General features: G+C 63.5%; 52 protein-coding genes and 1 pseudogene (2 of these 53 cut by a window edge). 36 read left to right on the plus strand and 17 right to left on the minus strand.

Going from position 1 to position 57,671, the window contains the following annotated elements; all coding sequences use genetic code 11:
* The 3 genes in view from ggt to DYST_RS20245 are tightly spaced (at most 28 nt apart) and all read left to right on the plus strand, a layout consistent with a single transcriptional unit that may run on beyond the window.
* On the plus strand, positions 1-777 hold the end of the coding sequence (gene ggt / locus DYST_RS20235; protein WP_239947903.1) for a gamma-glutamyltransferase. 951 nt of this gene lie to the left of the window's left edge; the window shows 777 of its 1,728 coding nt (coding positions 952-1,728); the start codon falls outside the window, past its left edge; it ends in the stop codon at positions 775-777.
* Positions 778-780: 3 nt separating this feature from the next.
* Positions 781-1,632, plus strand: a complete 852-nt coding sequence (locus tag DYST_RS20240) for an MBL fold metallo-hydrolase (protein ID WP_239947905.1) — start codon at positions 781-783, stop codon at positions 1,630-1,632.
* Between the two features lie 28 nt (positions 1,633-1,660).
* Positions 1,661-2,677, plus strand: a complete 1,017-nt coding sequence (locus DYST_RS20245) for a TMEM43 family protein (protein WP_239947907.1) — start codon at positions 1,661-1,663, stop codon at positions 2,675-2,677.
* A gap of 1,056 nt (positions 2,678-3,733) precedes the next feature.
* Here DYST_RS20245 and DYST_RS20250 read toward each other — a convergent pair.
* The 3 genes from DYST_RS20250 to DYST_RS20260 all read right to left on the minus strand — a co-directional run bounded on the left by DYST_RS20250 (position 3,734) and on the right by DYST_RS20260 (position 6,370).
* Positions 3,734-4,987, minus strand: a complete 1,254-nt coding sequence (locus tag DYST_RS20250; protein ID WP_239947908.1) for a polyhydroxyalkanoate depolymerase — start codon at positions 4,985-4,987, stop codon at positions 3,734-3,736.
* Positions 4,988-5,083: 96 nt separating this feature from the next.
* Positions 5,084-5,827, minus strand: a complete 744-nt coding sequence (locus DYST_RS20255) for a class I SAM-dependent methyltransferase (RefSeq protein ID WP_239947910.1) — start codon at positions 5,825-5,827, stop codon at positions 5,084-5,086.
* Positions 5,828-5,869: 42 nt separating this feature from the next.
* Positions 5,870-6,370, minus strand: coding sequence for an RDD family protein (locus DYST_RS20260; protein WP_239947912.1), 501 nt, complete (start codon positions 6,368-6,370; stop codon positions 5,870-5,872).
* 35 nt (positions 6,371-6,405) lie between these two features.
* Here DYST_RS20260 and xerD point away from each other — a divergent pair, with 35 nt between their 5' ends.
* The 7 genes from xerD (at position 6,406) to DYST_RS20295 (ending at position 14,845) form a co-directional block, all read left to right on the plus strand.
* The gene (gene xerD, locus DYST_RS20265) at positions 6,406-7,347 is read left to right on the plus strand and encodes a site-specific tyrosine recombinase XerD (protein WP_428993931.1); all 942 of its coding nucleotides are present in this window, start codon (positions 6,406-6,408) and stop codon (positions 7,345-7,347) included.
* Positions 7,348-7,452: 105 nt separating this feature from the next.
* Positions 7,453-8,202, plus strand: coding sequence for a DsbC family protein (locus DYST_RS20270; RefSeq protein ID WP_239947914.1), 750 nt, complete (start codon positions 7,453-7,455; stop codon positions 8,200-8,202).
* Positions 8,203-8,360: 158 nt separating this feature from the next.
* On the plus strand, positions 8,361-12,221 hold the full coding sequence (purL, locus tag DYST_RS20275; RefSeq protein WP_239947916.1) for a phosphoribosylformylglycinamidine synthase: 3,861 nt from the start codon (positions 8,361-8,363) through the stop codon (positions 12,219-12,221).
* A 30-nt stretch (positions 12,222-12,251) separates the two neighbouring features.
* Complete coding sequence (locus tag DYST_RS20280; protein ID WP_239947918.1) at positions 12,252-12,608, plus strand: hypothetical protein; 357 nt, start codon at positions 12,252-12,254, stop codon at positions 12,606-12,608.
* 7 nt (positions 12,609-12,615) lie between these two features.
* The gene (locus DYST_RS20285) at positions 12,616-12,996 is read left to right on the plus strand and encodes a hypothetical protein (RefSeq protein ID WP_239947920.1); all 381 of its coding nucleotides are present in this window, start codon (positions 12,616-12,618) and stop codon (positions 12,994-12,996) included.
* A gap of 47 nt (positions 12,997-13,043) precedes the next feature.
* Entirely contained in the window at positions 13,044-13,949 is a 906-nt protein-coding gene (locus DYST_RS20290; RefSeq protein WP_239947922.1) for a glycosyltransferase, read from the plus strand.
* Positions 13,946-14,845 (plus strand): DMT family transporter, encoded by a 900-nt coding sequence (locus DYST_RS20295; RefSeq protein WP_239947923.1) that lies wholly within the window; start codon positions 13,946-13,948, stop codon positions 14,843-14,845. Before DYST_RS20290 ends, DYST_RS20295 begins: the two co-directional genes overlap by 4 nt.
* Before the next feature lie 22 nt (positions 14,846-14,867).
* On the opposite strand, the gene DYST_RS20300 is transcribed toward DYST_RS20295, so the two are convergent.
* The 5 genes from DYST_RS20300 to DYST_RS20320 form a co-directional block, all read right to left on the minus strand.
* Complete coding sequence (locus tag DYST_RS20300) at positions 14,868-15,383, minus strand: DUF2127 domain-containing protein (protein WP_199178846.1); 516 nt, start codon at positions 15,381-15,383, stop codon at positions 14,868-14,870.
* Between the two features lie 211 nt (positions 15,384-15,594).
* Positions 15,595-15,789, minus strand: a complete 195-nt coding sequence (locus DYST_RS20305) for a YbdD/YjiX family protein (protein ID WP_102300726.1) — start codon at positions 15,787-15,789, stop codon at positions 15,595-15,597.
* Between the two features lie 10 nt (positions 15,790-15,799).
* Positions 15,800-17,875, minus strand: coding sequence for a carbon starvation CstA family protein (locus tag DYST_RS20310; RefSeq protein WP_239947925.1), 2,076 nt, complete (start codon positions 17,873-17,875; stop codon positions 15,800-15,802).
* A gap of 139 nt (positions 17,876-18,014) precedes the next feature.
* A complete protein-coding gene (locus DYST_RS20315; protein ID WP_239947927.1) occupies positions 18,015-18,524 on the minus strand; it encodes an ATP-binding response regulator in 510 nt (169 codons plus the stop codon).
* A 13-nt stretch (positions 18,525-18,537) separates the two neighbouring features.
* Positions 18,538-21,528, minus strand: coding sequence for a hybrid sensor histidine kinase/response regulator (locus DYST_RS20320; protein WP_239947929.1), 2,991 nt, complete (start codon positions 21,526-21,528; stop codon positions 18,538-18,540).
* A 299-nt stretch (positions 21,529-21,827) separates the two neighbouring features.
* Between DYST_RS20320 and def the strand changes: the two are divergent.
* The 6 genes and pseudogenes from def to DYST_RS20350 all read left to right on the plus strand — a co-directional run bounded on the left by def (position 21,828) and on the right by DYST_RS20350 (position 30,459).
* A pseudogene (gene def, locus DYST_RS20325) lies at positions 21,828-22,368 on the plus strand (peptide deformylase).
* 534 nt (positions 22,369-22,902) lie between these two features.
* Positions 22,903-24,900: an OPT family oligopeptide transporter gene (locus DYST_RS20330; protein ID WP_239947931.1), complete on the plus strand. Its 1,998-nt coding sequence runs from the start codon at positions 22,903-22,905 to the stop codon at positions 24,898-24,900.
* Positions 24,901-25,045: 145 nt separating this feature from the next.
* Positions 25,046-27,652 carry a bifunctional lysylphosphatidylglycerol flippase/synthetase MprF gene (mprF, locus tag DYST_RS20335; RefSeq protein ID WP_239947933.1) on the plus strand — a complete coding sequence of 869 codons (2,607 nt, stop codon included), beginning with the start codon at positions 25,046-25,048 and terminating at the stop codon, positions 27,650-27,652.
* A complete protein-coding gene (locus tag DYST_RS20340) occupies positions 27,649-28,434 on the plus strand; it encodes an AcvB/VirJ family lysyl-phosphatidylglycerol hydrolase (protein ID WP_239947935.1) in 786 nt (261 codons plus the stop codon). The genes mprF and DYST_RS20340 overlap by 4 nt, the downstream gene beginning before the upstream one ends.
* A 157-nt stretch (positions 28,435-28,591) precedes the next feature.
* Positions 28,592-29,611: a cell envelope integrity protein TolA gene (locus DYST_RS20345; protein ID WP_239947936.1), complete on the plus strand. Its 1,020-nt coding sequence runs from the start codon at positions 28,592-28,594 to the stop codon at positions 29,609-29,611.
* Between the two features lie 56 nt (positions 29,612-29,667).
* A complete protein-coding gene (locus tag DYST_RS20350; protein ID WP_239947938.1) occupies positions 29,668-30,459 on the plus strand; it encodes a DUF805 domain-containing protein in 792 nt (263 codons plus the stop codon).
* Between the two features lie 148 nt (positions 30,460-30,607).
* Here the strand turns inward: DYST_RS20350 and DYST_RS20355 are convergent, their stop codons facing one another.
* The gene (locus DYST_RS20355; protein ID WP_239947940.1) at positions 30,608-31,603 is read right to left on the minus strand and encodes an SMP-30/gluconolactonase/LRE family protein; all 996 of its coding nucleotides are present in this window, start codon (positions 31,601-31,603) and stop codon (positions 30,608-30,610) included.
* Positions 31,604-31,699: 96 nt separating this feature from the next.
* Between DYST_RS20355 and DYST_RS20360 the strand changes: the two genes are divergently transcribed.
* The 11 genes from DYST_RS20360 (at position 31,700) to DYST_RS20410 (ending at position 40,315) form a co-directional block, all read left to right on the plus strand.
* Complete coding sequence (locus DYST_RS20360) at positions 31,700-32,581, plus strand: LysR family transcriptional regulator (protein WP_239947942.1); 882 nt, start codon at positions 31,700-31,702, stop codon at positions 32,579-32,581.
* Positions 32,581-33,741, plus strand: coding sequence for an acyltransferase family protein (locus tag DYST_RS20365; RefSeq protein ID WP_239947950.1), 1,161 nt, complete (start codon positions 32,581-32,583; stop codon positions 33,739-33,741). Before DYST_RS20360 ends, DYST_RS20365 begins: the two co-directional genes overlap by 1 nt.
* 183 nt (positions 33,742-33,924) lie before the next feature.
* Complete coding sequence (locus tag DYST_RS20370) at positions 33,925-34,593, plus strand: RNA polymerase sigma factor (RefSeq protein WP_275666879.1); 669 nt, start codon at positions 33,925-33,927, stop codon at positions 34,591-34,593.
* Positions 34,586-34,819, plus strand: coding sequence for a RebB family R body protein (locus DYST_RS20375; protein ID WP_102300706.1), 234 nt, complete (start codon positions 34,586-34,588; stop codon positions 34,817-34,819). Before DYST_RS20370 ends, DYST_RS20375 begins: the two co-directional genes overlap by 8 nt.
* A 284-nt stretch (positions 34,820-35,103) precedes the next feature.
* Positions 35,104-35,565: a hypothetical protein gene (locus tag DYST_RS20380; RefSeq protein WP_233176169.1), complete on the plus strand. Its 462-nt coding sequence runs from the start codon at positions 35,104-35,106 to the stop codon at positions 35,563-35,565.
* 42 nt (positions 35,566-35,607) lie between these two features.
* Positions 35,608-37,773, plus strand: a complete 2,166-nt coding sequence (locus DYST_RS20385) for a hypothetical protein (RefSeq protein WP_239947954.1) — start codon at positions 35,608-35,610, stop codon at positions 37,771-37,773.
* Positions 37,774-37,786: 13 nt separating this feature from the next.
* The gene (locus DYST_RS20390; protein WP_239947956.1) at positions 37,787-38,032 is read left to right on the plus strand and encodes a hypothetical protein; all 246 of its coding nucleotides are present in this window, start codon (positions 37,787-37,789) and stop codon (positions 38,030-38,032) included.
* A 23-nt stretch (positions 38,033-38,055) separates the two neighbouring features.
* Entirely contained in the window at positions 38,056-38,523 is a 468-nt protein-coding gene (locus tag DYST_RS20395) for a hypothetical protein (protein WP_239947958.1), read from the plus strand.
* A 72-nt stretch (positions 38,524-38,595) separates the two neighbouring features.
* Entirely contained in the window at positions 38,596-38,922 is a 327-nt protein-coding gene (locus DYST_RS20400) for a RebB family R body protein (RefSeq protein ID WP_102300700.1), read from the plus strand.
* 78 nt (positions 38,923-39,000) lie between these two features.
* Entirely contained in the window at positions 39,001-39,315 is a 315-nt protein-coding gene (locus DYST_RS20405; protein ID WP_102300698.1) for a RebB family R body protein, read from the plus strand.
* Positions 39,316-39,553: 238 nt separating this feature from the next.
* The gene (locus DYST_RS20410; RefSeq protein WP_158241217.1) at positions 39,554-40,315 is read left to right on the plus strand and encodes a Crp/Fnr family transcriptional regulator; all 762 of its coding nucleotides are present in this window, start codon (positions 39,554-39,556) and stop codon (positions 40,313-40,315) included.
* A gap of 57 nt (positions 40,316-40,372) precedes the next feature.
* Here DYST_RS20410 and DYST_RS20415 read toward each other — a convergent pair whose 3' ends face one another.
* From DYST_RS20415 to ettA, 4 genes are all read right to left on the minus strand, one after another.
* Positions 40,373-41,269 carry an MBL fold metallo-hydrolase gene (locus DYST_RS20415; protein ID WP_239947960.1) on the minus strand — a complete coding sequence of 299 codons (897 nt, stop codon included), beginning with the start codon at positions 41,267-41,269 and terminating at the stop codon, positions 40,373-40,375.
* Positions 41,270-41,380: 111 nt separating this feature from the next.
* Complete coding sequence (pyrF, locus tag DYST_RS20420; protein WP_102300695.1) at positions 41,381-42,193, minus strand: orotidine-5'-phosphate decarboxylase; 813 nt, start codon at positions 42,191-42,193, stop codon at positions 41,381-41,383.
* Positions 42,194-42,209: 16 nt separating this feature from the next.
* Positions 42,210-42,782, minus strand: coding sequence for a hypothetical protein (locus DYST_RS20425; RefSeq protein ID WP_239947962.1), 573 nt, complete (start codon positions 42,780-42,782; stop codon positions 42,210-42,212).
* A gap of 11 nt (positions 42,783-42,793) precedes the next feature.
* Positions 42,794-44,455, minus strand: a complete 1,662-nt coding sequence (ettA, locus tag DYST_RS20430) for an energy-dependent translational throttle protein EttA (RefSeq protein ID WP_102300692.1) — start codon at positions 44,453-44,455, stop codon at positions 42,794-42,796.
* A gap of 520 nt (positions 44,456-44,975) precedes the next feature.
* Here ettA and DYST_RS20435 point away from each other — a divergent pair.
* A complete protein-coding gene (locus tag DYST_RS20435; protein WP_239947964.1) occupies positions 44,976-45,842 on the plus strand; it encodes a DUF817 domain-containing protein in 867 nt (288 codons plus the stop codon).
* Here DYST_RS20435 and DYST_RS20440 read toward each other — a convergent pair.
* Together DYST_RS20440 and DYST_RS20445 are read right to left on the minus strand one after the other, a co-directional pair.
* On the minus strand, positions 45,839-46,432 hold the full coding sequence (locus tag DYST_RS20440) for a TetR/AcrR family transcriptional regulator (protein WP_239947966.1): 594 nt from the start codon (positions 46,430-46,432) through the stop codon (positions 45,839-45,841). The genes DYST_RS20435 and DYST_RS20440 overlap by 4 nt on opposite strands.
* Before the next feature lies 1 nt (position 46,433).
* Entirely contained in the window at positions 46,434-47,534 is a 1,101-nt protein-coding gene (locus DYST_RS20445; RefSeq protein ID WP_239947968.1) for an alpha/beta hydrolase family protein, read from the minus strand.
* A gap of 144 nt (positions 47,535-47,678) precedes the next feature.
* Between DYST_RS20445 and glyA the strand changes: the two genes are divergently transcribed.
* Together glyA and nrdR are read left to right on the plus strand one after the other, a co-directional pair.
* The gene (glyA, locus tag DYST_RS20450) at positions 47,679-48,932 is read left to right on the plus strand and encodes a serine hydroxymethyltransferase (RefSeq protein ID WP_239947969.1); all 1,254 of its coding nucleotides are present in this window, start codon (positions 47,679-47,681) and stop codon (positions 48,930-48,932) included.
* A gap of 83 nt (positions 48,933-49,015) precedes the next feature.
* On the plus strand, positions 49,016-49,534 hold the full coding sequence (gene nrdR / locus DYST_RS20455) for a transcriptional regulator NrdR (RefSeq protein WP_102300685.1): 519 nt from the start codon (positions 49,016-49,018) through the stop codon (positions 49,532-49,534).
* 316 nt (positions 49,535-49,850) lie between these two features.
* Here nrdR and DYST_RS20460 read toward each other — a convergent pair whose 3' ends face one another.
* On the minus strand, positions 49,851-49,997 hold the full coding sequence (locus tag DYST_RS20460; RefSeq protein ID WP_239947971.1) for a hypothetical protein: 147 nt from the start codon (positions 49,995-49,997) through the stop codon (positions 49,851-49,853).
* A gap of 397 nt (positions 49,998-50,394) precedes the next feature.
* Between DYST_RS20460 and ribD the strand changes: the two genes are divergently transcribed.
* From ribD to DYST_RS20475, 3 genes are read left to right on the plus strand one after another with little or no spacing between them, the layout of a single operon-like run.
* Positions 50,395-51,495 (plus strand): bifunctional diaminohydroxyphosphoribosylaminopyrimidine deaminase/5-amino-6-(5-phosphoribosylamino)uracil reductase RibD, encoded by a 1,101-nt coding sequence (gene ribD / locus DYST_RS20465; protein ID WP_239947973.1) that lies wholly within the window; start codon positions 50,395-50,397, stop codon positions 51,493-51,495.
* A gap of 37 nt (positions 51,496-51,532) precedes the next feature.
* Positions 51,533-52,399, plus strand: a complete 867-nt coding sequence (locus tag DYST_RS20470) for a phytanoyl-CoA dioxygenase family protein (RefSeq protein ID WP_239947975.1) — start codon at positions 51,533-51,535, stop codon at positions 52,397-52,399.
* The gene (locus DYST_RS20475) at positions 52,396-53,412 is read left to right on the plus strand and encodes a Gfo/Idh/MocA family protein (protein ID WP_239947977.1); all 1,017 of its coding nucleotides are present in this window, start codon (positions 52,396-52,398) and stop codon (positions 53,410-53,412) included. Before DYST_RS20470 ends, DYST_RS20475 begins: the two co-directional genes overlap by 4 nt.
* Before the next feature lie 50 nt (positions 53,413-53,462).
* Here the strand turns inward: DYST_RS20475 and DYST_RS20480 are convergent, their stop codons facing one another.
* Positions 53,463-54,473 carry a zinc-dependent alcohol dehydrogenase family protein gene (locus DYST_RS20480; protein WP_239947979.1) on the minus strand — a complete coding sequence of 337 codons (1,011 nt, stop codon included), beginning with the start codon at positions 54,471-54,473 and terminating at the stop codon, positions 53,463-53,465.
* Between the two features lie 88 nt (positions 54,474-54,561).
* On the opposite strand from DYST_RS20480, the gene DYST_RS20485 reads away from it, so the two are divergent.
* The 3 genes from DYST_RS20485 to ribBA form a co-directional block, all read left to right on the plus strand.
* The gene (locus DYST_RS20485; protein ID WP_239947981.1) at positions 54,562-55,473 is read left to right on the plus strand and encodes a LysR family transcriptional regulator; all 912 of its coding nucleotides are present in this window, start codon (positions 54,562-54,564) and stop codon (positions 55,471-55,473) included.
* 557 nt (positions 55,474-56,030) lie between these two features.
* Positions 56,031-56,672 (plus strand): riboflavin synthase, encoded by a 642-nt coding sequence (locus tag DYST_RS20490; RefSeq protein WP_239947983.1) that lies wholly within the window; start codon positions 56,031-56,033, stop codon positions 56,670-56,672.
* Between the two features lie 125 nt (positions 56,673-56,797).
* On the plus strand, positions 56,798-57,671 hold the 5' portion of the coding sequence (ribBA, locus tag DYST_RS20495; protein ID WP_239947985.1) for a bifunctional 3,4-dihydroxy-2-butanone-4-phosphate synthase/GTP cyclohydrolase II. Its footprint extends 218 nt past the window's final position; only the first 874 of its 1,092 coding nucleotides appear in the window; its start codon is at positions 56,798-56,800; the stop codon falls past the right edge of the window.

Consider the following 57,671-nt stretch of genomic DNA (forward strand, 5'->3'; position numbering starts at 1 on the left):
CGCACGCATCTGGTCATCGAAGCCATGCGCCGTGCGTTCCGTGATCACAACGATTACCTCGGCGATCCCGACTTTGTGAAGATGCCGATCGACATGCTGCTGTCGCCTTACTACGCGGCGGGTCTGCGCATGACCATCCTGGCCGATAAGGCCACGCCGTCGTCGATGCTGCCGGCCAGCATCAGCGTTGATCCGGGCATGCACACCACGCATTTTTCCGTGATCGATAAGGACGGCAACATCGCTTCGATCACGCTCACCGTGAACTACACGATGGGCTCCACCTTCGTCGCCGCAGGCACTGGTGTACTGCTCAACGACGAGATGGACGACTTCGCGCTGGTGCCGAACAAGCCCAACGTCTATGGCTTGCTGGGCAGCGCGGCGAATGCGCCGGAGCCGGGCAAGCGCATGCTGTCGTCGATGACGCCCAGCATCGTGTTCGGCGCCGACCGCGTCGGCGTGATCGGTTCGCCCGGCGGCTCCACCATCATTACGCAGGTGTTGGAAGGCATCTTGGCCTTTATCGATGGCAAAGACGCACAAGGCATCACGGCCCAGAAGCGCTACCACCATCAATACATGCCCGATCGCGTCGACGTGGAAACGGGTGCGTTCGATCCAGCCACGGCAGAGGCGCTGACCCGCATGGGCCACACGCTCAAGGATCGCAATCCCTGGGGCTACATGAACGTGGTCACCTGGGATCTGAAGACCAACAAGCTCGATGCGGCCAGTGATCCGCGTCGTGAGTCGGGCCTGGGCAAGGTGCAGTAAGTCATGGAGCTCTGGTCCCTCACCGGTAATTCGCAGAGGCTAGACGGCGGCGCCATGTTCGGTAACGCACCTAGGGCACTGTGGTCGCGCTGGATTGCGCCAGATGCGGAGAATCGCATTCCGCTTTCGTGTCGCTGCCTGCTGGTGAAGGATCTCGACGGCAAGAACGTATTGTTCGAAACCGGTATCGGTGCGTTTTTCGAGCCAGCGTTGCGCGAACGGTACGGTGTGTTGGAAGACCACCACGTGCTGTTGGAATCGCTCGCACAGGCCGGGTTTACACATGAAGACATCGATGCGGTGGTGTTGTCTCACCTGCACTTCGATCACGCGGGTGGCCTGCTCGCAGCGTGGGAGGAAGGCCAGTCACCCCGGCTACTGTTTCCAAATGCCACGTATATCGTTGGTGCAGAGCACTGGCGCCGCGCACTGAAACCGCATCCGCGCGATCGCGCGTCGTTCGTGCCGGAACTGCAGCCCTTGCTCGAAGCCAGTGGCCGGCTCGAACTGGTCGACGGTGCTCACTCCAGGGCGCTGGGCGAATCGGTACGCTTCAGTTTTTCAGACGGCCATACACCCGGCCTGATGTTGGCGGAAGTGGGCGGCGTGGTCTTCTGCGCCGACCTGATTCCGGGGCGCTTCTGGGTGCATCTACCCATCACGATGGGCTACGACCGCTTTCCGGAAAAGCTGATCGAAGAGAAACGCGCTTTTCTGGATGACAAGCTGGCGCGCGGCGTGCGCCTGTTCTTTACTCATGACCATGATTGCGCCGTAGCGCGCGTCGTGTGCGACGAACGCGGGCGCTACGGTACCGCCGACGAACAACGAGAAATGCGGGAACACGTGGCCTGAGCAGCCGCCATCGGGGAGGGGGACGATCATGCAGCTTTGGTTGCAACGCGTACTGGGTGGACTGTTGCTCTTGGCGGGCACGGGACTGGTGGTGACGACCGAGCAAGGCTTGCTCGACAATCGTCACGCGTCCGATCGTCATGGTGGACAGATTGTGGATCTGGGTGACGGTGGTTCGTCGGACCGGGGACATCATGGCAACCTCGTGCGTGTCGCTGGCCCCATTCGCGTGGTGGAAGATCCCTTCGATCCTGAGTTCGGTCAACGTGCGCGTGCGCCCGTGATGATCCGTCACGTCGAGATGTTCCTATGGCGGGAAATCCGCGTAGGCGGCGACGTGCATTACGAACTGGATTGGGTGGATCGCCCGATCGACTCGCGTCGTTTTGCACAGCCCTCTGGTCATGTGAATCCCGAGCGGTTCCCGATCGAAGGCAAGCAGTTCGATGCAGGACAGGCGCGCGTCGGCAACTTCGCTATGTCCCCGCCGCTACTGCATGCGTTGCCGGGTGGCGCGCTCATCACGCCCGTCATCAAAACCTTGCCGGTGAATCTGGCGGCAAGTTTTTCCCTCAATGGGAATTACTTCACCACCAGCGCGCATCCTGAGCAGCCCCGGTTGGGCGATCTGCGGGTGAGTTGGGAAGCCGTGCCGCCGCAGGTGGTGACCGTGTTTGCGCAGATCAACGGCGATGAACTGGTGCCGGCGGCGAGTGCCATCGATGGCAAGGGCTTCGACGTTCAGATAGGCGACCGCGATCTGGCGGACGTCGTGCCGGATGTTCCGTCGCCGCCGTCCTACGTCTGGCTGCGCCGCATTGCCGCTGTGTTGTTGGCGATGTTTGGTGCGTTGCTGCTATTGCCTGAGCGCCCGCGTACCCATCATGACTTGCTGCTCGCTGTGGGCAGTGGCTTGCTGCTGGTGTCTGCGGTGGCTTGCGTGATGTGGTTGGGGACGGATATGGCGATGGGTGGGGTTTGGTTTTTGGTGGCGTTGGTGGGGATGGGGGTGGCGGTTTGGAGGTTGCGGGCAACCGCTGAGTGAGAGCGCGCTTTTTCTCCCTCTCCCCTGCGGGGAGAGGGTTGGGGTGAGGGGGCAATCTAGCCTCACCGTTGTTACCGTCATCCCTGCGAAGGCAGGGATCCAGTGACTTTGCCCTTGGTTTTAGCGTGATCGCGACCTGGCTCGCCTGCGGCGGGCTTTCGACCTCCTGCCGGACGCCGAGTCACTTTTCTTTGCTTGCCCAAAGAAAAGTAACCCAAAGAAAGGGCACCCCCGCTTGGCGCTGGCCGATAGAGCCGGCCAGTCCGTGAGGGGCGGCCGGGCTTTTCGACAGGGCTTCCTGCCCTGGCGAAAAGGGATCGGCATCCGTGCCGATTCCCCTGCGGGCCTTTTCGTCCACCCCTCACCGCCGCACAGGGGGCCCGACGGTCAAAAGCGCCGAGCCGACGGCTCGTGCAGCGGAGCTGCACGTCGCATCGCGGCAGGTCGCGTTGCTCCTGCTCTGATGCGCAAAGTCGAGGCAGACGGACGATGCCGTTACGTGGCGAGTTCTCCACAGCGGTCGGGAAGCGTAGCGTCCTCTTTATCTTGCCCCAGCGATCGGGAAGCGTAGCGAAACCTGCTTTAAGTCCTCTCCGCCACGGCGCGTTGCGAAGCGCTTGGAAGTACCCGCTGTGTAGCGGCGAAGGTGGCCAAGCCACAACGTTCCTCAGGCGCTCGGGCTTATCCCATCGACATGCTACGGGCGTTGGCCTGTCAGGCCATTTCTTCGGGTTACTTTTCTTTGGGCCAACAAAGAAAAGTGACTCGAGCGTCCCACGGGACTAGCTTCGCGTCGTCGGCAGACGATCGAAACGCCCGCTGCGTAAGCGGCCAGGTCGCCGTAGCGCACGAGGCGATAACCATACCCACGGCTACTGGATCCCGGCCTGCGCCGGGATGACGGTTTCATCGAAACGATAAGGCGAGCACCCACCCATCACCCCAACCCTCTCCCCGCAGGGGAGAGGGAGACAGCGCACGGCTTGCTGGAGCGCCACCAAATCCGCCAACTACAACTACGCGAACGCCACAACGCGAAACAGCAGCTTCAGCCGCTCACGCCACCTGCGCGTCAAACTTGCGAATGAAGTCCCGCACTTGCGGATACACCAGCTGCCGCCAGCGTCGACCGCTGAAAATGCCGTAGTGGCCTGCACCTTCCACCACTCGGTGTTCGCGGCGGTCAGTTGCGATGCCGCTGCACAGGTCGTGCGCCGCTTCGGTCTGGCCGATGCCGGAGATATCGTCCAGTTCACCTTCGACAGTCAGCAAGGCGGTGGTCTTGATGGCGGAGGGCTTCACGCGTTCGCCTGACACATCCCACAGGCCGCGCGGCAGCAGGAATTGCTGGAACACGGTGGAGATGGTGTCGAGGTAGTACTCGGCTGGCATGTCGAGCACGGCGTTGTATTCGTCGTAGAACTTGCGGTGTGCCTGCGCATCGTCCTCGTCACCGCGCAGCAGGTTCTCGTAGAAATCCCAGTGCGAGTTGAGGTGACGGCCGGGGTTCATGGCGATGAAGCCGGCGTGCTGCAGGAAGCCGGGGTACACCTCTCGGCCGCTGCCGGGGTAGTTCGGCGGCACGGTATGGATCACGTTGCCGCGGAACCAGCTGAGCGGGCGGTTGGTCGCGAGGTTGTTCACACCCGTGGGGTTGCTGCGCGGCTCGATCGGGCCGCCCATCATGGTCATGCTGAGCGGGGTCTTTTCACCGCGTGCGGCCATCAGAGAGACCGCGGCAAGCACCGGCACAGTCGGCTGGCACACGGAAATCACGTGCAGTCGTTCGGCGCCGATGTGGCGGATGAATTCTTCGATGTACGCCACGTAGTCGTCGAGATGAAACGCGCCGTGGCTGGCCGGCACCATGCGCGCGTCAACCCAGTCGGTGATGTACACCTTGTGGTCTTGCAGCAGGGTGCGCACGGTATCGCGCAGCAACGTGGCGTGGTGACCGGAGAGTGGCGCCACGACCAGTACGGTCGGCTCGCTCTTCAACCTCTCGATGGTGTCCGGATCGTCGCTGAAGCGCTTGAAGCGCTTGAGCTGGCAGAAGGGCTTGTCCAGCACCACACGTTCGATCACGGCAATGTCCTGGCCGTGCGAAGTGACCTGCGGCAGGTTGAAGGCCGGCTTCTCGTATTCCTTGCCCAGGCGGTGCATCAGTTCGTAGCCGGCGGCCAGTCGCTGCGCACCGGGCAGGTGGGACATGGGGCTGGTCACGTCGCTCAGCATCTTCGCGCTGGCTTCGGCGTAATGGCTCATGGGGCCGAGGAAGGCGCGTTGCCACTCGTGGATCTGATAGAGCATGAGACGGACCGGGCGGAGTCAGAGGGAATCATCTTACCCGGTTTGGCGGGTGCGTGCTGCGCTGCCGCATCGTCTCGTGCCTGATGAATCAGTTGCTTACGTGCGACGACAGAGCAGCAGCACTTCGTCGACCCCGGTCGATGGCACCAGCCCGGGCTGCCAGCTCAGCGGCTTCTGCAGGCGCAGGCCGATGGGCATGAAGACCCGGTTGTACCACCACAGCGCGCGCTCCCTGTGCTGGGTGAGGTACTTCTCGCCGAGGGCGAGCAGGGTGGGTGAAGAGGGTTGCATGCCATAGACCGCGCTTTGTTCAATGCGCCAACCATGCGTGGCCAGTCGGGCGGCAATGTCCCCCGGCTCGTACCGGCGATAGTGGCCGACGAAGTCGTCGAAACTGGTCCATGCATCCGCATGCAACGGCACCGACAGCAGCAGTGCGGCGCGTGGATCGGCGACGCGCGTCAGTTCGCTCAGTGCGCCGTCGTCATCGACCACGTGCTCAAGGATGTCGAGCGCGCACACCAGATCGAAGCTGGCGTCGGCATACGGCAGGGCGGTAATGCTCCCACGTGTCGCCATGGCGTTCCGCGTACGCAGTGCCGTGATGGCCGCGCCGCTGAGGTCCATGAAGCAGGTGCCATCGAGTGGAAGGCGCGGACGCAATCCAGGTGCAACCTCGAGGCGACGCGGTGCCTGCGCCACCAGCTTCGATACCAGTGGCCAAGTATTGAACCGGTTCGGCTCAACCAGCCGTGCGCCGGACCAGAGCGACTCGTAGAAGCTCCGGTTGATGCGATTGACGTTTTCTGCGCGAGAGCGCGTCGGCGCGAGAGTAGGCATGGGCGAAGTTTCGCGCCCGGATGGCTGAGCGGGGCGTGAAAGTCAGCGGATGCAGCGCAATTCGGTGCGTGCGACCACGTCGTGCATCGCACGTTTTCGTGGATCGAATGCAGCTACGGCGAACCACACGGCCCATGCCACCAGGGCCGACCATCCGGCGCCACGCGTGCCGACCAACGGTGCGAGCGCGAGTAGCAGCATCGGGGCGGCGGCCACCAGCAGTCGCACGACGGCTTGCACGGGGCCGATGCGCAGACCGTCAGCATTGGTCACGCGGATGCGCCACGGGCGCATGCCCAGCGTTTGTCCGCCGCGCAACCACGACGCGAGGAAGTACGCCGACACCACCAATGCCTGCAGCGGCTGATACCACCAGGCGATATGCGCATGCCCGTCGGTACTGACCACGGTGCCACCGGTGACGCGTTGGCACACGTAGCCCATCACCATCACGATCGCCACCACGGCGAGCAGGTCATAGAGCAGGGCAGTCAGGCGACGCCACAGCGGGCAATACACGTCGGTTGCGGTGATGGCATTCATCGAAATGGATGTCGTTGGGCGTGGAGTGCTTGCGCATGGCGAGGCAGACGGCGAGCATCGCCTCCATGCAGCACGAAGAACCCAGTATCGCCGAAGCCGACCGTCGCAGCATCGATGCCTTTATCGAGCGCGTGTGGTCCGAAGACGGCTTGTCGGATCGCACGCTCGACGCGTATCGCCGTGACCTTGAAGGCCTGGCCCGCTGGCTGGGGACGCAAGGGCAGAGCTTGCACAGCGCGCGGCGCCACCATTTGTCGGCCTACCACGGCAGCCAGCCGGTGGCCGTGCGCTCACTGGCTCGGCGGCAGTCGTCGTTCCGCCGCTACTACGCGCACGTCGTGCGCTCTGAGCCGGGTTTCGAAGATCCCACCTTGCTGATCGAGCGCCCCAAGATGCCACGCAGCCTGCCCAAGGCCCTGGCCGAGCGTGAGATCGAAGGGCTGCTGGATGCACCCGACGTCGGCAGCACATTGGGGCTGCGCGATCGGGCCATGCTGGAATTGATGTACGCCTCGGGCCTGCGTGTGTCCGAACTGGTGGAGTTACCACTGGCGTCGCTCAATCTCCGCCAGGGTGTGGTGCGCGTCACCGGCAAGGGTGGCAAAGATCGTCTGGTGCCCATCGGTGAAATGGCCGCGGAGCGCATCGAGGCTTATCTCGCCGCCGCACGCCCCGTGCTCGCCAAGGGACGTCAACCGGCAGCGCTTTTCCTAAGCAATCGCGGTGAGGGCATGACCCGGCAGATGTTCTGGACGCTGGTGAAACGCTATGCGCTGGTGGTGGGCATCGTGCCCAAGCGCATCTCACCGCACGTGCTGCGCCATTCCTTCGCCACCCATCTGCTCAATCACGGGGCCGACCTGCGCGCGCTGCAGATGCTTTTGGGGCACAGCGCGCTGAGCACCACCCAGATCTACACCCTGGTAGCGAAAGAGGGCCTCAAGCGCCTGCATGCCCAGCATCACCCTCGGGGTTAAGCGGTGCGCCGTTGTGTCAAACGGCCCACATACCCGTTCATGTGCCTGTGAGAGAATGGGTTTTCCCCTGCGCCCCGACGGGGCGGCATGTCGATGAGGTTCGCGATGTTCAAGAAATGGTTGCTGGCGCTGTGCGTCGGTGGATTGGCCCTCAACGCCTGTGCTGCGCCCGATGGCGCCGCTGCCGCTCCCGAAGCCACCGTACGCAAGGCGCTGCTTTCGTTGGTGCCCAACGCGAACGTCGATTCGGTTCGCCCAGCGCCGATGCCGGGCTTCTATCAGGTCATCGCCTCGGGCCATCTGGTCTATGTGTCCAGCGACGGCAAGTACATGCTCAATGGCGATCTGATCGACCTGAGCAAGAAAAAGAACATCACTGAGGATGGCTGGGCGGATTTCCGCAAGGCCGAACTGGCCAAGGTGCCGGCGGCTGACCGGATCGTGTTTGCGCCGGCCAATCCGCGCTATCGCGTGACCGTTTTCACGGACGTCAATTGCGCCTACTGCCGCCAGTTGCATGAGCACATCGCGGACTTCAACAAGGCCGGCATCGCCGTGGAATACATCGCCTGGCCGCGTGAAGGCGTGACCAACGAGGCGGGCAAGACCACGCAGACCTACAACGAGATGGTTTCGGTGTGGTGTGCCGCCGACCGCAAGGCCGCCTTTTCGGCCGCCAAGCTGGGCAAGGCACCGAAGGCCACCAACTGCCCCAACCCGGTGAAGGACGAGTTCGACCTGGGTGTGAAGCTGGGGGTTACCGGCACGCCGACCATCATCGGTGAAGACGGCAGCATGCTCGGCGGCTACGTGACGCCGGACCAGCTGTTGCAGGCGCTGAAGACTGGCGGCTGAACCCATCCCCCTTCCGTATTCTGCAAAAACAATCGGTTGGGTCATTCCGGCGGCTGGGCGCAAGCGCAAGCCGCCGGGGTCCTCAGGATGCTGCGTCGCGGCAGTCTTGATGCTCCTTAGGGTACAATAGGCGTTTTCGCCTACCTCCCGTTCCCCGCATGATCGCACTCGACGGGCAGAGCGCCCTCTCTCCTTTTCGTCTCGAACGTCTGAACGCACGCCTGGAGGCCATTCATCGTGGCACTCGGGTGCAGGCGTCGTGGTTCGTTTACTTTATCGACGCCGACCGCACGCCGGAGGGCGAGCAGCATCGTCGCCTGCTGGAAGTGCTGGAAGCCAAGGAGGGAGCGCCGGAGGCCGCCTCTTTGTGGGTGGTTCCGCGCCTAGGCACGATTTCGCCCTGGTCCAGCAAGGCCACTGACATCCTGCATGGCGCCGGTTTCGACGTGCGCCGCGTGGAGCGCGGCACTGCTTGGCAGGTCGCCGGCTTGCCTGCTGCCGGCACCGCAGAGCACGACGCCGTACTGGCTGTGTTGCACGACGCGATGACGCAGTCCGTGCTGACCAGCCTGGATCAGGCCAAGGGCCTGTTCCTCGGTGGCCAGCCGGGTCCTATCGTCCACATCGCGCTGGGCGGTGACGCCAAGGCTGCGCTGGACAAGGCCAATAAGGAACTGGGTCTGGCACTGGCCGACGACGAGATCGAGTACCTCGTCGAGCGCTACGCCGAGCTGGGTCGTGACCCGAGCGACGCCGAACTCTTCATGTTCGCGCAGGCCAACTCCGAACATTGCCGCCACAAGGTGTTCAACGCCAGTTGGACGCTGGATGGCGAGGCTCAGGACAAGAGCCTGTTCGGCATGATCAAGAACACTCACCAGCATTCGCCGGCCCATACATTGTCCGCCTACAAGGACAACGCGGCCGTGATCGAAGGCTTCGAGGGCAAGCGCTTCTTCCCGGATCACGACGGCGTGTGGCGCGCGCATTCGGAGCAAGTCGACTACGCGATCAAGGTGGAAACGCATAACCACCCGACTGCCATCGCACCGTGGCCGGGCGCTGCAACCGGCGCCGGCGGCGAGATCCGCGATGAAGGCGCGACAGGCCGTGGCGCCAAGCCGAAGGCTGGCCTCACCGGTTTCTCCGTGTCTGACCTGCGCATTCCGGGCCTGCCGCGTCCGTGGGAAGTGGATCGCCCGCTGCCGCCGCACATGGCTACCGCGTTCGAAATCATGCGCGACGGCCCGCTGGGCGCCGCTGCGTTCAACAACGAATTCGGACGTCCCGCGCTGGGTGGCTATTTCCGCACCTACGAACATGAAACCGGCGAAGCCGGTGTGCGTCGCGGCTACGACAAGCCGATCATGATCGCTGGCGGCCTCGCCAACATCCGCTCCGGCCATGTGCAGAAGCGCGATGTGCAGCCCGGCAACAAGGTGATCGTGCTGGGTGGCCCGGCGATGCTGATCGGCCTTGGCGGCGGCGCCGCCTCGTCGGTTGCGTCGGGCACGTCCAGCAAAGAGCTCGATTTCGCCTCCGTGCAGCGTGACAACGCCGAGATGGAACGTCGTGCGCAGCAGGTGATCGATAGCTGCTGGGCACGTGGCGACAAGAACCCCATCGTCAGCGTTCACGACGTGGGCGCGGGCGGTTTGTCCAACGCCATTCCCGAGCTGCTCAACGACGCCGGCGTTGGTGGTCGCATCGACCTTTCCCGCGTACCGTGCGATGACCCGTCACTCTCGCCGATGCAGGTGTGGAGCAACGAATCGCAGGAGCGCTACGTGCTCGCGATCGGCGTCGACGATCTCGCCGAGTTCGAGGAATACTGCAAACGCGAGCGTTGCCCGTATGCCGTGGTCGGTGATGCGACCGCTGAGCGCCGCCTGGTGGTGAACGATCCGCGCACCGACACATTGGTGATCGACCTGCCGATGGATGTGCTGTTCGGCAAGCCGCCGCGCATGCATCGTGACGCCAAGCGCCTGAAACCGCGCGTTGATCTGGTGCCCGACCTTACCGGCATCAGCATGGACGAAGCGCTGATGCGTGTGCTGCGTCTGCCTACCGTTGGCAGCAAGAGCTTCCTCATCACCATCGGTGACCGCACCGTGGGTGGCCTGAATGCGCGCGACCCGATGGTCGCTCCGTGGCAGGTACCGGTGGCCGATTGCGCCGCCACCATCACCGACTTCGACGGCTACACCGGCGAGGCGATGGCGATGGCTGAGCGTGCGCCGGTGGCGCTGCTCAGCAGCCCGGACGCCGCGCGCCTCGCTGTCGGCGAAGCCATCACCAATCTCGCCGCCGCGCCGATCGCTTCGCTGGGCGAAGTACGTCTGTCGGCGAATTGGCAGGCTGCCGTGAATTTCCCGGGCGAAGATGCCGCGCTGTTCGACGCCGTGAAGGCTGTCGGTATGGAGCTGTGCCCGGAACTGGATATCTCCATTCCGGTCGGCAAGGACTCGCTGTCCATGCAGACCGTGTGGAAAGACGGTGACACCACGCAGCGCACCGTCTCGCCGGTGTCGCTGGTCATCACCGGCTTTGCGCGCGTCACCGACGTGCGTCGCACGCTGACGCCGCAACTGCGCCTTGATCACGGCGATTCCGAACTGTGGTTGCTCGACCTCGGCGCATGCCGTGATCGCCTGGGCGGTTCCTCACTGACGCAGGTGTTCAATCGTGGTGGCGGCGTGCCGCCAGATCTGGACGACCCTAAGCGTCTGAAGTCGTTCTTCGACCTCGTGCAGGAAGCCAACGCGGGCGGCCTGTTGTTGGCCTATCACGATCGCTCCGACGGTGGCGCCATCGTGACCCTGCTAGAGATGGCGTTTGCCGGTCGCTGCGGCCTGGAAATCCATCTGGACGGTTGGGCAGAAGCCACGCTGCGCGCGATGTTCAACGAAGAACTCGGCGCCGTCGTGCAGGTAGCCACCGCCAACCGCGAAGCGTTCGAGTCGCTGCTGGTCAAGCATGGCCTGACCAGCATGGCGTATCGCATCGGTCGTCCGAAGGAAAAGCTGGGCATCAAGCTTTTCCAGAATGGCGACACGCTGTTCAAGTGGAATTGGCGCACGCTGTTCCAGGCGTGGAACGAAACCAGCCACGCCATGCAGCGCTTGCGCGACAACCCGGTTTCCGCCGATGCGGAGAACCAGTGGCGTTTGGACGATGCCGACCCCGGCATCACGCCGAAGCTCACCTTCGAGCCGCACGAAGACATCGCTGCACCGTATATCGCCAAGGGCGCGAAGCCGCGCGTGGCGGTGTTGCGCGAGCAGGGCGTCAACGGACAGGTGGAAATGGCCGCCGCGTTCACGCGTGCTGGCTTCGAGGCCGTGGACGTCCATATGTCCGACCTGGCCAGCGGCCGCATCAAGCTGGCGGACTTCCGCGGTCTCGCCGCGTGCGGTGGCTTCTCCTACGGTGACGTGCTTGGCGCGGGTCGTGGTTGGGCCACGTCCATCCTCTACAACGAATACCTGCGTGCCGAGTTCAGCACGTTCTTCGCTGACGCCTCGCGTTTTGCGCTGGGCGTGTGCAACGGCTGCCAGATGATGAGCCAGCTCAAGGACATCATCCCTGGTGCCGCGCACTGGCCGAAATTCCTGCGCAACGCGTCGGAGCAGTACGAAGCGCGCGTCGCCACGCTGGAAGTGCTCGATTCGCCGAGCATCTTCTTCAAGGGCATGGCCGGTTCGCGTATTCCGGTGGCGGTAGCGCACGGCGAAGGCCGCGTGAGCTTCCCGTACAGCTGCAGCCCGGCCAAGGCAGGTGCTGCGGCGCGCTACGTCGATAACCGCGGCAAGCCGACCGAAGACTACCCGCTGAATCCCAACGGTTCGCCGGGCGGCCTTGCGGGTTTCACTGCCGCGGACGGCCGCGTGACGATCCTGATGCCGCATCCGGAACGCGTGTTCCGCAGCGTGCAGATGAGCTGGCATCCGGAAAAGTGGGGCGAGGATTCGCCGTGGATGCGCATGTTCCGCAACGCACGGGTGTGGTGCGGCTGATGTCGTTTCGCCGCGCTAGGTATCCCTAGCGTGGCGACGGTCGCGCGCTGGTTCGTGCGGACACTGCCGGCAGCGGTGTGGACCTGTGTGGTCGCGCTGTTGCCCTGGTGGATGGGCTTGTCGCTGGTGGTGTTGTCGGTGCTTGGCGCGGTGCTGTTCGACCGGCGCATCGTTCACTACGCGGAATTGTGTCGTCGTGCCCTACGCTGGGGTTTGCCGGGTCTGCTGTTCGCGGTACAGCGCGCGCTGGGCGGTGACCTGATCGCCTGGGGCGCGGCACTGCTTGGTGCGCTGGTGGGTTTCTCGCTGGTGGTGTTGATGGAGTCGCTGCTCGATCACCGCGTGCAGCGGACCGCGCAAGCTGAAGGTCTCACCCGAATGGAGTGAGCTGGCCATGGCATCCGTCGGGCCGCCGGCACACATCATCGAACTGGCGTGGGCGCGTTGGCAGGAGGCCGCGGGCCTGTTCGCGGATGCCGCTGGGCCAGCGCGGTTCGAGTCCACGGGTAAAGGGCGTGGACGTTACTTATTCGCGCAAGGCAAGGTTATCGACAAGGCCAGCCCGCGCTACTGCTTCAGCCCTGGCGGTCGATGGTTTGCCGCAAACCTGCCGGGCGGACGCGGTGAAGTACTGTGGGACACGCGGAGCGGTCACACGCACCGCTTGATGGGGTGGCAGCTCAGTGGCTGGGAAGGCGAGCAGCCATGGTTGGCGCGGGGTAGCAACGGTGTGCCGACTGCCTTGCATGAAGTGCTAGGGCAGGAACGGCGGTAAGTGCCGGAATCATCCCTCGACGTACTGGACAACGCATAGTGGTGGTTGTGAATACCGACGTATCTTCTTCCTTGGTTTCCGTGTTGCCGGTCAGTGTGATCGTGGTGGCGGCCGACAGCGGCCCCAGCCTGCGCGATTGCGTACGGCGCGTGCTCGCGTGCGACGTGCCGCTGGAGATGATCCTGGTCGACAACGCCTCGTCCGACGGCATTCCGCAGGCGATCGCGCGTGCTCACCAGAACGACGCGCGGCTGCGTGTGATCTACAACCACGCCAATCTCGGCTTTGGTCCGGCGATGAACCGCGGCGCCGCGCAATCGCACGGTAAATCGCTGCTCATCCTCAACCCCGATTGCCTGATCGACAACGACATCCTGCAGCGCCTGCTCGGCATGCTGGCGGCCAATCCGCGCGCCGGTGTGATCGGTGCGGTGGTCTGCGATGAAGACGGCACGCCAGACCCGGCCTCCCGGCGCCGCGACCCTCTGATGCGTCGCGCGCTAAATACGCTGTTCAAGCGTGCAGGTGAAGGCATCAACATCGATGGTCCGATCCCGCACGAACTGATCGAGGCCGAAGCTGTGTCTGGCGCCTTGATGCTGATGCCGCACCGCGTGTTCGACTACCTCGCCGGTTTCGACGAAGACTACTTCCTGCATTGCGAAGACCTGGACCTGTGCCGCCGCGTGCGCGATGCCGGCTACCGGGTGCTGCTTGCTGGTGATGTGCGCGTGCTTCACGGCAAGGGTACGTCCAGTCGCCACCGTCCGGTGTTCGTCAGCCGTCACAAGCATCGCGGCATGTGGCGCTGGTTCCGCAAGTTCGATCCGGATGCGCGCAAACCAGTGGTCGCAGCCACCGTATGGCTGGGTATTTGGTCGCACTTCCTGCTGCAGATTCCCGGCCAGCTCTGGCGACTGGCCAAGCGCAAGCGTTCGAAGGACGCCGCGTGAGCGAACCCCGCACGCGCACATCGACGGCAGCCACGCTGGGGCTGGTTTCCGTCACGGCGGTCTGGGGCTCCACCTTTTTCCTGATCAAGGATCTGGTGGGCCGCATGGCGGTGGCCGATTTTCTCGCCGTGCGCTTTCTTATCGCCGCATTGTCGATGGCGTTGCTGTTCCACCGCTCGCTGTTTCGCCTGAGCCGCCGCGAGTGGTGGCAGGGCGTGGCGCTAGGGGCGGTATACGGTATCGCGCAATTGCTGCAGACCTCCGGGCTGGAGCACACCTCGGCCAGCATCAGTGGTTTCGTCACCGGCATGTATGTTGTTTTCACGCCGTTGCTCGGCACCGTGCTGCTGCGCCAGCGCTTGCCGCCCGTGACATGGATCGCCGTGCTGCTTGCGGTCGGTGGCCTCGGCCTGTTGGCCCTGCATGGTTTCAGCATCGGCTACGGCGTGTGGCTCACGCTCGCATCGGCGGCGCTGTATGGCCTGCATATCGTGGGGCTGGGAGCGTGGTCGCGCCCCGGCAGTGCCTTTGCGCTGTCGACAGTGCAGATGCTCGTGATCGCCGTGACCTGCCTGCTGGCGACACTGCCATCGGGTCCGTCACTGCCACCCGATACCAGTGCGTGGGCAGCCGTTATCTATATGGCGTTGGTGGCCGGCGCGGGCGCGATGCTCGTGCAGACCTGGGCGCAAGCCCATCTTTCACCCACGCGGGCGGCCATCGTGATGACGCTGGAGCCGGTGTTCGCTGCGGGCTTCGCCGTCAGCTTCGGCCATGACGAGCTGACGTGGCGCATGCTGGTTGGCGGGGCGCTGGTGTTGGCAGCGATGTACCTGGTCGAACTGGCGCCGCGCAGTAGTGCGGTGAAAGCGGAAGGGCTGCACCACGAAGTCTAAGCACCCTATGGCGGGCGCCGGTTCAATCCTTGCGCTTGGGCGGATGCGGCTGCATCGCAAGGCGCACCAGATAGACCACGATCACAACGTTTGCGACCAAGGCGCCGAGCTTCAGCCAGGCGAACTTGTGCACGGTCTCGTACAGTTCCAGCGGGATCAGCGAGCCGGTGGCGATCACCGTGAACCATTCGGCCCAGTGCTTGCGCAGCCATAAGCCGGTGCCTTCGGTAGCGAAGATGGCTGCATAGGCCAGCGCCACCAAGCCAATCGCGACGAACTTGCTCGGGCCCAGTGATTGCAGCAGTTCCACCAGCCGCCAGCGCAGGCCGTTGCTGTCGGTCAGGGACAGGTGCTCCAGCCAGTGCACCAGCTTTTCGAAGTTTTGCTCACGGTCCAGATGGAAGGCGAAAGCCGCCACCAGGATCAGGCACACGGTCTTCACCGCCTTGTAGATGGCGATGATGCGCAGGCCGAGGCTGTGCTGGGCTTCGATCTCCGACGACGGCTGGAGATGCGGATGGTGGTGGGCTTCGGTCATCGGGAATCGCGGGGGTAACGAGCAGTCATGATCACCGCGTGATCATGAAGGGTCGCGCACCGGTTGCCCAGTCCCGTCCAGAGACAAGAAAGACCATGCCCCGCTGGAGCATGGTCTTTGGCCGATTCCAGGCTGGGCAGAGTCTTAGAGTTGCTAACAAAACGTAGCGAGCGCCCGCCTGACGGTCGCGCAGTAGTTTTGTTGGCAGCTCTCAGCAGCAGCGCCCGCCGGTGCCCTTGTAACGGGCGATCTGGCGCTCCCTGAAAAACTCCTTGTAGCTGGGCACCGGGCGCTCCGGGTGATGATCGCGCAGGTGCTTCACGTACACGTCGTAATCCGGGATGCCGCAGCAGAGGCGGGCGGTCTGTACCGCCCACTTCCGGATCGCCTGCAGCTTCGCTTTCATGATCGAGCCCTCAACGGGTGGTCACCGAGCCCAGCGCAACGTACGGCTCTTCGTTGGCGGTGGGATGGTTGATGCCCCATGCCTTGACCATCGCACGGATAGTGAAGCCCAGCATGGCCAGGATGAGCAACATGAAGATGCCCGTCAGCGCGGCATCGACATAGTTGTTGGTGACGATGCGCTGCATCTCCTCCACCGTCTTGGCCGGCGCCAGCAGCTTGCCGTCGGCGGCGGCCTGCGCGTACTTCTGCGCGGCGGCGGTGAAGCTGATGGGGCCGCTGAGCTTCTCCCAGCCCGCGGTGAGCGTGCACACCACCAGCCAGATCGCAGGGATGCCCGGCACCAACACATAGCGCTCGCGCTTGAGCTTCACCGTGACCACGGTGGCCAGCATCAACGCCACGGCAGCCAGCATCTGGTTGGCGATACCGAACAGTGGCCATAGCGTGTTGATGCCACCTAGTGGATCGACCGCACCCTGGTATAGGAAGTAACCCCACAGGCCTACGCAGATCGCGGTGGCGAGCAGGTTGCCCGTCCACGATTCGGTGTGTTGCAGCGGCTTGTGGACGAGGCCAGCGATCTCCTGAATCATGAAGCGGCCCACGCGCGTGCCGGCATCGACCGTAGTCAGGATGAACAGCGCTTCGAACAAGATGGCGTAGTGGTACCAGAACGCCATCATGCCCTCGCCCGGGATAATGCCGTGCAGTAGCTGGGCCATGCCCACCGCCAGTGTCGGTGCGCCGCCGGCGCGACTGAGCACACTGGACTCGCCGATGTTCTTGGCGGTGTTGAGCAACTCGTCCGGCGACACCACGAAGCCCCACTGGCTGATGGCGGTGGCCGCCGACTGCGCAGTGGTGCCGATGAGTGCGGAAGGCGAGTTCATCGCGAAGTACACGCCCGGATGCAGCGACGCCGCTGCAATCAGCGCCATGATGGCGACGAAGGCCTCCATCAGCATGCCGCCGTAGCCGATCATGCGCGCTTCGCCTTCACTGGCGATGAGCTTGGGCGTGGTGCCCGAAGCGATGATCGAATGCCAGCCCGACACCGCACCGCACGCGATGGTGATGAACAGGAACGGGAACAGATTGCCCTGGAATACCGGGCCGGTACCGTCGATGAACTTGGTCACCGCCGGCATCTGCAGCGTCGGCGCGGCCAGGAAAATGGCCAGTGCCAGCAGCAGGATGGTGCCGATCTTGAGGAAGGTGCTGAGGTAATCGCGCGGCGCGAGCAGCAGCCACACCGGAAGCACCGAAGCGCAGAAACCGTAGCCGATCAACAGCCAGGCGAGCGACTTGGCGTCGAAGTCGAACACGGCCGACCAGGTAGGCGAGGCGGCGACGTGCGAACCAAACCAGATCGAGCCCAGCAGCAGGATCAGGCCGATGATCGACACCTCAAGAATCTTGCCCGGACGCAGCCAGCGCAGGTAGATGCCCATCAGCAGCGCAATCGGGATTGTCGCGGCCACGGTGAACGTGCCCCATGGGCTGTGCGTGAGCGCCTTGACCACCACCAGCGCGAGCACCGCCAGCACGATCATCATCAGCACCAGCACGCCGAACATGGCCACCACGCCAGCTACCGTCCCCAGCTCGTCGCGCAGCATGTTGCCGAGCGAGCGGCCATCGCGGCGCACCGATAGGCCCAGGATCATGAAGTCCTGCACAGCACCGGCGAACACCACACCGAACAGGATCCACAGCGTGCCGGGCAGATAACCCATCTGCGCCGCGAGCACGGGGCCTACCAGCGGGCCGGCGCCGGCGATGGCGGCGAAGTGGTGGCCGAACACCACCCACTTGTCGGTTGGCACGTAGTCCAGGCCGTCATTGCGCAACACGGCAGGCGTGGCCCGGGTGGGGTCCATGCACAGCACTTTGTCGTTGATGAACTTGCCGTAGAAGCGATAACCGATCACGAAGACCGCGATGCTCGCGGCCACTACCCAGATCGCGTTGATCGGCTCACCACGGCGCAGCGCGACTACGCCCAGGCACCAAGCGCCGACGATGGCGATGGCGGCCCACAGGATCTTTCCCGCGGGGCTTGGTTTGACGACGGCCGTAGACATTCGCGTTGGCTCCTGGGAAGTCCCTCGCAAGGGTCGTCCCCAGTGGCACTGGGGTCAACGCCATTATGGACCCACGTGCATTAGCCATTGGTCGAATGCGTGTGGCGCACACGCTTGTGCGGCAGTGCAGCGTCGAAGCTCAGGCGAGCTGGGGCGGGCGAATAGCGGCAGCCAGTGCCTTCGCCAACTGCTGACCGTGCAATGGCTTGCGCAGGAAGCCGTCCATGCCCGCCTCGCGCGCCCGTGTTTCCTCATCGCCGCCGGAGCGCGCGGTGATGGCGACCATCGGCAGGTGTTCGCCATCCTGCTCGCGTGAGCGCACCAGACGCGCCCACTTGAAACCATCGACGCCGGGCAGATCCAGGTCGACCAGGGCGGCGTCGTAGTTTTGGCTCTCCATCGCCTGCAAGGCACGCAAGCCATTGGGTACGTGGTCTATCTGGTGGCCCTGGGCTTCCAGCAGGCCGGTAATCACGGCGGCCACGGTCAGGTCGTCCTCCAGCAGCAACAGGCGCAGGCTGGGGCCGCCGCTTGCCACGGCTTCGGCAACGGTGGTGTCGACGTGCCCATCCACGGCGGGCAGGGGTAGGTCCACTCGGAACGTGCTGCCCTTGCCCAGGGTGGATTCCAGGCTGATCTGTCCGCCCATCAAAGCCGTCAGCTCACGGCAGATGGCTGAGACCCAAGCCGCTGCCTGAGCCGCGCTGCGGGCTGTCCAACTGCTCGAAGCGCTTGAACAGGCGCGCCTGATCGGTCGGGGAAATGCCAGGGCCGGTATCGCTTACCGTATAGCGCAGGTCGCCCGCGGCCATGTCCAGCGCGAGGCGGACCTCACCATGCTCGGTAAACTTCAATGCGTTGCCGCTGAGATTGAGCAGGATCTGCTTGATGCGCACGGCATCGCCCAGCACCTGCATCGGCACGTCGTCGGCCACTTCCACGCGCAGGGCGATGCCCTTGCTCACGGCGCGGCCGCGCTGCAGCTCGGCCGCGTCGCGCAGCAGCGAGCGCGGATCGAACGGCGCGGGCGTAAGTTGCAATCGACCCGCTTCGATGCGCGCCAGGTCGAGGGCATCATTCACCAGCGTCAGCAGCACTTCGCCAGAGCGCTGGATGGTCTGCACGTAGTGCTTTTCGGTCGAGCCCAGCGGGCGGCTCAGCAGCAGCTCGGCCATGCCCAGCACGCCGGTCATCGGCGTGCGGATCTCGTGACCCAGCTCAGCAAGAAAGCGTGTCTTCGCCTCGCTCGCGGTTTGCGCGAGACGATGCTGTTGCGTCACCAGTTCCAGTTGCATGCGCTGGCGCTGACGGCGACGCAGTGCGAGCAGCACGGCGGTAAGGATCAGGCCGATCAGTAGTGCGTAGGTCAGCCATGCCCACCAACGCAACCATGGCGCGGTGTCGACGTGCAGGTGCAGTGGCGCTGGCAGTTCGCCCCATATGCCGTCCGGGCCTGCCGCCTGCACTCGCAACTGGTAATCGCCGCTGGGCAACTGGGTAAAGCTGCGTTCGGCGCGGTGGCCGGTACTCACCCAATCGGTGTCCAGCCCGTCAAGGCGGAAGCGATACGTATTGCGTTCGGGCGCGATGTACGAAACGGCACGGGCGGTGATGGTCAGGTCACGGTCGTCCCAGTTCAGGCGCCAATGATCGTTCGTGCCATCGAGGCGTTGCGTACGGCTGCCGCGTCGCACGCTGACGCCTTCAAGGCCCACGTGCGGTATGCGCGAGGATTCATTGATGCTGTCGGGGACGAAGCCAAGCACGCCGCTCTCGGTTGCGGCATAGACGTAGCCGTCTGCCCCTTCAGCGATGCTGACATTGGTGAATTGTCCGTCCGGCAGCCCTTGGTCGAGGCCGAATTCACGCACTCTGTCGGTGTGCGTGTCGTAGCGCCACAGGCCGCTGCGCGAGAAAAACCAGACTCGCCCAGCCTTGTCACCACGGATGCTGAGGACATCGGAAATGGGGTGCTGCAGATACAACGGATACGTGGCCAGCAACTTGGCCTTGCCGCCGTCCAGTTGGTAATGGCCCAGCTTTTCGCCGTCGAGCGTCCATAGCTGTCCGTCCCGCAGGTCGATCTGACCGATGTTGCCCTGGCGCACGCCGGCCACGAAACGCGCCCGCAGGTCGCCGGGTTCCCAGCGCAACAGGCCCGCGGCGGTGGCGACCCACAGCGCATGGTCGAACCAGCGCAGATCACTGACGCTGGCCTCCTCGGCCTTGGGATCGAGCAGCAAGGGGCGCATGCGCTTGCCATCCGGGGCGACCGCGATGACGCCATCGGGCTTTTCGAAGTAGGCCGTGCCGTCGTCGCCGAATTCGACACGCTCGGGCCTTCTCCCTTCGAGCTCAGTGACCTTGCCGTGATCCAGCAGGTAGGGCGTGCTGACCGAGCCGAACCACAGCCGCCCCGTGGCGTCTTCCGCCATGCTGTAAACATTCTTGCCTTGCGGCATGTGGAACGGCAGGTGTTCGACCTTGCCGGTGGACAGGTCGATCCGGTCGATTGCACCGTTCTTGCCGCCCACCCACAGGTGGTTGTCCCTGCTCGCCGCCACCGCGTTGTAGATGCCTGGCACCAGGCTCTCCGGGGCTTCCGGTATATGCGTGAAGAACCGCATGTCGGCCCAGTCGGGCGGCAGGTAGCTCAAGCCGTTCATGGTGCCGATCCACAAACCACCTTCCTGATCGAGCACGAGGCTGTAGACGTTGCCGTCGGGCAGGCCATGCCGGAGCAGGGGACGTGCCTGCACATGCTGGAAGTGTCCGTCCGCCTGGCGTACGTACAAGCCGTCGTTGAAGCCCACCCATAGCCGACCCGTGCGGTCCGTTGCGGTGGAGGACACCTCCTGCTGCGGCAGCTCGTCCGGCGCCACCAGGCTGGCCACGCCATTCTCGCCAAGCGCGTAAAGCCCAAAGCTGGTGGCGATCATCAGCGTGCCGTTCTCGCGTCGCAACGCGTAGGCGCGCAGCGGTTTGTCGCGATACTCGTTGTCCGGACGCTCGAACGGCAGGTGGCGGATGCGCCCGTCCGACAGCATATGGTCCACGCCGCCTTTCGCGCCGACCCATACGCTGCCATCGGCATCCGCCAGCAGCGCGTAGATCACGTCCGATACAAGGCTGTCCGGATCGGCAAGGTTGCTCCGCACATGGTCGAAACCGCGGCCATCCTTGCGCATGCGGTCCAGGCCCGCATCGAAATGCCCGACCCACAGCGATCCATCCGTGCCCTGCGCCAGTGCCGTCACATCGTCACTGCTGGGGGAGGTGTTGTCGGCCGGATTGTTGCGCCAGTAGTGGAAGTTCTCGTGGGCGGGGTCGTAGCGCACCAAGCCTTCCTGCCCGCCGCCCCAGAGCTGGCCGCTCGCATCGACGAACAGGGTGGCCAGCGGGGATGCCGGGATCGAGCCCGAGTCGCGCGGATCGTGCCGCCATATGCGGAATCCACCACCGCCATAGCGGGCAACGCCGGATTCCGTGGACACCCACAGGTAGCCGTCGTGGTCCATCGCCAGCGCATCGATATTGCTGCTGGGCAGGCCCTCGGGTATGCCGTAATTGCGGAAGCTCGGTTCCGTCCATGGCATGGGGGCCGGCGCGGACACGGCCAGCGCGGCCTGAAGGATCAGTGCTACCAGCACCACGTGGCCTCACGGCTGGGGCTGCCACACGTCCGCGCAACCGGCAATGCCGGGCGCGGAAGCACGGATGGCAGCGTGGATGGTGGCACGTCAATTCCCCAGGTGTGTGTTGAAGCAATGAGAGGATTCTCCCAGAGGGCGGGAGCCAGGATGTGAACAGCGTCGCGTGGCGGCGCTGATGGAATCATCACGCGGCTTAACCGGCGATCTGCCGGCGTTGCTGGTATAAGTCGCCGCATCTGCCGGAACAGCCCGCGGGCCACCCCAGCCCCAGTCCGGCACCCGGTCCCGACGAGGTTTGCATGATCCGCGAAATCCTGAAGATGGGCGACCCCCGCCTGCTGCGCGTGGCCCCGCTGGTGCCCGACACGATGATCGGCAGTGCCGAACTGAGACGCACTGATCGCCGACATGTTCGACACCATGCATGACGCTGGCGGTGTGGGCCTGGCTGCGCCGCAGATCGGCGTGGACCTGCAATTGGTGATCTTTGGTTTCGACAGTTCTGAGCGCTATCCGGACGCGCCGGCCGTGCCGCGCACCATTTTGCTTAATCCGATGATTACGCCGCTGTCGCAGGACATGGAGGAGGGCTGGGAGGGCTGCCTCTCCGTGCCAGGCCTGCGCGGCGCGGTAAACCGCTACACGCTGATCCGCTATCAAGGCGTGGACCCGAAGGGTGTGCAGATCGATCGCACGGCGGAGGGTTTTCATGCGCGTGTGGTGCAGCATGAGTGCGATCACTTGATCGGGCGGTTGTATCCGTCGCGGATCACGGATTTCAGTAAGTTTGGGTTTACTGAGGTGTTGTTTCCGGGGATGGATCCGGGGGCGGACGAGTAACGCTCCGCAGCTTTTCTCCCTCTCCCCTTCGGGGAGAGGGTTGGGGTGAGGGGTGGGTGCTCGCCGCATTGCTCCAACGGAGCCGTCATCTCGGCGCACCTCATAAAAGGGGGCAAGGGCCAGGGTTCAGTGTCATCAATGATTGGTCGTTGCCTCGTGCGTTCTCGCGATCAGGCCGCTTACGCAGCGGGCGTTTCGACCTCCTGCCGGAGGACGGAAGCCCGCGGCAGGCGAGCTAGATCACCGTATCGCTAAAACCAAACACCGAAGCTCTGGACCCCGGCCTATGCCGGGGTGACGGCAAAGATGAAACGCTGAGGCGAGCACCCGCCCCTCACCCCGACCCTCTCCCCGAAGGGGAGAGGGAGCAGAGCAGGCCGCAGCAAACTAAGAAGAACCCCAACCCATCCGTCAACCCGTTGCCATTCCTCACGAATCCGGCAACCCTACGCGCTGGCCTGCCTCCCGGCAGGTCCGACGTATCCGTGCCGCAAGGCGGCCACAGGGGACCCACCACATGACCGGACGACTTTCGTGAGCGGCAATCTTTCCCAAACCGAATCTCGCAAAGAGCTGACCGTCCGCGGTCTCATCCTTGGCGTCATCATCACGGTGGTATTCACCGCCGCCAACGTGTTCTTCGGTCTCAAGGCCGGCCTCACCTTTGCCACCTCGATTCCGGCGGCGGTGATTTCCATGGCCCTGCTGCGTGGATTCAAGAATTCCACCATCCAGGAAAACAACATCGTCCAGACCATCGCGTCGGCGGCGGGCACGCTGTCGTCGATCATCTTTGTGCTGCCCGGCATGATCATGATCGGCTGGTGGGCGGATTTCCCGTTCTGGACGTCGTTCGCTGTCTGCGCGCTGGGCGGCATCCTGGGCGTGATGTATTCGATCCCTCTGCGCCGCGCGCTGGTGACCGATACCGACCTGCCGTATCCGGAAGGTTTGGCCTGCGCCGAAGTGCTCAAGGTCGGCAGCGGTGACGATGCAGACGCGGACAGCGTGGAAGAAGGCCGTGCCGGCCTGCTTGCCGTGATGTGGGGCTCCATTGTCTCGGCGGTGTTCGCCGTGGTGGTTGCCACGCAGGTGTTCGCGTCGGACTTTGTGCGCAACTTCCGCGTCAACGACAAGGGCGGGGTCAGCGGTTTCGACTTCAATCTTTCCTTCGCGTTGTTCGCCATCGGCCATCTGGTCGGCCTGTCGGTGGGTATCGCCATGCTCATCGGCGCGATCATCGGCTGGGGCTGGGGCGTGCCGCATTACTCGGTGCTGGGCGATATGTCCGCCTCGGTGGCGGATCTGGCCAACACCACCTGGAGCCACAAGGTGCGCTTCGTTGGCGCTGGCGCCATCGGCGTGTCGGCCATCTGGACGCTCGCCAAGCTGGTGAAGCCGGTGATCACAGGCCTGACCTCGGCCATGGCCGCCTCCCGTGTGCGCAAGGCCGGCAACGCCGATTCGCTGCCGCGCACCGAGCGCGATATCCCGATCGGCATCGTGGGTCTGATCACGCTGGCTTGCTTTATTCCGATCGGGTGGTTGCTCGGCTATTTCGGCGAGACGGCTGGCCTGGGCGATCACGTGGCCGTGCTCGCCATCGGCGGCGTGGCCTTCGTCGTGCTGATGGGCTTCTTCGTCTCCACCGTGTGCGGCTACATGGCCGGTTTGATTGGTTCCTCCAACAGTCCGCTGTCGGGCGTGGGCATTCTCGTGGTCATCGCCGCGGCGCTGCTGCTGGTGGCGTTTGTAAAGCCGCATGTCGGTCCGGAAGAGGGCAAGGCGCTGGTGGCGTTCGCGTTGTTCATCACCTCGGTGGTGTTCACCGTGGCGGCCATTGCCAACAACAACCTGCAGGACCTGAAGACCGGTCAGCTGGTGGACGCCACGCCGTGGAAACAGCAGGCAGCGCTGGTGATCGGCGTGATCGCTGGCGCGGCGGTGATCCCGCCTGTGCTGGACCTGCTCAACAAGGCTTACGGTTTCGTCGGTGTGGCTGGTGCGGGCCCGCATGCCTTGCCGGCACCGCAGGCCGGTTTGATCTCCGCGCTGGCGCAGGGTGTGATCACCAACAACATCGACTGGAGCCTGATCATCACGGGTATCTGGATCGGCGTGGCGATCATCATCATCGACGAGGTTCTGCGTCGCACCACCAAGCGTCTGAGCATGCCGCCGCTGGCGGTGGGTCTGGGCATTTATCTGCCCACGGTCAGCACGCTCATGGTGGTGGTGGGTTCGGTGGTCGGCTGGTATTTCGACCGTCGCGCGGATCGCGCCAAGAAGCCGGAAACCACCAAGCAATTGGGCGTGCTGCTCGCCTCTGGCCTGATTGTCGGCGAGAGCGTGACCGGCGTGGTGATCGCCTTCATCGTTGGGTTCTCCGGCAAGGCCGCGCCGCTGGCGCTGGTGGGCGAGAACTTTGGCGAGGCGGCACAGTGGATCGGCGGCATCGCCTTCGCCCTGATCGTGCTCTTCATGTACCTGTGGGTGGCCCGGATGGCCAAGCGCTTGAGCAGCAAAGCCTGAACCGCCCGGTCGCGCCCAGCCTGAAGCGGGCGCGACCAAATGTCATGCCTACATGCCACGATCGAACAGGAGTGCGCCCTGACCGGCTATCCTAGACGGTCGCAGCTTTAGTGTTGCGCGACGGTCATGTGGAGGCGGTAAACGCGTGGTGGAGCAGACAGGGGCGGAGGCCCCGATTCCCGGTGATGTGCTTGCACGGCCAGGCCTGATGGCCCGGTTGCGCAGGCTTGCCGGTCCGCTGCTTTCGGTGGCCATGCTGTGCCTGGCGCTGTGGGCGCTGCGCCATCTCGCCAGCGAGGTGAGCTACCGCGAGGTGGCTCGCTACGTCCATGGGCTGGAAAACTACCGCCTCGCGCTGGCCGTGCTGCTCACGGCGGGCAGCTACGGCGTGATGATCCTGTACGACTGGTTCGGGCTGAAGTACATCGGCAAGCACCTGCCGGGTGCACAGGTCAGCCTCATCTCCTTCATCAGCTACGCCTTCAGCAACGCGCTGGGCATGGCGTTGCTGATCTCCGGCTCCATCCGCTACCGGTTCTACATCCAGGCCGGTCTGTCCACGGCGGAAGTCGCGAAGGTCGTGGTCTACACCACGCTTAGCTTCTGGCTCGGCCTGAGTGCGCTCACCGGTGTCACCTTGCTGCTGGTGCCTGTGCCGCCCTCCTTGCCGTTGGCGAGTTGGCGCATCCCCGTCGCCATCGTGCTCACACTGGTTCCGCTGTTGTGGATCGCCGGCAGTCGCTTGCTTGGACGTCCCTTGCGCCTGTGGCGTTGGCGCGTGAGTTTGCCGAGCACGCTGGTCGCTACGCGGCAGGTGTTGGTGGGCGCGGTGGATTGGGGCTTGGCGGCCTACGTGCTGTACCTGTTGATGCCCAATCAGGTGGATACGGGGTTCGGCCATTTCCTGGCGATCTTCGTACTGGCGCAGATCGCCGGCCTGATCAGCCACGTGCCCGGTGGCCTTGGCGTGTTCGAGGCGGTGATGCTGGCCGGCTTCGGCGCGGAAGGAAACCAGGGCCTGGAAGCGCCCATCCTTGGCGCACTGGCGGCCTACCGCCTCATCTACTACTTCCTGCCGCTGTTTGCCGCCACCGTGGTGGTGCTGTGGCGCGAGGCGCGCGGCCTGCGCCAGAAGACACTGCTGGCGCCGTGGTTCACCGCCCTGCTGCCGCCGTTCTTCGCTGGCCTCACCATGGTGTCGGGCGCGGTGCTGCTGTTCTCCGGCGCCACGTCGGCGCTGCCGGCGCGCATGGCGATCCTGCGCGACATGTTGCCGCTGGCCGTGCTGGAAGTGTCCCACTTCCTCTCCAGCGTGGTCGGCATGATGCTGCTGATCCTCGCGCGTGGCCTGCAGCGTCGACTCGATGCGGCTTACGTGCTCACGTTGGTCCTGCTGGTGCTCGGCGCGGTGCTGTCGCTGCTCAAGGGCATCGACTACGAAGAAGCCACCTTGCTGTCCGTGCTGGCGTTAGCGCTGGCGCCGGCGCACCGCCTGTTCTATCGGCGCGCGTCGATGTTCAGCGCGAGCTTCTCGTGGGGTTGGATCATCGCCATCGTGGCGGTGCTGGTGTGCGCCGGCTGGCTGGTCGGCTTCAGCTACAAACACGTGGAATACAGCAAAAATCTGTGGTGGGAGTTCAGCTTCTATCACGGTGGTGCACCCCGTGCGTTGCGTGCGCTCGTGGGCGCGGCGGCGGCGGGCCTGCTGTTTGCGCTGGCCAACCTCATCCGTCCTGCGCGCCCCGATCTGCACCTGCCAAACGAAGACGACCTGCAGCGTGCGTTGCCGCTGATCAAGAACTTCACCTCGGCGCAGGCACACCTGGCCCTGACGGGTGACAAGACGTTGCTGTTCGATGCCGACAACCGTGCCTTCATCATGTACGACGTGGAAGGTCGCAGCTGGGTGGCGATGGGCGATCCGGTGGGCGAGGACGAAGGCGCGCGCCGCGAACTGGTATGGACCTTCCGCGACCAGTGCGAACGCGCCGGTGGCTGGCCGCTGTTCTATCAGGTGCGGCCGGACGATCTCGACCTGTACCTGGAAGTGGGTATGAACTTCCTCAAGATCGGCGAGGAGGCACGCGTCGACCTTACTGGCTTCAACCTCGACGGCAAGTCCAAGAAGGTGTTGCGCAACACCATCAACAAGCTCACCCGCGACGGCATGCGTATGGAGATCGTGCCGGCCGACGCGGTGACCGCGTTGATGCCGCAGCTAAAGAAGATCTCCGATGCCTGGATGCGCGACAAGGGCGTACGCGAGAAGGGCTTCTCGCTGGGCACCTTCGACCCGCGCTACCTGGAGCGCACGCCCATGGCGCTGGTGTGGCAGGGCGAGGAACTGGTGGCCTTTGCCAACCTGTTCCTCACCGAGAATAAAGAAGAAGCCTCGCTCGATCTCATGCGCCACCTGCCCGACGGCACGGCCGGCGTCATGGACTTCCTGTTCATCAGCCTCATGCAGTGGTCCAAGCAGGAAGGCTACCGCTGGTTCAATCTAGGCATGGCCCCGTTCTCCGGCTTGCAGAATCGCCGCAGCGCACCGCTGTGGAGCCGCCTTGGCGCCATGCTGTTCGGCCGTGGCGAGAAGTTCTACAACTTCCGTGGGCTGCGCAAATACAAAGACAAATTCGACCCCGTGTGGGAACCTCGTTACTTGGCGGTGCCTAACGGCATCGCGCTTCCGCTGGTGTTCGCCAACGTGGCGAGCCTTATCTCGGGTGGATTGTCTGGCATGGTGCGCCGTTGAAACGATTCTGGAAGTGGACTGCTCTCGTCGTACTGGTGGCTGCTGCGGGCGGCCTGTGGGTGTGGCAGCCGTGGCATCACGCCAGCATGGACGAATCGCTCGTGCAGGTACCCGCGCAGCAGGGCGTTACGCCGCTGACCGGGCGGCAGGACGTGGTCGCCATCTTTTATTCCGGTGACGGCGGCTGGCGCGACCTGGACCAGTCGCTAGGCAAGATCATCGCCTCTCACGGCATTCCGGTAGAGGGCGTGAGTTTGCTGCAGTACTACTGGCGCAACAGAAGCGCAGAGGACTCCGCAGCAGACCTCGATGCGTTGATCACGCGCACGCTGGCGCAGAACGGCAAGAAACGCATCTGGCTGATCGGCTTCTCGTTTGGCGCCGATGTGCTGCCCACCATCGTGGGCAAGCTCAGCCCGGAAGGACGCGCGCACATCGCCCAGATCGTGCTGCTCTCGCCCAGCACGGACGTGAACTTCGAGATCGAGATGGAAGGCTATATCTCGGCACGCGAAGGCAAATGGAAAACCTGGACGCAGGATTTCTTCCAGTGGGTCAATCCAGTCAAGCACTATGACGCCATGCCGCCGCTGGAATCCCTCGGCGGCCATCCGCCCGTCGTGTGCTACTACGGCATCAAAGACAAGGCCGACACCATCTGTGCCGATCCCAAGCTGCCGTCGTGGGTGAAGGTGTACGAGAAAACCGGCGACCATCACTTCGACTACAACTACGAAGGGCTGGCGCAGCAGATGATCCACGAGTTGCCTGCGAGTGAGTAACCGGTCACATGCCGTACCGGGCGGGGTGCGACAACCGCACCGGCCCTCACGCATATAGGAAAACTCCTACTTTTTGCCGGGCCGACCCTCCGTAACATGTCAGCCTTCGCTGTCGCCCGGCAGCCAAGGACGGCATGCACGATGCCAGGAGGGTTTCATGATCATTTGGGGAAGCGGCGGTGGCGTATGCATCGCCGGCGATGCGGGCACGCGAGATTGCCCGGTCTGCCAGAGCGCGCAGCGCTTTGATCTCACCGTCAGCTACCGCTACGCGCACATCTGGTACGCGTTCAGTTGGGTCACCAGCAGGCGGTATCAGGCGGTGTGTTCGCGCTGCCACAACGGTGTGGCGCTGACCAAGCAGGAGTTTCAGAGCCGCGTCAGCAAGGACCCGATTCCCGTCATGCGTCGCCGTGGCTGGCTGTTGATTCCGGCCCTCGTCGGTCTGGTCATCGTCGTGGGCGCCGTGCAGGAAAGGCGGCAGGGTGATGATGTGGCCGCATCCATCGCCGCGCCACACGCAGGGGATGTCTACTTCGCCGACTTGTCCAAATTGGTGAAGGGTTTTGACCAGTCACCGGCTTACGGTGCGTTGAAACTGGTTTCCGCCGATGGAAACATGCTGACTTTCATGGCGGCGAAAACGGCCTACAACAAGAAGCGGAGCGTAGAGAGCGACGTGCGCAGCGGAAAGGCCGGGACGGACGACTACTACGATCGGGACGAGCCCATGACGCTTTCCACCGATCAGCTTCGACAACTGCAGAGCAACCACGTCATCTACGACGTCAACCACGGTGCGGATACGCCGGTCGCGGGCACCACGTCGAATGCAGCAGGCGGACCCACAACGGCATCCGCATCGTCGACGGGCCATGGCGGTCCCTCACTGGCTGCGGACTACAGCCGTGCCGTCATGCAAGCAGTGCAGACGAACTGGATACGGCCCGACAACACGCCAGCCTCGTCCTGCAAGGTGCGGGTCACCCAGCAACCCGGCGGACATATCACGGGCATCGACATTGAGTCGGATTGCCCTTATGACGAGGCAGGCAAGCGCTCCGTCGTCAATGCCGTGCGGCGTGCAGATCCACTGCCTTACCAGGGTTACGAGAAGGCATTCCAGTCCACTATCGTGATCACCTTTGCGTCGATGGCCGACGCCTCGCAGCCTTAGTTGGCATCTTCACTTATTCGTGCCGGCGCGGCTGCGCAACGGAACGACGAGAGCTTATGAGCGTCGCCATTCACAACGAACATGTCATGCGTACCACCGCCTGGATCAGAAAGCTGATGTCCTTCGCAGGAACGGCAACGCGTGGAGCCATGATTGGCGTTGTCTGCATGTTGCTTATCTGCATCACTATTACAGGCGCTCATGGCACCCTCTGGTGGTTGCCGAGCCAACTCGTCGTCGCCGTATCGCTTATCTGGCTGCTATGGGTGTTCGCCGCAACCAGCGTTCGGCGGTTGCATGACCTTGGCTATAGCGGCCACTGGTTCTGGCTACTGCTGATGCCCGCCGTATCGCAGTGCGTAACGATCTTGCTTTGTTGTCTGCCCGCCAAAAAAATCGATAACGCGTTTGCTCTGGATTCGCGTGAAAGCAACGAGGTAGCGCTTCCACGTTGGCAGCGCGTCGTCCTCTGCTTGATCTTAGTCTGGGTGCTGTTGGCCTTCGTGACGGCCGGAGCTGACCGTAGTTCGACCGCTCAGGAACGTTGCCTTGACCTTCTCGTTATCGGTGCGCTCCCGCTCTACGTGCTTTGGTTACCTTGGTGGTTGTGGATAACCATCAGGGATCGCCGCAGCACTGACCCGTCACGGTTCTGGCTGCGGCGTCTGGTGATAGGCGTATCCGTCACCTGGTTGATGGCGGTGCTTTGTATCGCACTGAGCGCTGAGCTGGACTCGCTGAGCGAAGCGGTGATCATGCTGTTGCTCTTCGGCGTCGCGCCCGTGTTGGTCGTGTGGCTTGCTTACTGGCTCTTGCGGAAATATCTGGCGAGCCGACGCGCTACCTAGCGGCACGCGCCATGCGTTTCGTTGCCGTGTTCGGCACCACTGCGCTGTACTGGGTTGTGCTGCAGACGGAGTTTGATATGGCGCGCGAACAGCGCAAGCACGAGCCCAGAGGGCTCGATGCGTTGTAACGGTTACCACCGCGCTCGACTTACTGCGGTAACGGCACCGACTGCACATCGAATGGCACGTGGCGGGGAATCGCGGCGTCGTCGTCTTTGTGCGCAAACAAGAGGCTGTACTTCGACTCGATGAAATACACGCGGCCGTTCGCAATCACACCTGACGACGGATCGTTGAGTCCGGCCACCAGCGTCACTAGCGAAGCGGCGCGGTTGCCCGACAGCGTGGCCAGCGTGATTTGCCCGCCGTAAGGGCCGTCATGCCCAAACGCGTTGCTTTCGAAGATCACCAGACGGTCGTGTCCGGCCGAGCGCACCGCGTCGGCATTCTTCAACGTGCGCGGCATGTCGATGCGCGTAACCGCCCCGGCGCTGCCGTCTGGCCTCATGTCGATACGCAGCAGGTAAGGCGCGGCAGTCACCGTGCTCACGTAGATGTGGTTGCGGTCGATGGCGATGCCGTTGAGCTTGAAACCCTCGGTACCGGCGTTGAAGGAGGCATCCTGCTTCCATAGCTCCAGTGCGCTGTCGCCATCGCGCCAGCGGAAGATGCGGGGCTGCAGTGAGTCGGTGATGTAGAGGTTGCCGTGATCGTCCTGCGTCAGGTCGTTGCAGTAGCCCTTGTCCGGTAGCTCGTAGCTGGCGCGCGGCGCACCCGTGGCAAGGTCGTAGCTCTTCAGGGCGCTCGGGTGGGTAGGCACCGTGGTGTAGCCGAGCGTGCCGGAGCAGACCCACAGCAGGCCGCGACGGGTATCTACCAGCACACCCTGTCCATTGGATAGGCCATTGGAGCCGGGCGGCACCAGTACGTCCGGTTGGTCCGATCCGGGCGCGATGCGCGCCACAGCCCCTTGGCGCCAGCTACCGACGTAGAACGATCCGTCCGGCCCCACCGCAATGCTTTCGGGATACCAGTCCGCGGGCAGCGGGCGGGTCGATGGCGCCGCATCGGCGGCATGGCCAGCAGCGGTAAAGGTCAGCGCGCAGGCCAGGGCAAGGCGGCGCAGCAGGGTGGTAGTGGTCATCGGTGGCTCCCTATGGCGGATGGCAGGGATTGTGGTTCGCCACTTCTGCTCTATAAATGCGCTTCCTCTTCCTTCACTCCACAGTGAGACTTTGGAATGGATCGATTGACCAGCATGGAAGTGTTCGTTCGCGTGGTGGAAAAGGGGAGCTTTGCGGCGGTGGCCGACGAGTGGGGCCTGTCCACCACCATGGTCGCCAACCACGTGCGCGCACTGGAGCAGCAGCTCGGCGCGCAATTGCTGGAACGCACCACGCGCCGCCATCACCTGACCGAGATCGGCGCAGCCTACCTGGAGCGTTGCCGCGACGTACTCAGCAGCGTGCAGGCCGCCGATCAGGTGGCCGAGGCCTTGCGCGCAGAACCACAGGGCACGCTCCGCGTGACGGCGCCGGTGACCTGGGGCGCGCACCGTCTGATGCCAGTGGTTGGCGAGTACATGGCGACGTACCCCGCCGTGCAGGTGGAGCTGACGCTCAACGATCGCGTGGTCGATCTGCATGATGAAGGTATCGACGTGGCATTCCGCTCCGGACCGCTGCACGACGATGCGCTGGTGGCACGGCCGCTGGCGCCGTCGCGCATGTTCGTCGTCGCCAGTCCGGGTTACCTGCAAGTCCACGGCGTGCCGAACGAGCCCGATGATCTGCAAGCGCATGCGTGCCTGGGCTTTACGGCGTGGGGGCGCGATCACCACTGGCGGTTCACCAAGGGTGACCAGTACGTGGACCTTCCCGTGCGCGGGCCGCTGACCTGCAACAACGGACAGGCCCTGCTGACGGCCGCGCTATGCGGCGTGGGCGTGGTGGTGCAGGCAGACGTGCTGCTGTCGCCATCGATCGCCTCCGGCGGACTGGTTCGACTGCTGCCGGACTGGGAGCTTCCCGTGCGCCATCTGCATATCGTGCGCCGCCGCGAAACGCGGCCGACAGCCAAGCTGCGCACCTTCGTGGACTTCGCATTGCAGAGGTTGGGCTGATGGACGGAGCGACATACCGCATGGAAGCGCGACGCAATACGGGTATCGACCTGCTGCGCGGGCTCTCTATCCTGCTGGTGGTGCTACACCACATCGGCTTGCGCATTCGCCTGCGTAAAACCGGGCTGGCTGACTTTTTGCCGGAGAAGCTGCTCAGTGCACTCAATTTCAACGGTTACGAAGCGGTCTTCATCTTCTTCGTCATTTCCGGCTTCCTGATCACCAGTAACACGTTGCGCCGCAGCGGCACGCTGGCGAACATCGATCTGCGTGCCTTCTATGTGCGCCGCTTTTCGCGCATCGCGCCTTGTCTATTGTTGTTGGTCGCCGTGCTCAGCGGGCTGCATCTGCTCGGGGTGCAGGATTATGTGATTCAGCGGGAGGGGCAGTCGTTGCCGCGGGCCATCGTGGCGGCGCTAGGTTTCCATCTGAATTGGTACGAGGGCATGACGGGCTATCTGCCCGGTGGCTGGGACGTGTTGTGGTCGCTGTCGATCGAAGAAGTGTTCTACCTCGGCTTTCCCATCGTTTGCTTGCTGACGCGTCGCGCGTGGGTACTGGTACCGATGCTGATCGTGCTCGCCATCTCGCTGCCTTGGACAAAGGCAGCGTTGGCCGATAACGAGATCTGGCAGGAGAAGGCTTATCTGCCGGGTATAGCCGCTATTGCCACGGGTGTACTCGGTGCCCTGGTTTGGCATCGCTGGCAGCAGGTGCCTCGCGTTGTGGCATCGGCGCTTGGCATCGTCGGTGCCGTGGGCCTCTACCTGGTGATGTTCGAAGGCAAGTTCTTGTGGCAGGTGATGCATGAAGGTTACATGTTGTTGCTTACCTGTTCCGCCCTGTGCCTGGTGCTGGCCAGCGCATGGGCGCAAAGCCGTCATGCGCCATGGCGTGGGCTCAACTGGCTTCGTTCGTGGGGGCGCTTGAGCTACGAGATCTACCTCGTGCACATGTTTGTCGTATTCGCGGTGGTGCGCTTCTACAAGGCGGCCGGTAGCGATATCGCGCACGGCTATCTGTGGTATTTGCCGGCGCTGCCGCTGTGTTGGTTGTTGGGTAAGGGGATGGAACGCTACATCTCTACGCCAGCAGAGCAATGGCTTCGTTCACGCTGGCTGCACAAGGTGACGCCGGTACAATCCGTCGCGACAGGCTAAAAGGAATAGGCCAAAAAGCCTTGTTTTAAGGGTTTTGCTCGACGCGAAGCGTTGAGGTTGTTGCGCCAGTTCGCATCTTGAGCGCCTACAACCGAAAAGCATGTAGGCCTGTCACGCAGGGAACAGCGACGCTGTTGATGACCATGGAGACTCGCGCACTCTCGTTGACGGGAGTGCGACGCTGTGGATTGCAGAGCGGACGACAGTATCGACGAAAAATTCGCACGCGCTTGGCGTGCGAACCAGCCCATGCTGCTGCGGCGAGCACGCCGCCTCGCGGGTGGCCATTTGGATCGTGCCGATGAGTTACTGGCGGCTACGGCGCTGAAGGCGCTGCAGTACACGCGGCACCGACCGAACTTCATCGAACGGCCCAAGGGCTTTCTGTTTGTCGTGCTGCGCCATGTCTTTGTCGACGGCGTGCGCCGTAGCGCACGCGAAGGTCTGGTGTTCGATGGGAGTGTCGATGTGTATGGCGAGCCTGCCGGGATGGGAGATGCCTTTGCGCCGTCGGCCATGCAGAAGCTCGAAGTCCAGCAACAAATCGCCTGCATCGAGGCGGCGCTGCGGGCGATGAGTCCGGCTCAGCGACGCCTGTTTGCCTTCCGCTTTATCGATGATCTGCCGTATCCACAGATCGCCGAACGTCTGGGTATCAATCAGCCGCTGCTGCGCAAGCGCGTGCAACTGATCCGTGATCGCCTGCGCGCGGAGATCGGGCGTGCGGCCATACCGCGCGATGAAGTGGGCGTCGCTGTGTTCACAACAAGCCAGACCCGTCGTTATGAAAAGGGCAGCGGTTCTCGCCGCCACGTGCCTTCACCGTCGACCGAAGGAAAAGACCATGGCTGACCCTCAAGTCAACGCCCAGATTACCGATGCCGTCACGCAGACAAACGTGAAAGTGGTAGCGGAGGCGCCGGCACAGGCTATCGCCGCGCTCTATCAGGTCGCAAGCCATTCCGCAGGGCTTTCGCTGCAGAACGCAGTGCATAGCCAGCAAGCCCTCAACCAGATTTCCAACGCGGTGGTGTCGCGAGCGGTCGCGATGATCATGTCGATCGCAGAGAAACCATAGACGTGCTTCCGGACCGCGAATCGACTCTGGCGTAGGGGAGGGGAATCGAGATGGCCTTCTGGTCGAAATGGATCTCGGGTAGCCGGACACCGCGTGCGGCATCCGGGGAGGACGACGGTGGCAACACCGGTGGGTCGGGGCCCGCACCCGCGCCCGTGCAAGCGCCCGCGCCGGCACCTGCACAGACGCAAGCACCAGCACCAGCACCAGCACCAGCACCAGCACCATCTCCCGCGCCTGCTCCTGCGCCACCTGCTCCGCCACCGTCGAATGTGCGCACGCTCATGACCGAGCGGATGCTGCAACAGAACCCGACGCCACCGGATACGGATGCGCTGAATCCGTCGATTGTGCAGGCAGTGCAACTGAGCAATGCGGAAACGGCAGGCTATGCCGCGTCACAGATCGCGCTAGGCCCGGACATGATGATCAGTCAGGCATCGGGTCTCGTCGCGCAAGCGGCAGCGAGTTATTTCGACGGCGTGAGCAAGCTGGTGCTGGCGAGTCAGGGCGTGTTGCTCAAGCAAATGACTCAGGCATTGGCGGAACAGAAATTGGTAGAGGCCGGCGAAGACGCGCTAGGCATCGTCGCTACGGATTTGTTGATGGCCGCGGCGGCAGCGGTTGCGGCGGCAGCCGGTGCGATGGAGGCAGAGTCAGCGAGTTTCGCCATCGACCGCATCGATCAGAGCATCGCCAAGTACAGCAGCATGCTCGCTGCACGCAAAGCGCCACCCACGCAGTAAGGAACCGGTACCTGGTGCCACCTGACATCGCGAGGAACTTCCATGGCTTACTTCAAATTATCGTCGCCGGTCCCGGTGCACGACTACCCTTACGACTTTCATAGTCATCTGACCGGCATTCTTCCCGTTCGGGGAAAGGACGAACCGTCGCTCGTTCGTTGGTTGTCCGGTTCAGACGGCGATGCTGGTGAGGTGGCGCTGTTCCAACAGGCCTTGTCGTACATGCTTGCGGCCAATCCGTTCGACTACCTCACGCGGCGGGCCGACCGGACAAGCTACGAGCGTGGCGAATGTGCGGCGGAGAATATCTACATAGCGTGCGTACTGATCGCGCAACGGATGCGCCCCTACGAAAGCGTGGCAGAGTTGCCGGTGACCGACCCGCGGTTGTATCGCGCCGCGCAGGAATCGGTGCGGGCCGCCATGCTGAGCCCTGGCGAGGATCGCACGTGGGTGGCTGCGCTGGCGCGCTACTTCAACGGCAAGATCTATTCGAGCAACAAGTTCACACCGTTCGACGATGCCTACAAGATGCGGTCGGTGCTGACTGACCAGGTGAACGATGCGGAGAAGAAGCCGGACGGCGTGAAGTTCGGTAAGAAATACGAGGACTTCATTGTCGGCACGCTGAAGTACCTCAAGGGGAAGGGGATCAAGCACATCCAGATTCCCGCTGGCGCAGGTGACATCGATATCCTCGACGCCAAAGTGGAGAAGTTCAACGACGACGAGAACACGCAATACCGCGTGCTCGTGCATACGCCATCCGCCTACATGAGTGCGAGCAGTCTTGCTGCTGACTTGGCGAACATCCTCAAGAAGCTCACGGACGATAAACTGAAGTGCACCATCGGCATTGATCTGCTTGGGGTGGAAAACCGTGTCGCTAACTACGATGCCTTGTTCGACTTTCTGCGCAAGCAGAAAGGGGTGCTGACTGAGGCGCTCAAGAGCAAACATTCGAAATCCATCGTCGTGCATATCCATAACGGCGAAGGTGCGAGCTCGGCAGCCGATCATCGTTCCATGATCGGGTACTATTTGGCGTACGGTGACCCTGCGCCCGACGCCGATTTCTACAAGGCACTGGCTTGCTATATCGGCCGTTGTGCCCAGTCCGCCACGGAGCGCCGCGCCACCGAGAGCGCGGGAACGCGCGGCGCACCTGGTTACGGTGTGGGTATCTTCTCGCGCCTTTTCGACGAGCTGTTCCTGAGCAGCTCGTTGACGCACCGGGGATGCCAATTGCGGCGTTTCGATATCAACGGCGAACGCAGCCGCGAATTGGCAGCCTACAACGCGAAGCGCAGCGTGATGGCCCTGAGCGAAATGTTCGACTCGCCTGTCGAAAAGGGCGGCAACCAGACTTGGTATGCGCTGCTCGCGGGCGATGGGTCGCCGTACACCTTCCGCCTTGGCCACGATTACTACTATCGGAACTTCGTGGCCGCGAAGTACCCCGTTCTCGCGTTCGATACCAATCTCGGGAGCAACGCCATCACAGGCGCGGCAGCCTTGTTCAAGTCAGCGGAGTCGTACCGCATCAACAAGGGCTTCAGGCATCTGGACGGCTACATTGATACCGATGTGCTCGCGGCGGTATCCGCCTCCATTACCTATATGTCCAGCGATTCATTGAACCAAGAGCAGATCAACTACTACGTGGACCTGAGCAAGAAGCTCGGTGATATGAAGGATGTGTTGGCGGATGTCCAGGTCGCGGAGACGATCAAGGGCTTCCTGAAGGTTGCCTTGGGGCCGCTGGGGTATTTCGTCGCCGATTATCACTACGTCAACTTTGCGAAGCTCGTGGTCAGCGTTGTTGGGGAGTCGACGGAACCGTCCGTTCGGTATCAGGCGCTGGCGCGCGTGAACTCCATTTTCCTGAACTGGCGCTCGTATCTGTTAGGGGCCGATGGCCAGGGCGTTGAGCACAGCGATATCCAGGACGAGTTTGTGCGCATGGTGATCTTGATTGCCTACAACCTGCTTCCAGTGGGCCAGACGGTATTGGCGTCGGACACGGTGCTGACCCTGCAGCGGGTGATCCTTTCGATGGCCGATGCCTATTGGCTGCAAACCATCGGGTCGCTCGCCGGCGAGCGTGCGTGGGGCAAGCGCAACATCGAGGCGCTGGAGGGCTATCAGGCGCCGTCATCGGTGGTGAGCCTGCGACGTGGCAAGCAAGATCCGGGTCAGGCCGCATAGCGGAGGGCATGCCATGACAACAGCATCCGGCGACGAGATCGTCGATGACTTCTACCAGCGAGGGATGGGCGAGCTGACCAGCGCGCGCAGGGAAGCGTCTTCGCCAGCGCCTTCCTCGCCACCCAGGCAACGAGCATTGTTGGCGTTGCCGCACAAGTCGACGGTCACTCCTGACGATCCAGGCAAGCGGCCAAAGCGCTCTCGCGAGCAGCGCCTGGTGCTGGCGCTGGCCCGTCTGCTCGCCGCCCGCATGCGTTGAACGCCATGGCTGGAGACCTCCCCATGATCGACATCGACCAGGACAAGCTCGAGGGTTTGCGTGAGCTGATCAAGTTGTTGCTCGCGCTGACAAAGGCGGAGCGGCCACGTGCGATCTATCCCTATCCGCCGTTTGCGCCGCCACAGCCCGTGTCGCCGGTGCCCCCTCCACCAGGAACCAGCGAAGGCGGCATGAATCTGGTGCGTGCCGCGGAGATTGTGGAGCGTGGTGGCGCGCATGCGCTGGACGCGATTCGCAAAGGTACCGAGGAGGCCCGCAAAGCACTGCTTCGACTGGCGGAACAGCGCGATCTTGAGCAGCAGGCGGTGGAGCAGGTCGTTGAATCGTTGACGACGCTGAAAGCCTTGCAGCACCGACATCGGCATCAGGGCGAAGGCGACACACCGCAAGCGTCGCCACAAGCGAACGAACACGCCGCGGGTACGACACCGCAGCACGCGCAGAAAGCGGGCGGAAAGCGCAAACGTTGATTCACGCTGGCCCGCCGGGATCGTTTCACTTTCATGTACGGGAGCACCGTACCTAACCAGAGGAGCAACGACATGCCTATCCCCATTCCTGTCAACTCGCAGATCACCGATGCGGTCACTCAGTCCAACGTGAAGGTGATTGCCGAAGGCCCTGCCATGGCCATGGGTTCGATCTTTCAGACCATGGCGCATTCCACCAGTGTGCTGTACGAGAACGCGGTGACATCGGCACAGCAGCAGAACACGCTGTCGCAGGCCTCGGCCAACCAGGGCGTGATGCAGATCTACAGCCTGGATACCACCGCGACGGCGGCGGCCACGGAGAAGGTGGCGCAGGGCGGCGTGGCGGACAACCTCACCAGCCTGCTGTCGGTGATGAACGCCTTCAGCAATCAGTGACACCGACGCGCACAGCGTGCGCTGTGCGTTCTTGCATTTCTTTCGCGGCTTAGCCGCTTCATTGAATGGAGTTGAGTCATGACTGTGAATAGCCAGATCACCGATGCCGTTACCCAGACCAACGTAAAGGTCGTCGCAGAAGCGCCGGCCATGGCCATGGGGTCGATCTACCAGACGATGGCCCACTCGACGGGCATCCTGTTCGAGAACGCCGTGGCGCAGCAGCAACAGCAGAACACGCTGTCGCAGGCAGCGGCCAACCAGGGTGTGATGCAGATTTACAGCCTGGATACCACGGCAACCGCCGCCGCCAGCGAGAAGGTGGCGCAGGGTGGTGTGGCAGACAACCTGACCAGCCTGCTGAGCGTTCTGAACTCTTTCCGTAGCGGCTGAAGCGATCGGGCCGGCGGGACCGGACGGGAGCGCCTGTCCGGCCCGCCGAGGCGGGCGTGACGATCACGTTCCCGTTATCCGATGGCAGGCAGGTTACGAGGCAGCAGAACAAGATCCCGGGTTCCGTGGGGGCGGAAGGCGATTTCCGCGGGCAGCCGGGCGTGAATAGTTGTTATCCGGGCCGGTGCAGCCTGCATCGTGGACGATGCGCCGCACCTGCCATCAGGGGGCATTAGGCATGCAACTGGCTACGCGGCACGCGTCGCGTACGGCTGTGCGCAGCAGCCGTTCGACAGTCTTGGATGTGGATAGTCGCCGCGCGTTGCTCGCGCGGTCCGAGTTGTTTGCGGGCCTTCCTGCCCCGGTGCTGGATGAGTTGGCGGGACGTTCGAATGCGCGTTATATGGACAGCGGCGAGCTGGTGTTTCGTAAGAACGATTCGGCTGACTTCGCCGCGTTAGTAGTGGAAGGCGTGGTCTACGCCATTCTGTATGGCCCGGATGGACGCGAACTGATCGTGGACATGGCGGGCTCCGGGCAGGCCATTGGTGAGGCCGCGCTGCTTGGCGCAAGCTGTCATCACTTCACGGCGGTCGCGGCGGGCATGGTGACCGTGCTGCTGCTCAGGCGCGTGCATCTGGCTGGGTTGCTGACCGAGCCGCAGTTTCTGCATCGCGTGATGCTTCTGCTTGCCGGGCGGGTAAGCCGCACGGCGAAGGCGTTGGAGACAATGTGTCTGTACAGCCTGGAATCGCGGCTGGCGCGCTATCTGCTGGACGCGACGGAACGAAGCGGGCGCGAACGTGGTGTGGCTCAGATCGAGCTGCCACCCACGCAAGGCATCCTGGCCTCCATGCTCAATGCGAGCCGACCCAAGTTGAACGCGCTGCTGCAGGGCTGGCAACGTGCGGGGTTAATCAGTCGCGAGCGGAACGTGCTTTACGTGCACGATTTCGAACAGCTGCGACTCAAGGCCTGCGCGCCGGAGCGACGGCTCTAGATCTCCATCAGATCACGGCCGACGATGATGCGGCCCTTGAAGTGTGGTGCAACGGCGTCACGCCATACTTCCTCTGGCACCGGTGGATTTCCTCCCGGCACGAAGTGATTGAGCACCAGCGTTTTCACACCGGCCTCGGTGGCGATGCGCCCCGACTTGTTCGGTCGTGGTATGGCTGGCCAGCAGGTGCTCGCGCAGCCGGGTGGCGTTTGGCTCGGTGGCGATGAGTTTGTCGAGCGCAGGGAGGTACATCACCTCGTGCACCAGAATATCGGCGCCGCGTGCGAGCGCCACGAGGTTTTCCGACGGTCGGGTGTCGCCCGAGAACACGATGCTGCGGTCGGGACAGTCAAAGCGGTAGGCGAAGGCCGGTTCCACGGGCGGATGCTGCACGAGCGCGGCGGTGACCTTTACCCGCGCATCCTGCATGACCAGCCCTGGGCCGGTGAGTTCGTGTGGCCGGATAAGTGGTGCCAGCGGTGGGCGGCCTTCGTCGGCAACGCGGGTGCGGATGTCGTAGTCGTTCATGGCGAGGAACAACCGTGTCATCTCGGTCAGCGGCGGCGGTCCCCATGTGTCCACTGGCGTATGCAGTGGGCCTGACCATGCCAGCCACAGCAGGTTGCCGTAGTCCGCGTTGTGGTCGGAGTGCTGATGGGTGATGAAGAGATGGCGGATCGACCCGAGGTTTAGCCCTGCCTTCACCATTTGGTGCGCTACGCCATTGCCGCAATCGATCACATAGGTCACCCCGTCCACCACGATGGCGCTGGCAGGGGCGGCGCGGTCCGCCTTAGGCGTGGGGCCGCCAGCCGTGCCGAGCAGGATCAGACGGGAGCGGGGCGATGTATCCGCACGGACGCGCCATGGTGATAGCGCACCCGCCGCGATGGCGAGCCCGGTGGCCTGCAACAGGCGTCGGCGCGAGAAGCGGAGTGTGGGAGGTGGCGACATGACGATGTGGTTAGCCATCGGGAGAGGCCAGTATGTCAGCCTGGCGTCGCACGTTCACTCGTCAACGCGTGGCGCAGGCCGGTGGCCTGCGCCGTATAACGAAGCCGGGATTCAGCGATAACCGTTGATGGTGTCGCGCAGCTCGATGGCGGCCTTTCGTGCCGCCTGGGCGAAATCTTCGCCGTTGCTGGCGTAGAGGATGGCGCGCGAGGAGCTGATCATCAGGCCGGTGCCGTTCGCTGTGCGGCCATGCTTGAGCACGGCCTCCACATCGCCACCCTGTGCGCCGATGCCGGGCACCAGCAACGGCATATCGCCGACGAGAGAACGCACCTTGCCCAGTTCCTCCGGCCATGTGGCACCGGTCACCAGGGCGCAGTTGCCGTTGGCGTTCCAGTCGCGTGCGATGGTTTCGGCAACGCGCAGGTACAGCGGCAGGCCGCCACAGTCAAGCGCCTGGAAGTCCGCACCACCCGGATTGGACGTGCGGCACAGCAGGATCACGCCCTTGTCGGCGCGCTCCAGAAACGGCTGTGCGGAGTCGCGGCCCATGTAGGGGTTCAATGTCACCGCGTCGGCCTTGAAGCGATCAAATGCCTCGGTGACGTAGTGCTGTGCCGTGCTGCCAATGTCGCCGCGCTTGGCGTCGAGGATGACCGGCACGTTGGGATGCTTGTCGTGGATGTGCGCGATCAGGCGCTCCAGTGCATCTTCCGCACGCAGCGCGGCGAAGTGCGCGATCTGCGGCTTGTAAGTGCAGACGACATCGGCCGTGGCGTCGACGATGTCGCGACAGAATTCGAACACGGCATCTGGCCGGCCCTTGAGGTGCGCGGGGAACTTTGCCGGTTCCGGATCGAGGCCAACGCAGACGAGGGAGTTGTGGTTAGCCCAGGCCTGTTGCAGGGATGGCATGAAGTGCATCGATTTTCTCCAGGGCTTACGCGACGGGGGAAAGGTCCAGCCATCGCTGTAGTGCGGTCACGATTTCTTTGGACTGTCGAGATTCTGCGCGCATCGTGGGCGTCTTGTGTCCCAACAGCACCACCGGATCACCGTGTGGGTAGGTCAGGCTGATCGCTTGAATGGACCACAAGGGGCCAACGGGCCCACCACGTGGCGCGAACACCTTTACGTCCAGGCCGGCAGGGCGCTTCAGTGGAAATGCCCTGGAGCGATGACGTCCCGACGCGATGTAATCCACGATGGTGACGCTGTCGCTTGTCCTGCACAGACGAATCGTTCGCCGGACGATGCCGTCGAAAAACACGAAAGGCATGAGCAGCGCCAGGGCAAACAACAACGCCGCAACGAACACCGCGACGCTGGCGCCTGCGCTCAGGTTTACCCCGGCATCATGCCGGTGAACTACCAGCCAAATGAGTGCGATGGGCACCAGCCCACCGATCACCAGGCTGCATAACCACATAAATGCCGCAGCGACATAATTTCTGCCGTCCATAGTCAGCTCCTGCGCGGTGCAGGAGCTGACCCGGTAGCCCAGCAGATGCATCGAAGTATGCTTTACGCGAGCTTCTTGTACTTCACGCGGTGCGGCTTGGCAGCCTCATCGCCGAGACGACGCTTCTTGTCGGCTTCGTACTCGTTGTAGTTGCCGGGGAAGAACTCCACGTGCGAGTCGCCTTCGAACGCGATGATGTGCGTGGCGATGCGGTCGAGGAACCAGCGGTCATGCGAAATGACCACGGCGCAGCCCGGGAACTCGAGCAGCGCGTCTTCCAGTGCACGCAGGGTTTCCACGTCCAGGTCGTTCGACGGTTCGTCGAGCAGCAGCACGTTGCCGCCCTGCAGCAGGGTCTTGGCCATGTGCAGGCGACCGCGCTCACCACCAGACAGCTGGCCAACGATCTTCTGCTGGTCGGTGCCCTTGAAGTTGAAGCGACCGATGTACGCGCGCGACTGGATCTCGAAGTTGCCGATGGTGAGGATGTCCGAACCACCGGAGACTTCCTGCCACACGTTGTTCTTCGGATCGAGCGCATCACGCGACTGGTCGACGTAGGCGAGCTTGACCGTGTGGCCGAGCTTCACTTCGCCGGAATCCGCCTGCTCCTTGCCCATGATCATCTTCATGAACGTGGATTTGCCGGCGCCGTTCGGGCCGATCACGCCGACGATGGCGCCCGGCGGGATCTTGAACGACAGGTCTTCGATCAGCACGCGGTCGCCGAAGGACTTGTTGACGTTCTTGAACTCGATCACTTCCTGGCCCAGGCGCTCGCCCGGCGGAATGAAGATTTCATTGGTTTCGTTGCGGCGCTGGTACTCGACCGAGTTCAGCTCCTCGAAGCGGTTAAGACGCGCCTTGCCCTTGGACTGACGGCCCTTGGCCGCTGAGCGCACCCACTCCAGTTCCTTTTCGATCGCCCTCTGACGCGACTTTTCCTGTGAGGCTTCCTGCTTGAGGCGGGCGTCCTTCTGCTCCAGCCACTCGGTGTAGTTGCCCTTCCACGGAATACCGCGGCCGCGATCGAGCTCGAGAATCCACTCGGCCGCGTTGTCGAGGAAGTAGCGGTCATGGGTGACGGCCACGACGGTGCCCGGGTAGTTCTGCAGGAACTGCTCCAGCCAATCCACCGACTCGGCGTCCAAGTGGTTGGTCGGTTCGTCGAGCAGCAGCATGTCCGGCTTGGACAGCAGCAGGCGGCACAGTGCCACGCGGCGCTTCTCACCACCGGACAGCGGGCCGATCTTGGCGTCCCACGCCGGCAGGCGCAGCGCGTCAGCGGCCACTTCGAGCTGGCGCTCCAGCGCGTGCGCGTCGTTCACCGCCAGGATGTTTTCCAGCTCCTGCTGTTCCTTGGCGAGCTTGTCGAAGTCCGCGCCTTCTTCGCCGTAGGCGGCATAGACCTCTTCCAGACGCTTCTGGGCGTCAAGGATGACGGAGACGCCTTCTTCCACGGCCTCACGCACGGTCTTCTCGGGATCGAGCTCCGGCTCCTGCGCGAGATAGCCAACCTTGATGCCCGGCTGCGGACGGGCTTCACCCTGGAAGTCCTTGTCGACGCCGGCCATGATGCGCAGCACCGTGGACTTACCCGCGCCGTTCACGCCCAGCAGGCCGATCTTGGCGCCGGGGAAGAAGCTCAGCGAGATGTCCTTGATGATGTGGCGCTTCGGGGGAACGATCTTGCTGACCCCGTTCATGGTGTAGATGTACTGCATGGAACCTCCGGCGGCGTGCAGAGCGCCAGCTGAAGGGCAGGCGGTGCGATTCAGAGTGGGTGTAAACCACTCATTATAGCGGCCTTAGAGCCTGTTCACGATCTCCGCGTAGCCCGCGTTGCTCTTGAGTGGCCCCCCAGGCGGGAGTGCGTGGCGCCGGGCCTGCCTGGTGGCAGGTCAAGCCGCGCGCTCCCGCCTGGGGGCCACTCAAGAGCAACCCTTCCTCGCTCCTCAGAGCGGCGCCATCCATGGCGCCTCCCCGCGTGCGGGCCGGGTCTGTTTGCCCACAGGCCGGCGTCATCACTCGGTCGTGTACGGACGTACACTCCTTCGTTCTTCCTTGTCCTGCGCGCAAACAGCTCCCGGCGCGGGCCACGCGGAGATCGTGAACAGGCTCTTAGGGTCGCTCCGGTGACGTGTGCCCCGGTACGGCGGCCGATCTGCCCGCCTTTCGCCACCCCGTGCCCGGGGAACCGCAGCCGCTACCGGCAGGCTGGTGTTTTCCCGGGAGAAAGCCCTCATGGCAAGGAGCACCGCGCTGGCGCCGCAGGGCTGGCTGCAGGTGGCAGCCACGCTGGATGAAGCGGCGGCGGTATGGGCCGCAGGCCACGGCCGCTGGGCGGTAGCCGCGCACGAATTGGTCTGCTTTGGCGTGAAACAGGCGCGCGCCTGCCTGTTTGGTGGGTGCCTGCTGGCGCTGCTGCTGGCCACCTGGGCTTGGTACCCCACGGGCGCATGGCTGGCCCGTTACGACTTTCTGGTGTTGGCGGCGTTGGCCTTGCAGGTGGTACTGGTGGCGTCAGGCCTGGAAACGCGCGATGAGGCCAAGGTCATCCTGTGTTTCCACGCGGTCGGCACGGCGATGGAAGTGTTCAAGACAGCGATGGGCTCGTGGGTCTACCCCGAGGCTTCGCTATTACGCATCGGTGGCGTGCCGCTGTTTACCGGTTTTATGTATGGCGCGATAGGCAGCTACATCGCGCGGGCCTGGCGGTTGTTCGCGTTCCGCTTTGTCCGGCATCCGCCGTTCATTGCCACGGTATGGCTCGCGGTGGCGATCTACGTGAACTTCTTCACGCATCACTTTCTGGCCGATCTACGTTGGCTCTTGTTCGCTGCGCTGGTGGTGTTGTTCGGGCGAACGTGGATCCTGTTTCGCATTCGGCACGCGTATCGGCGCATGCCGCTGCTGTTGGGATTCGTGCTGGTGGCCTCGTTTATCTGGATAGCGGAGAACCTCGGCACGTTCGCGGCGGCATGGCGCTACCCGACGCAACGTCACGGCTGGGAGTGGGTGCCACTCGGCAAACTGGGCGCGTGGTTGCTGCTGATGGTGATCAGTTACGTGCTGGTGTCCGCCGTGGCGCGTCGGCGGCGCCGTCCTTAGGGCTTGGCTGTGTCGAACAAGGCGCTGACTGTGCGCGTATGCAGCGACGCGGCATCGAAGCCGTCCGGCAGCATGCCGGCGATCTCCAGCATCACCGCGCCGTGCAGCGCGGCCCAGATCTGGTGACCAAGGATGGCCGGATCGGCTGCGACGGTGCCTTCGGCGATCATCACTTCCACGTGGGCCGAAATGGTGCGCCACATGCGTTCGTGGGCTTGGCGATACGCGGGATCGTCCCGCTGGGTTTCCGGGTACTCGAACATCAGCCGGTACGTGGCCGTGTTCTCGCGGGCGAAAGCGATATAGGCATCGCGCACGGCGCGGCTGCGCGTGCGGCCATCGCCGGGCGAATCGAGCGCGCGTTCCAGCGCTTCGGAAAAGCGGTTCAGGCCGCGCGCTCGCACGGCCGTAATGATGTCTTCCTTGTTGTCGAAGTAGCGGTAGGGCGTCATGGTGCCCACGCCCAACTCACCGGCTAGGCGCCGCATGGTGACGGCGCCGGGGCCTTCTTCCACGTACAGCCTTGCTGCCGCCTCGCACAGACGTTCACGGAAGGATTCGGTTTCCTGTTCGCTCAGTGCGCGGGGCACGTCAGTGGTCCTTCACGTCCAGCGTCTTGCGGAAGAAGGTCAGCGCATCGTCGTTGATCTGCTTGTGCACCTTGACGCGGTCCACGCCCGGCGGGTCGATGCACAGCTCGTTGATCTCCTTGGTCAGCACCGGTGCGCACGGGGTAAGAAACACCCAGTGATCGGCCTTCGGCACTTCCTTCACACCGGCCAGCGTGTGGATCAACGGCTGGATATGGCGCGCGTTGGCTTCTGGTCGCAGCACGTGATCATTCTGGCCGTAGTACAGGTAGATCGGCGCGCTGACCGTGTCGAAGCTGTGCGTATCGAAGATCAGGCTAAGCGGCGCCATCGCAAAGGCGGCCTTCACGCGCGGATCGGCGGTATCGCCGTAGCGATTCAACTGGCTTTGCCTCTGCTGCATCAGCTGGCGCAGGGTCAGGCCGGACTTCGTCGCCTCGGTCTGGAACTCGGCCAGTTTGCCGCAGACGTTGTCGTCTTTCGGGTAGCGGTCGCAGAAGTCCACGAAGCGGGTGAAGTCAGGTTTGGCACCGACAACCATCAGGCTGGTGTAACCGCCGGCGGAGAAACCCGCCACACCGATGCGCGCCGGATCGATCAGGGGTTTCCAGCGTGGATCGGCCAGCAGGGTCGAGATGGTCGACTTCACTTGTACCGGTCGGCCAGCCAGCACTTCGATATGGCCGACGCCGCTGGTGTCTTCGAAGTCATCCTTTGGATGGTTGAGCGTGGCCACGATAAAGCCGTGGCTGGCCAGGAAGGTCGCCAGATCATGGTGACCCAGGCGCGAACCGCCGTTGCCATGCGAAATCACTACCAGCGGTTTGGCACCCGGAATGGCAGGCGCATCCGGGATGGCGGCGACGTTGTACGGACCCATGGCCGTGGGGCCATGCATGGGCTGTGCTGACGGGTAGAACACGTACCCATCGGTGGGTTTACCACTGACCGGGTCATTGATCTGGATAGGGGCGATGCCCACACCCGTGACACTGGAGGCCAGGGCGGCCAGTGGCAGAAACAGGGTGAGGATCAGGGCAAACCGATAGAGCGCGAACAAGGACAACGGGCGCGCCTTGGCGCGCGGCGGCATGGTGGGCATGGCGAAAGTCCGGTGGCTTAGGTTGCGTGCAACGTACGGTACATTGTACGAAATGGCGCCGCAAGTACGCCCGAGGTGGCCGCAATAGCACATGACGGCTACAATTTCGCGTTCTAACCCTGCAACCACCCCAACGAGGTCAGGATGTTCCCGAAGCACGAGACGATCGCCGGTTACGACAATGAACTGGCACAGGCTATGGCCGACGAAGCCCGCCGTCAGGAGGATCACGTCGAGCTGATCGCTTCGGAGAACTACGCCAGCCCCCGCGTGATGGAAGCCCAGGGCAGCGTGCTCACCAACAAGTACGCCGAAGGTTATCCGGGCAAGCGCTATTACGGCGGCTGCGAGTTTGTGGACGTGGCCGAGAAGCTTGCCATCGATCGCCTCAAGCAGCTGTTCGGCGCTACCTATGCCAACGTGCAGCCGCATTCGGGTTCGCAGGCTAACCAGGCCGTGTACCTGGCGCTGCTCAACCCGGGCGACACCATCCTCGGCATGAGTCTGGCCCACGGCGGCCACCTCACCCACGGCGCCAAGGTCAATGTGTCCGGCAAGCTGTTCAACGCCGTGCAGTACGGCGTGAACGAGCAGGGCCTGGTGGACTACGACGAAGTCGAGCGTCTCGCCGTCGAGCACAAGCCGAAGATGATCGTCGCCGGCTTCAGCGCCTACTCGCAGGTGATGGACTGGGCGCGTTTCCGCGCTATCGCTGACAAGATCGGCGCTTACCTGTTCGTGGATATGGCGCACGTCGCCGGCCTGATCGCCGCAGGCGTGTACCCGAACCCGGTGCCGCACGCGCACGTTGTCACCTCCACCACGCACAAGACCCTGCGCGGCCCGCGAGGTGGTTTCATCGTGGCAAAGGACGCCGGCGAAGAGATCGAGAAGAAGCTGCAGTCCATCGTGTTCCCCGGTATCCAGGGTGGACCGCTGATGCACGTCATCGCCGCCAAGGCAGTGGCCTTCAAGGAAGCGCTGGAGCCGGAGTTCAAGACCTACCAGGCACAGGTGGTCAAGAACGCCAAGGCCATGGCCAAGACCTTCATCGAGCGCGGCTACAAGATCGTCTCCGGTGGCACCGAAAACCATTTGATGCTGGTCGACCTGATCGGTCGCGACGTGACCGGCAAGGAAGCGGAAGAGGCGCTGGGCAAGGCGCACATCACCGTCAACAAGAACGCCGTGCCGAACGACCCCCGCAAGCCCTTCGTTACCTCGGGTCTGCGCGTGGGTACGCCAGCCGTCACCACCCGCGGCTACAAGGAAGCGGATGTGGTCGAACTGACCGGTTGGATCTGCGACGTGCTGGATGCGCCGAACGATGACGCTGTCATCGCCAAGGTGCGCGAGAAGGTCACGGCGCAGTGCCATACGTTCCCGGTGTACGGCTGAGGCCGGGAAACAAGCGAAGGGGTTGAGAAGTGAATAAAGGCGTTTTTTCCGTACTCTCACTTCTCATGCCGCGTCGCTAGGCCATGCATTGCCCTTTCTGCCAGCACGAAGACACCCGCGTGATCGACTCACGCCTGACCGAGGACGGCGCCACCGTGCGCCGTCGTCGTGAGTGTCCGAAATGCAATGAGCGCTTCAATACCTTCGAAACCGCTGAACTCAAGCTGCCGACCATCGTAAAGAGTGGTGAGCGGCGCGAGTCGTTCGATGAGCACAAGCTGCGTGTGAGCTTTGAGCGTGCGTTGCAGAAGCGGCCCGTACCGACGCATTCCGTGGACTCCGCTGTGCGCGAGATCATCAATGACCTGCGCCGTTGCGGTGAGCGCGAGGTGCCATCGCGGCAGCTCGGTGAGTTGGTGATGCGCGAGCTGAAGAAGCTCGATCAGGTGGCGTATGTGCGCTTCGCTTCTGTGTATCGGAAGTTTGAGGATGTGCAGGCGTTTCGCGAGGAGATTGAGAAGCTGGAGCGCGATTTGCCTGAGTTGGAGGCGCTGCAGTTGTCGTTGTTGGGGGAGAGTGTGGCGCGGCGCAAGAAGTCCTGAGTTCGCGTTTTTTTCTCTCGCCCTTTTGGGGGGCAGTTTTGCGAAGCCGTTCCGGTAGGGGCGGCTTTTTTGTTGGTGGGTGGCAGGGGGGGGGGATGATCGCGGCGCTTGGCTCTTTCTTCTCCCTCTCCCCTGCGGGGAGAGGGTTGGGGTGAGGGGTGGGTGCTCGCCGCATTGCTCCAACTGAGCCGTCATCTCGGCGCCCCCCACGAAAAGGGGGCAAGGGCCGGGGTCTAGTTTCTGTATCGCTTGGTTGTCGCGTTGCGGCGACCTGGCTCGCCTGCGGCGGGCTTCCGAACTGCTACCGCAGTCCGGGTCACTTTCTCTTGCTTGCCCAAGAGAAAGCAACCGAAGAGAAGGGCACCCCCACTTGGCGCTGGCCGGTGAAGCCGGCCAGTTCGTGAGGGGCGGCCGGGCTTTTCGACAGGGCTTCCTGCCCTGGCGAAAAGGAATCGGCATCCATGCCGATCCCCCCTTCGGGCCTTCTCGTCCACCCCTCACCGCCGCACAGGGGGCCCGAAGGTCAAAAGCGGGAGACGGACGGCTCGTGCAGCGGAGCTGCACATCGCATCGCGGCAGGTCGCGTTGCTTCTGCTCTAGGGCGCAAAGTCAAAGAGGACGGACGATGCCCTTTCGTAGCGAGTTCTCCACCCCAACCCTCTCCCCGGAGGGGAGAGGGAGTAGTGCTGTAGGGCTGCCCAATTCTCGGACACTCACTTCGGGGACCACACCGGCAAAGCGCGAAACACAGAAGGCATGCCCCATACCCATCCCCAAGTGCTGCGAACGCGAAACGCCAACATCCACTGCGACCCTCATCCCCTAAACTGCCACCACCCATCGCCCCAAAGCGCCCAGCAATGTCCCCAACATTCACTGCCACCGACCACGCCCACATGGCCCATGCCCTGCGCCTGGCCGAGCGTGGCCTCTACACCACGCATCCCAATCCTCGCGTTGGCTGCGTAATCGCCCACGGCGAGCAGGTCGTTGGCACGGGGTATCACCAGCGGGCGGGTGAGCCGCATGCCGAGGTCTATGCACTGCGCGAAGCGGGTGAGCAGGCACGTGGGGCGACGGCCTATGTGACGTTGGAACCTTGCGCGCATCACGGCCGCACGCCGCCGTGCGCGGATGCACTCATTGCGGCGGGTGTGGCGCGTGTAGTGATTGCTGCGGAGGATCCGTTTCCGCAGGTCGCAGGTCGAGGCATCGGCAAGCTGCGCGATGCGGGTATCGCGGTGGAAACTGGGCTGATGCGCGATGCAGCGCGTGAACTCAATATCGGCTTTTTCAGCCGTATCGAGCGTGGGCGCCCCTGGGTACGCGTAAAGCTGGCGATGAGTCTGGATGGACGCACCGCGCTCGCCAATGGCGAGTCGAAGTGGATCACTGGCGAAGCGGCACGTGCGGACGTGCAGCGCTGGCGCGCGCGTGCCTCGGCGATCTTTACGGCGTCGGGTACGGTGCTGGCGGACAATCCGCGCCTTACTGTGCGCTTGCCCGAGGGCGAGGCATTTACGCCGCCGTGGCGCGTGGTGCTCGACAATCGCCTGCGTACGCCGTCGGACAGCCATGTGCTTGATGGCACGATGCCAACGCTGGTGCTGCACAACGAACAATACGCACCGGTGGACCCGCGCTTTCAGGCGGTGGAGTTGGCCGTGGTGGCGGAGAAGGGCGGTGCCATGGATCTGCACGCAGTGATGGATGAACTCGCGCGGCGGCATATCAGCGAAGTGCACGTGGAGGCAGGTCCTAATCTGTGCGGTTCCCTGTTCGCGGCAGGGTTGGTGGATGAATTGCTGCTCTACATCGCCCCGGTCCTGCTTGGCGACAACGCGCAACCCTTGCTCGGCCTGCCATCGCTGACGGACATGGCCTCGCGCTGGAAGTTGCGCACCATCGACCGTCGGGTGCTGGGCGACGACCTGCGATTGCAGCTTCGCCCCATCGCCTGAAGGCATTTCCCAACGTCTGGCAGCCTGGATGCAAACCATGACTCCGTCCCATCCGCCGCTTCACGTCCTGAGTGACGCTGAGCGCTCGTTCTTTCGCGAACAGGGTTACCTGGTACGCAAGCTCCTCGACGGCGCGACTGTCGCCCGTTATGTCGCTGCCGTGGATGAGGCGCGGCGCGAAAGTGGCCAGTCACAGCGTATGAGCAATCTGCAGTTTCTGCAGCCGGGCAAGGCGATTCACGGCATCCAGGACATCGTTTGCGACGAGGGTGTCCTCGCCGTATGTCGTGACTTGTTGGGCGAGGGCATCATCGTGGACGGCGCATCGCTGTTCTATGCCGATGCGGGTGTCGACTATCGGCAGGGCTGGCATCGCGATGTGCTGCAGGTGCCGGACGATCAGGTCGACCTGAGCTGGTTCAGCGATGACTACCACTACAACTACGTGCAGATGAACATGCCGCTCACCACGGATGGCTGCCTGTGGATCGTGCCGGGCAGCCATCGTCGGCAGCTCAATGCGCAGGAGCGGGCGATCTTCGGCAACACCGAAAAGATGGCGCCTGTCGATGCGCCGGAGTTATCCGCCGGTCAGCAGATCCTGCTGCAGCCCGGCGAAGCGGTGTTCTATAACAACTACGCCGTGCATCGCGGCTGGGGTGGAGTCCTGAAGGATCGCCGTATCACGATCCATTTGGGCTTCCACTCGACGCAGCACGCACCCACGCTGCATTTCGGTGTGCTCGACCATACCGAGTACAGTCTCGACTACCTCTCGTCGCTACAGCCTTGCGTGCGCGAGGCTCTGCGAGCACATCTGGTCGAACGCGCACGCCACCCTGAAGTGAATGTGTTCCACGCCTATCACCAGCAGTTCCTGAAGCAGGAGTTCAAGACCACATGACGACGGCAGCGATACGCTGGGGCATCATCGGTTGCGGCAATGTCACCGAGGTGAAGAGTGGTCCGGGTTTCAGCAAGACGCCCAACTCCGCGTTGATCGCAGTGATGCGACGCGATGGCGAGAAGGCGCGTGACTACGCCGAACGCCACGGCGTGCCGCGCTGGTACGATGATGCCGCGAAACTCATCGCCGATCCGGACGTCAACGCGGTTTATATCGCCACGCCGCCGTCAACGCACAAGCGCTACGCGCTGATGAGCATCGCGGCAGGCAAGCCGGTCTACGTGGAAAAGCCGATGGCAATGGACCATGCGGAGTGCGAAGCGATCATCCACGCAGGCAAGCAGGCAAACGTGCCGGTTTTCGTCGCTTACTATCGTCGCAGTCTGCCGCGCTTTCAGAAGGTGCGCGAGCTGATCTTCGGCCAGCAGGCCATCGGCAAGCCACGCATCGTCAATACGGTGTTGTACGAACCGCACCATCGGCGTTACCACGATCCGGCGAATCTGCCGTGGCATGTGGTGCCGGAGATTTCCGGTGGAGGCGTATTCATGGACATCGGCTGCCATACACTCGACATCATTGACTGGCTGTTCGGACCTATCGTTGCGGTGGATGGGCAGGCCAGCAATCAGCTCGGTGCATACAGTGTGGAAGACGGCGTCGCGATGTCGTTTGCGTTTGGCAACGGCATGCTGGGCACGGGCATCTGGAACTTCGACAGCTTCAAGCATCACGACCAGATTGAAGTGATCGGGGACAAGGGGCGCATCGCCTTCGCCACTTTTGGTGACGGACCGATCCACGTGGAAACCGCGGATGGCTCGCACGAGTACCGCGTGGCCAATCCGTCGCACATCCAGCAGCCGTTGATCGAAACCATCGTGGCCGAGTTGACCGGGAAGAAGGGCGCGTGCCCTTCCACGGCTGAAAGCGGCGCGCGCACCAGTTGGGTGATGGATCAGGTGCTGCGCCAGTATCGCCAGGAAAGCGGGCAAGCCATCGGCGGGTAACAGTGCCGCGCGCTTCCTGTAGGGAAGCGCGCGGAAGCTGGCGGCAATCGTTACTTCGAGAAATCGATGACGATCTTGCCGAAGTGCTTGCCGGTGGCCATGAGGTCGAAAGCATCACGCAACTGGTCGAAGCCGTAGACGCGATCGATCACCGGTTCGAGGTGGGCAAGTTCGACGGCGGCATTCATGCGTTCGTGCGACTCCAACGGCGCCACGGAAATACCCTGCAGGTGAATGCGCTTGAGCAAGGCCTGGGTGAGGGTGAGCGATGCCTCGTTGCCACCCATGAAGCCCACCAGCCCGATAAAGCCGTGCATCGCCACCGCATCCATCGATTGCCGTAGCGTGGAGGCACCCACCGTTTCGATCACCGCATCCGCGCCGCGTCCGCCGGTAGCTTCGAGTACCTGCGGGCTCCACTGCGGATGCCTGACATAGTTGATACCGACGTCGGCGCCCAGCGCCTTGGCTCGTTCCAGCTTCTCGTCGCTGGAGGACAGTACGATGGCGCGCGCGCCGCGCATCTTCGCGAACTGCAGGGCGAACAGCGACACGCCGCCCGTGCCCAGCACAAGCACCGATTGGCCGCTGGTGACATGCGCCAGTTCCAGCGCATGCCACGCGGTGAGTGCGGCGATGGGCAGCGTCGCGGCCTGTAGGGCATTCAGGTGTGCGGGTGCGTGTGCCAGTGCATAGGCGTCGAAACAGGCTAGGTCGCGCATGACGCCATCATCCGGCCCGCCAGGCTCGGCACCGACCCATTCCGGGCGGATGGCGCCGGCAATCCAGCGCGATTTGTAGACGGTGGTCACCCGATCGCCGGGCTTGAAGCGGGTCACGCCCGCGCCGACGGCGAGCACGGTGCCCGCGCCGTCCGACACCGGGATGATCGGCAGCTTCACGTCGCGATAAAGGCCGCCTTGGGCCATCAGCAGATCGCGGTAATTGAGCGAGGCCGCTTCCAGCTTGACCAGTACTTCGTTGGGAGCAGGTTGGGGTTCCGGCAGGTCGACACGTTGCAGTTGGTCCAATCCGAAAGCGGGGAGGCGATAGGCGCGCATGGCGAGACTCCGTGGGGGAATGGCGCCATCCTCGGGCTCTACGCTTCTGATGATAATCTCTGCATATTGCACATCATTTGTTCGCTCAATGAATAAATCATTCGAACTGACGCCGACCCGGGTGCGCGAGCTGCGCGCCTTTGCGATCTCTGCCCGGCTGCTGAATTTCTCGCAGGCCGCGCGTGAGGCCGGTTGCACACCATCCGTGCTGAGTCGGCGCATTGCCTCGCTGGAAGATGCCGTGGGCACGCGGTTGTTCATGCGCACTACGCGTCGCGTCACGCTGACCGCACGCGGTGAGCAGTTGCTGGCGCATTGCGAACGACTGGAACAGGTGATGACCGACCTGGCCGTGGATCTGCGTCCGCAGGATGGCGAACCGCAGGGGCGTCTGTGCCTGCATTTGCCTCGCACCTACGGGCGCGAGCGTGTTGCGCCGCTGGTAGCGCGTTTCATGGCGCGGCATCCGCAGATACGCATCGACGCCACCTATGACGACACCTACGTCGATCTCGTGGCAGGGAGGGTCGACGCGGCGGTGCGCGTGGGTCGGCTGGCGGACGCCAACGTGGTGGCCCGGCAGGTAGGAACGATGCGCCGCTATCTGTGCGCCTCGCCGGCTTACCTGAAGACGGCACCACCGCTCAATGACCCCGCCGACCTCAAGCATCACCGCTGCCTCGAGTTCAGCGGATTGCGCACTGGTTCGCTGTGGCAACTCCATCAACAACGTCGGCGCCGCTCTGTGCGCATTGATCCCGTCATGCGGTGCAATGACGTCCAGGCCGTGCGCGATGCGCTGCTGGCCGGGGTCGGCGTTGGCATCATGGGCGATTACATGGGTGATCCACTGGTGACGCAGAAGCGCCTGGTCGAGGTGCTGTCGCCGTGGCAGTTGGGCGAGTCTCCGATCCATCTGGTGTGGTTGCCGGGGGCAGACCGTGTGCCCGCGGTGCGCCTGCTGATCGACTATCTGGTGCAGGCCATGAAGCAGCCTTAAGGACGCGGTGTTCACCACCGTGGACAACGGGCGAGGCGGCCCTCGCCGGGGTTGGTGCTAGAATCCCCGGGCCGGTTCGCCGGCAAAACCACAAAACGACGTCTTCAGGGCGGGGCGAAACTCCCCACCGGCGGTAGGTCCAAGAGCTTGCTCAACGTCTTCGCATAATCCGGATTGGGCCTGTGCCTCCGCCAGAAAACGGCGCACGGCTTGGCCTGACAGCCAGTCAGGCGCTGCGCCGCGCACCGTCTCCTGACGAAGGCACAGACCCAATCCGGGTCACGCGAAAACGCTGACCAAGCTCCGGGATGAGCCCGCGAGCGCTTCCAGGTCATCGGAAGGTCAGCAGATCCGGTCCAATGCCGGAGCCGACGGTTGGCAGCCAGTGATGGCTTCCAGATAGTCCGGATGAGAGAAGACGGTACGGTGCTCGCCTTCGCTGGCGTGCGCCTGCCTGACGCCTTGGGGCGTTTTTCGCATGTTTTTCGACGCGGGAAACGTTTCATGTCCAAGCATCGTTGCTACTTTTTTGCCGCCTCCCTTCCGGAGGTGCGCTGATGTTCACCGGCATCATTCAGACCGTGGGCCGCATCGCGCGGCTGGAACCGCGTGGCGGTGACGTACGCCTGTACGTGGATACGGCCGATCTCGATCTTTCCGACGTGCAACTGGGCGACAGTATCGCCGTGTCCGGCGTGTGCCTGACGGCGGTAACGCTGGAGGCGCGCGGATTCAGCGCGGACGTCTCTAACGAAACGCTGTCGCTCACCACGTTGGGCAAGCACAAGGCTGGCGATCCGGTGAATCTGGAAAAGGCGCTGCGCCTTGCTGATCGCCTCGGCGGGCATCTGGTCTCCGGCCACGTGGACGGCGTGGGCAAGGTGGTGTCGATCACGCCGGACGGCCGCTCGCTGCGCTGGGTGTTCGAAGTGCCTGCCGCGCTGTCGCGCTACATCGCAGCCAAGGGTTCCATCTGCATCGACGGCACCAGCCTCACCGTGAACGAGGTGAATGGGCATCGCTTTGGTGTGAACCTTATTCCCCATACGGTGGAACACACAGCGTTCCACGCAAGAAAGGCGGGTGACGCGGTGAACATCGAGGTGGACGTGGTGGCGCGCTATATCGAGCGGCTGATCGCGGGCGGCGAAGCGCCAAAGCTCGATGCGGCGTTCCTCAAGCAGCACGGGTTTGCTTGATGCTCGTCGTCCCCGCGAAGGCGGGGACCCAGTGACTTTCGTACGCATTCAAGGCGCTGGATCCCCGCCTTCGCGGGGATGACGTATACAGGCGGCGCTACCGTAAATCTCTTTTGGACACATCCATGAGCTTCAACACCATCCCCGAAATCCTCGAAGACATCCGCGCCGGCCGCATGGTTGTGATTCTCGACGACGAAGATCGCGAGAACGAAGGCGACCTGATCATGGCCGCGCAGATGGTGCGCCCGGAGGACATCAATTTCATGGTGCGCGAGGCGCGCGGCCTCGTGTGCCTCACGCTTACCGAACAGCGCACGCGCCAGCTGGGCCTCAAGCCCATGGTGGTGGACAACACCTCGCCCTACCAGACCAACTTCACCGTCTCCATCGAAGCGGCCGAAGGCGTGACCACGGGTATTTCGGCGCATGACCGCGCACGCACCATCCAGGTGGCAGTGAAGTCGGATGCGAAGCCGCAGGACCTCTCGCAGCCGGGTCATATTTTCCCGCTCACGGCGCAGCCGGGCGGTGTGCTAACGCGCGCCGGCCATACCGAGGCAGGTTGCGACCTTGCTGCGTTGGCAGGCCTTGAGCCGTCGGCGGTGCTGATCGAGATCCTGCACGAAGACGGTTCGATGGCGCGTCGCCCCGAACTGGAAATTTTCGCGAAGAAGCATGGCCTGAAGATTGGCACCATCGCCGACCTGATCCGCTATCGCCTGGAAACCGAAAAGACGGTGCAGCGCGTGTATGAGGGCGAGGTGGATACGGAGTTCGGCCCGTTCCGCCTGGTGGCCTATCGCGATGCAATCCGCCACGGCCTGCACTTTGCGCTGGTGCGCGGCACGGTGGACGACGGCGAGCCGGTGCTGACGCGCGTGCACGTGCGCAACACCTTGTCCGATGTACTGCATTTGCAGCGCGACGATCTCGGCCTCACCGTGACTTCCGCGCTACGCCGCATTGCGGACGAAGGTCGCGGCGCGCTGTTGGTGC

The sequence above is a fragment of the Dyella terrae genome (assembly GCF_022394535.1).
Classification (GTDB): Bacteria; Pseudomonadota; Gammaproteobacteria; order Xanthomonadales; family Rhodanobacteraceae; genus Dyella.

Excerpts from the sequence above, each read along its gene's own strand:
- pyrF (WP_102300695.1), bottom strand. The coding sequence starts at position 42,193 with ATGCACTTCATGCCATCCCTGCAACAGGCCTGGGCTAACCACAACTCC.
- DYST_RS20425 (WP_239947962.1), bottom strand. The coding sequence starts at position 42,782 with ATGCATCTGCTGGGCTACCGGGTCAGCTCCTGCACCGCGCAGGAGCTG.
- glyA (WP_239947969.1), top strand. The coding sequence starts at position 47,679 with ATGTTCCCGAAGCACGAGACGATCGCCGGTTACGACAATGAACTGGCA.
- purL (WP_239947916.1), top strand. The coding sequence starts at position 8,361 with ATGATCGCACTCGACGGGCAGAGCGCCCTCTCTCCTTTTCGTCTCGAA.
- DYST_RS20245 (WP_239947907.1), top strand. The coding sequence starts at position 1,661 with ATGCAGCTTTGGTTGCAACGCGTACTGGGTGGACTGTTGCTCTTGGCG.
- DYST_RS20375 (WP_102300706.1), top strand. The coding sequence starts at position 34,586 with ATGGCTGACCCTCAAGTCAACGCCCAGATTACCGATGCCGTCACGCAG.
- DYST_RS20445 (WP_239947968.1), bottom strand. The coding sequence starts at position 47,534 with ATGCCCACCATGCCGCCGCGCGCCAAGGCGCGCCCGTTGTCCTTGTTC.
- DYST_RS20260 (WP_239947912.1), bottom strand. The coding sequence starts at position 6,370 with ATGAATGCCATCACCGCAACCGACGTGTATTGCCCGCTGTGGCGTCGC.
- DYST_RS20365 (WP_239947950.1), top strand. The coding sequence starts at position 32,581 with ATGGACGGAGCGACATACCGCATGGAAGCGCGACGCAATACGGGTATC.
- DYST_RS20355 (WP_239947940.1), bottom strand. The coding sequence starts at position 31,603 with ATGACCACTACCACCCTGCTGCGCCGCCTTGCCCTGGCCTGCGCGCTG.
- DYST_RS20285 (WP_239947920.1), top strand. The coding sequence starts at position 12,616 with ATGGCATCCGTCGGGCCGCCGGCACACATCATCGAACTGGCGTGGGCG.
- DYST_RS20435 (WP_239947964.1), top strand. The coding sequence starts at position 44,976 with ATGGCAAGGAGCACCGCGCTGGCGCCGCAGGGCTGGCTGCAGGTGGCA.
- DYST_RS20270 (WP_239947914.1), top strand. The coding sequence starts at position 7,453 with ATGTTCAAGAAATGGTTGCTGGCGCTGTGCGTCGGTGGATTGGCCCTC.
- DYST_RS20470 (WP_239947975.1), top strand. The coding sequence starts at position 51,533 with ATGACTCCGTCCCATCCGCCGCTTCACGTCCTGAGTGACGCTGAGCGC.
- DYST_RS20400 (WP_102300700.1), top strand. The coding sequence starts at position 38,596 with ATGCCTATCCCCATTCCTGTCAACTCGCAGATCACCGATGCGGTCACT.
- xerD (WP_428993931.1), top strand. The coding sequence starts at position 6,406 with ATGGCGAGGCAGACGGCGAGCATCGCCTCCATGCAGCACGAAGAACCC.
- DYST_RS20415 (WP_239947960.1), bottom strand. The coding sequence starts at position 41,269 with ATGTCGCCACCTCCCACACTCCGCTTCTCGCGCCGACGCCTGTTGCAG.
- DYST_RS20410 (WP_158241217.1), top strand. The coding sequence starts at position 39,554 with ATGCAACTGGCTACGCGGCACGCGTCGCGTACGGCTGTGCGCAGCAGC.
- DYST_RS20490 (WP_239947983.1), top strand. The coding sequence starts at position 56,031 with ATGTTCACCGGCATCATTCAGACCGTGGGCCGCATCGCGCGGCTGGAA.
- DYST_RS20300 (WP_199178846.1), bottom strand. The coding sequence starts at position 15,383 with ATGACCGAAGCCCACCACCATCCGCATCTCCAGCCGTCGTCGGAGATC.
- DYST_RS20305 (WP_102300726.1), bottom strand. The coding sequence starts at position 15,789 with ATGAAAGCGAAGCTGCAGGCGATCCGGAAGTGGGCGGTACAGACCGCC.
- DYST_RS20485 (WP_239947981.1), top strand. The coding sequence starts at position 54,562 with ATGAATAAATCATTCGAACTGACGCCGACCCGGGTGCGCGAGCTGCGC.
- DYST_RS20250 (WP_239947908.1), bottom strand. The coding sequence starts at position 4,987 with ATGCTCTATCAGATCCACGAGTGGCAACGCGCCTTCCTCGGCCCCATG.
- DYST_RS20255 (WP_239947910.1), bottom strand. The coding sequence starts at position 5,827 with ATGCCTACTCTCGCGCCGACGCGCTCTCGCGCAGAAAACGTCAATCGC.
- DYST_RS20460 (WP_239947971.1), bottom strand. The coding sequence starts at position 49,997 with ATGGATGCCGATTCCTTTTCGCCAGGGCAGGAAGCCCTGTCGAAAAGC.
- DYST_RS20385 (WP_239947954.1), top strand. The coding sequence starts at position 35,608 with ATGGCTTACTTCAAATTATCGTCGCCGGTCCCGGTGCACGACTACCCT.
- ribD (WP_239947973.1), top strand. The coding sequence starts at position 50,395 with ATGTCCCCAACATTCACTGCCACCGACCACGCCCACATGGCCCATGCC.
- ettA (WP_102300692.1), bottom strand. The coding sequence starts at position 44,455 with ATGCAGTACATCTACACCATGAACGGGGTCAGCAAGATCGTTCCCCCG.
- DYST_RS20475 (WP_239947977.1), top strand. The coding sequence starts at position 52,396 with ATGACGACGGCAGCGATACGCTGGGGCATCATCGGTTGCGGCAATGTC.
- DYST_RS20310 (WP_239947925.1), bottom strand. The coding sequence starts at position 17,875 with ATGTCTACGGCCGTCGTCAAACCAAGCCCCGCGGGAAAGATCCTGTGG.
- DYST_RS20405 (WP_102300698.1), top strand. The coding sequence starts at position 39,001 with ATGACTGTGAATAGCCAGATCACCGATGCCGTTACCCAGACCAACGTA.
- DYST_RS20240 (WP_239947905.1), top strand. The coding sequence starts at position 781 with ATGGAGCTCTGGTCCCTCACCGGTAATTCGCAGAGGCTAGACGGCGGC.
- DYST_RS20395 (WP_239947958.1), top strand. The coding sequence starts at position 38,056 with ATGATCGACATCGACCAGGACAAGCTCGAGGGTTTGCGTGAGCTGATC.
- nrdR (WP_102300685.1), top strand. The coding sequence starts at position 49,016 with ATGCATTGCCCTTTCTGCCAGCACGAAGACACCCGCGTGATCGACTCA.
- DYST_RS20360 (WP_239947942.1), top strand. The coding sequence starts at position 31,700 with ATGGATCGATTGACCAGCATGGAAGTGTTCGTTCGCGTGGTGGAAAAG.
- DYST_RS20350 (WP_239947938.1), top strand. The coding sequence starts at position 29,668 with ATGAGCGTCGCCATTCACAACGAACATGTCATGCGTACCACCGCCTGG.
- DYST_RS20480 (WP_239947979.1), bottom strand. The coding sequence starts at position 54,473 with ATGCGCGCCTATCGCCTCCCCGCTTTCGGATTGGACCAACTGCAACGT.
- DYST_RS20390 (WP_239947956.1), top strand. The coding sequence starts at position 37,787 with ATGACAACAGCATCCGGCGACGAGATCGTCGATGACTTCTACCAGCGA.
- DYST_RS20380 (WP_233176169.1), top strand. The coding sequence starts at position 35,104 with ATGACCGAGCGGATGCTGCAACAGAACCCGACGCCACCGGATACGGAT.
- DYST_RS20345 (WP_239947936.1), top strand. The coding sequence starts at position 28,592 with ATGATCATTTGGGGAAGCGGCGGTGGCGTATGCATCGCCGGCGATGCG.
- DYST_RS20315 (WP_239947927.1), bottom strand. The coding sequence starts at position 18,524 with ATGGGCGGACAGATCAGCCTGGAATCCACCCTGGGCAAGGGCAGCACG.